This is a genomic window from Buttiauxella izardii (assembly GCF_003601925.1).
GTDB classification, from domain to species: Bacteria; Pseudomonadota; Gammaproteobacteria; order Enterobacterales; family Enterobacteriaceae; genus Buttiauxella; species Buttiauxella izardii.
Window position 1 is genome coordinate 1 of record NZ_QZWH01000029.1, and the last position, 57,671, is coordinate 57,671.

At 53.0% G+C, this 57,671-nt stretch carries 48 protein-coding genes and 1 riboswitch (1 of these 49 running past the window's edge); of the genes, 28 read left to right on the plus strand and 20 right to left on the minus strand.

Annotation, left to right across the window (positions count from 1 at the left end):
* Positions 1 to 127: 127 nt before the first annotated feature.
* A complete protein-coding gene (locus tag D6029_RS13620; protein ID WP_120065272.1) occupies positions 128 to 2,491 on the minus strand; it encodes a glycoside hydrolase family 31 protein in 2,364 nt (787 codons plus the stop codon).
* Between the two features lie 15 nt (positions 2,492 to 2,506).
* Entirely contained in the window at positions 2,507 to 3,808 is a 1,302-nt protein-coding gene (locus D6029_RS13625; RefSeq protein ID WP_120065273.1) for an MFS transporter, read from the minus strand.
* Between the two features lie 294 nt (positions 3,809 to 4,102).
* Here D6029_RS13625 and D6029_RS13630 point away from each other — a divergent pair, with 294 nt between their 5' ends.
* The gene (locus D6029_RS13630; protein ID WP_120065317.1) at positions 4,103 to 5,176 is read left to right on the plus strand and encodes a LacI family DNA-binding transcriptional regulator; all 1,074 of its coding nucleotides are present in this window, start codon (positions 4,103 to 4,105) and stop codon (positions 5,174 to 5,176) included.
* Here D6029_RS13630 and moeB read toward each other — a convergent pair.
* Together moeB and moeA are read right to left on the minus strand one after the other, a co-directional pair.
* The gene (moeB, locus tag D6029_RS13635; protein ID WP_120065274.1) at positions 5,164 to 5,925 is read right to left on the minus strand and encodes a molybdopterin-synthase adenylyltransferase MoeB; all 762 of its coding nucleotides are present in this window, start codon (positions 5,923 to 5,925) and stop codon (positions 5,164 to 5,166) included. The genes D6029_RS13630 and moeB overlap by 13 nt on opposite strands.
* Before the next feature lie 2 nt (positions 5,926 to 5,927).
* Entirely contained in the window at positions 5,928 to 7,160 is a 1,233-nt protein-coding gene (gene moeA, locus D6029_RS13640; protein ID WP_120065275.1) for a molybdopterin molybdotransferase MoeA, read from the minus strand.
* A 214-nt stretch (positions 7,161 to 7,374) separates the two neighbouring features.
* Between moeA and iaaA the strand changes: the two genes are divergently transcribed.
* The 5 genes from iaaA to gsiD all read left to right on the plus strand — a co-directional run bounded on the left by iaaA (position 7,375) and on the right by gsiD (position 13,661).
* A complete protein-coding gene (gene iaaA, locus D6029_RS13650; protein ID WP_120065277.1) occupies positions 7,375 to 8,322 on the plus strand; it encodes a beta-aspartyl-peptidase in 948 nt (315 codons plus the stop codon).
* On the plus strand, positions 8,322 to 10,163 hold the full coding sequence (gene gsiA, locus D6029_RS13655) for a glutathione ABC transporter ATP-binding protein GsiA (RefSeq protein WP_120065278.1): 1,842 nt from the start codon (positions 8,322 to 8,324) through the stop codon (positions 10,161 to 10,163). Before iaaA ends, gsiA begins: the two co-directional genes overlap by 1 nt.
* Before the next feature lie 21 nt (positions 10,164 to 10,184).
* Positions 10,185 to 11,726 carry a glutathione ABC transporter substrate-binding protein GsiB gene (gene gsiB, locus D6029_RS13660; protein WP_120065279.1) on the plus strand — a complete coding sequence of 514 codons (1,542 nt, stop codon included), beginning with the start codon at positions 10,185 to 10,187 and terminating at the stop codon, positions 11,724 to 11,726.
* A 100-nt stretch (positions 11,727 to 11,826) separates the two neighbouring features.
* A complete protein-coding gene (gene gsiC / locus D6029_RS13665; protein WP_120065280.1) occupies positions 11,827 to 12,747 on the plus strand; it encodes a glutathione ABC transporter permease GsiC in 921 nt (306 codons plus the stop codon).
* 2 nt (positions 12,748 to 12,749) lie between these two features.
* Positions 12,750 to 13,661 (plus strand): glutathione ABC transporter permease GsiD, encoded by a 912-nt coding sequence (gsiD, locus tag D6029_RS13670; protein ID WP_120065281.1) that lies wholly within the window; start codon positions 12,750 to 12,752, stop codon positions 13,659 to 13,661.
* 169 nt (positions 13,662 to 13,830) lie between these two features.
* Here gsiD and rimO read toward each other — a convergent pair whose 3' ends face one another.
* Positions 13,831 to 15,144 (minus strand): 30S ribosomal protein S12 methylthiotransferase RimO, encoded by a 1,314-nt coding sequence (rimO, locus tag D6029_RS13675; RefSeq protein WP_120065282.1) that lies wholly within the window; start codon positions 15,142 to 15,144, stop codon positions 13,831 to 13,833.
* Positions 15,145 to 15,351: 207 nt separating this feature from the next.
* On the opposite strand from rimO, the gene D6029_RS13680 reads away from it, so the two are divergent.
* The 4 genes from D6029_RS13680 to D6029_RS13695 all read left to right on the plus strand — a co-directional run bounded on the left by D6029_RS13680 (position 15,352) and on the right by D6029_RS13695 (position 18,637).
* Positions 15,352 to 15,660: a hypothetical protein gene (locus tag D6029_RS13680; protein WP_147365236.1), complete on the plus strand. Its 309-nt coding sequence runs from the start codon at positions 15,352 to 15,354 to the stop codon at positions 15,658 to 15,660.
* A complete protein-coding gene (locus D6029_RS13685; RefSeq protein WP_208642682.1) occupies positions 15,661 to 16,872 on the plus strand; it encodes a serine hydrolase domain-containing protein in 1,212 nt (403 codons plus the stop codon).
* Between the two features lie 142 nt (positions 16,873 to 17,014).
* Positions 17,015 to 17,398: a biofilm formation regulator BssR gene (locus D6029_RS13690; RefSeq protein ID WP_120065284.1), complete on the plus strand. Its 384-nt coding sequence runs from the start codon at positions 17,015 to 17,017 to the stop codon at positions 17,396 to 17,398.
* Positions 17,399 to 17,500: 102 nt separating this feature from the next.
* Positions 17,501 to 18,637: a PQQ-dependent sugar dehydrogenase gene (locus D6029_RS13695; protein WP_120065285.1), complete on the plus strand. Its 1,137-nt coding sequence runs from the start codon at positions 17,501 to 17,503 to the stop codon at positions 18,635 to 18,637.
* 109 nt (positions 18,638 to 18,746) lie between these two features.
* On the opposite strand, the gene D6029_RS13700 is transcribed toward D6029_RS13695, so the two are convergent.
* Positions 18,747 to 19,373 carry a glutathione S-transferase family protein gene (locus D6029_RS13700; protein ID WP_120065286.1) on the minus strand — a complete coding sequence of 209 codons (627 nt, stop codon included), beginning with the start codon at positions 19,371 to 19,373 and terminating at the stop codon, positions 18,747 to 18,749.
* A 250-nt stretch (positions 19,374 to 19,623) separates the two neighbouring features.
* Here D6029_RS13700 and dacC point away from each other — a divergent pair, with 250 nt between their 5' ends.
* The gene (gene dacC / locus D6029_RS13705) at positions 19,624 to 20,832 is read left to right on the plus strand and encodes a serine-type D-Ala-D-Ala carboxypeptidase (protein ID WP_120065287.1); all 1,209 of its coding nucleotides are present in this window, start codon (positions 19,624 to 19,626) and stop codon (positions 20,830 to 20,832) included.
* Here dacC and deoR read toward each other — a convergent pair whose 3' ends face one another.
* Both deoR and ybjG read right to left on the minus strand, forming a co-directional pair.
* Positions 20,833 to 21,597, minus strand: a complete 765-nt coding sequence (gene deoR / locus D6029_RS13710) for a DNA-binding transcriptional repressor DeoR (RefSeq protein ID WP_120065288.1) — start codon at positions 21,595 to 21,597, stop codon at positions 20,833 to 20,835. It abuts the gene before it with no gap.
* Positions 21,598 to 21,687: 90 nt separating this feature from the next.
* Positions 21,688 to 22,296 (minus strand): undecaprenyl-diphosphate phosphatase, encoded by a 609-nt coding sequence (gene ybjG / locus D6029_RS13715; RefSeq protein ID WP_120065289.1) that lies wholly within the window; start codon positions 22,294 to 22,296, stop codon positions 21,688 to 21,690.
* Between the two features lie 200 nt (positions 22,297 to 22,496).
* Here ybjG and D6029_RS13720 point away from each other — a divergent pair, with 200 nt between their 5' ends.
* Positions 22,497 to 23,717 carry an MFS transporter gene (locus tag D6029_RS13720; protein ID WP_120065290.1) on the plus strand — a complete coding sequence of 407 codons (1,221 nt, stop codon included), beginning with the start codon at positions 22,497 to 22,499 and terminating at the stop codon, positions 23,715 to 23,717.
* A gap of 94 nt (positions 23,718 to 23,811) precedes the next feature.
* On the opposite strand, the gene metG is transcribed toward D6029_RS13720, so the two are convergent.
* On the minus strand, positions 23,812 to 25,845 hold the full coding sequence (metG, locus tag D6029_RS13725; RefSeq protein ID WP_120065291.1) for a methionine--tRNA ligase: 2,034 nt from the start codon (positions 25,843 to 25,845) through the stop codon (positions 23,812 to 23,814).
* A 163-nt stretch (positions 25,846 to 26,008) separates the two neighbouring features.
* Between metG and apbC the strand changes: the two genes are divergently transcribed.
* A complete protein-coding gene (gene apbC, locus D6029_RS13730) occupies positions 26,009 to 27,121 on the plus strand; it encodes an iron-sulfur cluster carrier protein ApbC (RefSeq protein ID WP_120065292.1) in 1,113 nt (370 codons plus the stop codon).
* Positions 27,122 to 27,216: 95 nt separating this feature from the next.
* Here the strand turns inward: apbC and D6029_RS13735 are convergent, their stop codons facing one another.
* Entirely contained in the window at positions 27,217 to 27,654 is a 438-nt protein-coding gene (locus D6029_RS13735) for a GNAT family N-acetyltransferase (protein WP_120065293.1), read from the minus strand.
* A gap of 113 nt (positions 27,655 to 27,767) precedes the next feature.
* Here D6029_RS13735 and D6029_RS13740 point away from each other — a divergent pair, with 113 nt between their 5' ends.
* The 3 genes from D6029_RS13740 to D6029_RS13750 all read left to right on the plus strand — a co-directional run bounded on the left by D6029_RS13740 (position 27,768) and on the right by D6029_RS13750 (position 30,742).
* Complete coding sequence (locus tag D6029_RS13740; RefSeq protein ID WP_120065294.1) at positions 27,768 to 29,456, plus strand: sensor histidine kinase; 1,689 nt, start codon at positions 27,768 to 27,770, stop codon at positions 29,454 to 29,456.
* The gene (gene btsR / locus D6029_RS13745; RefSeq protein WP_120065295.1) at positions 29,450 to 30,178 is read left to right on the plus strand and encodes a two-component system response regulator BtsR; all 729 of its coding nucleotides are present in this window, start codon (positions 29,450 to 29,452) and stop codon (positions 30,176 to 30,178) included. Before D6029_RS13740 ends, btsR begins: the two co-directional genes overlap by 7 nt.
* A gap of 93 nt (positions 30,179 to 30,271) precedes the next feature.
* Entirely contained in the window at positions 30,272 to 30,742 is a 471-nt protein-coding gene (locus D6029_RS13750) for a YehS family protein (RefSeq protein WP_034496898.1), read from the plus strand.
* 68 nt (positions 30,743 to 30,810) lie between these two features.
* Here the strand turns inward: D6029_RS13750 and D6029_RS13755 are convergent, their stop codons facing one another.
* Positions 30,811 to 31,779 (minus strand): XdhC family protein, encoded by a 969-nt coding sequence (locus D6029_RS13755; protein ID WP_120065296.1) that lies wholly within the window; start codon positions 31,777 to 31,779, stop codon positions 30,811 to 30,813.
* A 2-nt stretch (positions 31,780 to 31,781) separates the two neighbouring features.
* Positions 31,782 to 32,360, minus strand: coding sequence for a nucleotidyltransferase family protein (locus D6029_RS13760; protein ID WP_244212410.1), 579 nt, complete (start codon positions 32,358 to 32,360; stop codon positions 31,782 to 31,784).
* Positions 32,361 to 32,566: 206 nt separating this feature from the next.
* On the opposite strand from D6029_RS13760, the gene D6029_RS13765 reads away from it, so the two are divergent.
* The 4 genes from D6029_RS13765 (at position 32,567) to D6029_RS13780 (ending at position 39,132) form a co-directional block, all read left to right on the plus strand.
* On the plus strand, positions 32,567 to 35,356 hold the full coding sequence (locus tag D6029_RS13765; protein WP_120065298.1) for a xanthine dehydrogenase family protein molybdopterin-binding subunit: 2,790 nt from the start codon (positions 32,567 to 32,569) through the stop codon (positions 35,354 to 35,356).
* Positions 35,353 to 35,907: a (2Fe-2S)-binding protein gene (locus D6029_RS13770; protein WP_120065299.1), complete on the plus strand. Its 555-nt coding sequence runs from the start codon at positions 35,353 to 35,355 to the stop codon at positions 35,905 to 35,907. Before D6029_RS13765 ends, D6029_RS13770 begins: the two co-directional genes overlap by 4 nt.
* Complete coding sequence (locus D6029_RS13775; RefSeq protein ID WP_120065300.1) at positions 35,904 to 37,145, plus strand: c-type cytochrome; 1,242 nt, start codon at positions 35,904 to 35,906, stop codon at positions 37,143 to 37,145. Before D6029_RS13770 ends, D6029_RS13775 begins: the two co-directional genes overlap by 4 nt.
* A 187-nt stretch (positions 37,146 to 37,332) precedes the next feature.
* Positions 37,333 to 39,132, plus strand: coding sequence for a carbon starvation CstA family protein (locus D6029_RS13780; protein ID WP_120065301.1), 1,800 nt, complete (start codon positions 37,333 to 37,335; stop codon positions 39,130 to 39,132).
* Between the two features lie 52 nt (positions 39,133 to 39,184).
* On the opposite strand, the gene D6029_RS13785 is transcribed toward D6029_RS13780, so the two are convergent.
* Positions 39,185 to 39,565: a hypothetical protein gene (locus D6029_RS13785; protein ID WP_208642683.1), complete on the minus strand. Its 381-nt coding sequence runs from the start codon at positions 39,563 to 39,565 to the stop codon at positions 39,185 to 39,187.
* A gap of 202 nt (positions 39,566 to 39,767) precedes the next feature.
* Positions 39,768 to 42,179 (minus strand): DUF3772 domain-containing protein, encoded by a 2,412-nt coding sequence (locus tag D6029_RS13790; protein WP_167456005.1) that lies wholly within the window; start codon positions 42,177 to 42,179, stop codon positions 39,768 to 39,770.
* 451 nt (positions 42,180 to 42,630) lie between these two features.
* Here D6029_RS13790 and fimA point away from each other — a divergent pair, with 451 nt between their 5' ends.
* The 5 genes from fimA to sfmF all read left to right on the plus strand — a co-directional run bounded on the left by fimA (position 42,631) and on the right by sfmF (position 48,188).
* Positions 42,631 to 43,182 (plus strand): type 1 fimbrial major subunit FimA, encoded by a 552-nt coding sequence (gene fimA / locus D6029_RS13795; protein ID WP_120065302.1) that lies wholly within the window; start codon positions 42,631 to 42,633, stop codon positions 43,180 to 43,182.
* Between the two features lie 158 nt (positions 43,183 to 43,340).
* On the plus strand, positions 43,341 to 44,036 hold the full coding sequence (gene fimC / locus D6029_RS13800) for a type 1 fimbria chaperone FimC (protein WP_120065303.1): 696 nt from the start codon (positions 43,341 to 43,343) through the stop codon (positions 44,034 to 44,036).
* Positions 44,037 to 44,070: 34 nt separating this feature from the next.
* Complete coding sequence (locus tag D6029_RS13805) at positions 44,071 to 46,638, plus strand: fimbrial biogenesis usher protein (RefSeq protein ID WP_120065304.1); 2,568 nt, start codon at positions 44,071 to 44,073, stop codon at positions 46,636 to 46,638.
* Between the two features lie 19 nt (positions 46,639 to 46,657).
* The gene (fimH, locus tag D6029_RS13810; RefSeq protein WP_120065305.1) at positions 46,658 to 47,662 is read left to right on the plus strand and encodes a type 1 fimbria D-mannose specific adhesin FimH; all 1,005 of its coding nucleotides are present in this window, start codon (positions 46,658 to 46,660) and stop codon (positions 47,660 to 47,662) included.
* Between the two features lie 46 nt (positions 47,663 to 47,708).
* A complete protein-coding gene (gene sfmF / locus D6029_RS13815; protein ID WP_244212411.1) occupies positions 47,709 to 48,188 on the plus strand; it encodes a fimbria assembly protein in 480 nt (159 codons plus the stop codon).
* A 75-nt stretch (positions 48,189 to 48,263) separates the two neighbouring features.
* Here sfmF and fimZ read toward each other — a convergent pair whose 3' ends face one another.
* The 4 genes from fimZ to D6029_RS13835 form a co-directional block, all read right to left on the minus strand.
* Positions 48,264 to 48,896, minus strand: coding sequence for a fimbria biosynthesis transcriptional regulator FimZ (gene fimZ, locus D6029_RS13820; RefSeq protein ID WP_120065307.1), 633 nt, complete (start codon positions 48,894 to 48,896; stop codon positions 48,264 to 48,266).
* 589 nt (positions 48,897 to 49,485) lie between these two features.
* Complete coding sequence (locus tag D6029_RS13825) at positions 49,486 to 50,316, minus strand: helix-turn-helix transcriptional regulator (RefSeq protein WP_120065308.1); 831 nt, start codon at positions 50,314 to 50,316, stop codon at positions 49,486 to 49,488.
* A 155-nt stretch (positions 50,317 to 50,471) separates the two neighbouring features.
* Positions 50,472 to 51,077: a fimbriae biosynthesis transcriptional regulator FimW gene (locus tag D6029_RS13830; RefSeq protein WP_120065309.1), complete on the minus strand. Its 606-nt coding sequence runs from the start codon at positions 51,075 to 51,077 to the stop codon at positions 50,472 to 50,474.
* Positions 51,078 to 51,251: 174 nt separating this feature from the next.
* Positions 51,252 to 53,381, minus strand: coding sequence for a sensor domain-containing phosphodiesterase (locus tag D6029_RS13835; protein ID WP_167456006.1), 2,130 nt, complete (start codon positions 53,379 to 53,381; stop codon positions 51,252 to 51,254).
* 434 nt (positions 53,382 to 53,815) lie between these two features.
* A riboswitch (TPP riboswitch) is annotated at positions 53,816 to 53,908 on the plus strand.
* A gap of 36 nt (positions 53,909 to 53,944) precedes the next feature.
* On the opposite strand from D6029_RS13835, the gene thiM reads away from it, so the two are divergent.
* The 3 genes from thiM to D6029_RS13850 all read left to right on the plus strand — a co-directional run bounded on the left by thiM (position 53,945) and on the right by D6029_RS13850 (position 56,352).
* Positions 53,945 to 54,733 carry a hydroxyethylthiazole kinase gene (gene thiM, locus D6029_RS13840; RefSeq protein ID WP_120065311.1) on the plus strand — a complete coding sequence of 263 codons (789 nt, stop codon included), beginning with the start codon at positions 53,945 to 53,947 and terminating at the stop codon, positions 54,731 to 54,733.
* Positions 54,730 to 55,539 (plus strand): bifunctional hydroxymethylpyrimidine kinase/phosphomethylpyrimidine kinase, encoded by an 810-nt coding sequence (gene thiD, locus D6029_RS13845; RefSeq protein WP_120065312.1) that lies wholly within the window; start codon positions 54,730 to 54,732, stop codon positions 55,537 to 55,539. Before thiM ends, thiD begins: the two co-directional genes overlap by 4 nt.
* A gap of 66 nt (positions 55,540 to 55,605) precedes the next feature.
* Positions 55,606 to 56,352 carry a GntR family transcriptional regulator gene (locus D6029_RS13850; RefSeq protein ID WP_120065313.1) on the plus strand — a complete coding sequence of 249 codons (747 nt, stop codon included), beginning with the start codon at positions 55,606 to 55,608 and terminating at the stop codon, positions 56,350 to 56,352.
* Here the strand turns inward: D6029_RS13850 and D6029_RS13855 are convergent.
* Positions 56,326 to 57,306, minus strand: coding sequence for a PfkB family carbohydrate kinase (locus D6029_RS13855; protein ID WP_120065314.1), 981 nt, complete (start codon positions 57,304 to 57,306; stop codon positions 56,326 to 56,328). The genes D6029_RS13850 and D6029_RS13855 overlap by 27 nt on opposite strands.
* Position 57,307: 1 nt before the next feature.
* Positions 57,308 to 57,671, minus strand: the final stretch of a protein-coding gene (locus tag D6029_RS13860; RefSeq protein WP_120065315.1) for an ADP-ribosylglycohydrolase family protein. Its footprint extends 638 nt past the window's final position; the window shows 364 of its 1,002 coding nt (coding positions 639-1,002); its start codon lies off the right edge, out of view; its stop codon occupies positions 57,308 to 57,310.

Below are 57,671 nucleotides of genomic sequence, written 5' to 3' on the forward strand. Positions count from 1 at the left end.
AAAGGCCCTCACCCTAACCCTCTCCCCCAGGAGAGGGAATTAACGGTTTTCTCCCTCTCCCCCAGGAGAGGGGATTGACGGTTTTCTCCCTCTCCCTGAGGGAGAGGGCCGGGGTGAGGGTTAGCGATTAAAACTTCCAGAAATCCTGCTCTTTCCCATCCACCACCAAACGGCGTTTTTCACCCGCTGGTAGCGTTAACTTCATCTCTTTCCAGGCCGGTTGATAATCCCCTTTACGGCTAAACGCCACCTGAATCTCATCGGCAGTACAGCGAATTTCCCAGTTCAGCCACAGTGCATTGCCTTGCTGATAACCCCATGATTCGCCGTCATCTTCAAACAGACTACCGTGAGAAACGCCTGTGCCTTGCAGCGGATACACTTTCAGCTCGCGCACATTATCTGCACTCGCTTTGACATGCGTAATGCGTGCCGAATGCGGCAGAGCAGCACCCGCACGAACCAGCAACGGCAAGCGTTCCAGCGGCGCATCAACCACAATAGTCTGGCCGCCGCTGTACCACTGGCCGGTGTAATAGTCGTACCAGCCTGCGCCGTTTTCCGGCAGCCACACTTCACGCTCACGTTGGCCTTCTTCAACCACGCTTGCCACTAACAAATCACGACCCAGCATAAAGTCGTCGCACTCTTCGAAAGTTTTCGCGTCGTGTTCGTGGTCAAGGAATGTTGAACGTAGCATCGGCTCGTCGTCGGCATGCGCCTGCCACAGTAGGGTGTAGAAATACGGCAGCAGGCGATAGCGCGTTTCAATCGCGCTGCGAATCGCCGGAGTGACCGACGAATACATCCACGGCTCGTTCACCGTGTGATCGTCATTCCATGAGTGAATAGTGAAACGCGGGTGCATCACGCCGTTTTGTACCCAGCGCACAAACAGCTCAGCGTCTGGCTTGTCGCCTGAGAAACCGCCGACATCGTGGCCCACGTTATACAAACCAGACAGGCTCATGCCCACGCCCATGCGGGTGTTGTAGCGCAGCGTGTTCCAGTTAGTGCGGTTATCGCCGCTCCAGGTTTGCACATAACGTTGCATGCCCGCGCAGCCGGAACGGGAAATCAGATACGGGCGTTTTTCTGGTGCAAATGCCTGCTGGGCTTCCAGCGAGGCGCGCATCATCAGCAGCGGCATCACCGGACGGATATTTTTGATGGCGATCTCTTCACCAAACCCGTGGCAGCGTGCTTCACCGTCCCACACTTCGTATTCGTTGTTATCGTTCCAGGTCGAGTCGATGCCCATTTCCAGCAATTGCGTGGTGACGCCGTTCTGCCACCATTTCACCGTCGCCGGATTGGTGAAGTCGAGGTGCGAACCTTCGTCATCCCAGAAGATTGAACGCTCCGGGCTATCTTGTTCGGAGTCTTTAATAAACAGACCTTGCTCAACCACTTCCTGATAGCGCGGGTGATCCTGCAACAGGCACGGCTTGATATTCGCCGCCAGTTTGATGCCCGCGTCGTGGAACGCCTGGCTCATCACTTTCGGCTGCGGCACTTTGTCGTAGTTCCAGTTGAATACGTAGCGCTTGTTATTAATCGACGTGTAACCGGATGAAAGCTGGAACGAATCGCAAGGGATCGCGTGTTCGTCGCACAGTTTGATAAAGCTCATCAGCTGGTTTTGCGCGTCCGGCGCATCGGTGTAATGCATGGTTGAACCGCTGTAACCGAGGCTCCATTTCGGGCCAAACAGCGTTTTACCGGTCAGGCGCACAAACGCTTTGGTGACGTCTAAAACTTGCGGGCCGAGGAACAAGTAATAATCGACATCGCCCGATTCTGCCTGCCAGCGGCGGTAGGGCAGGTGATAGTTATCAATTTCGTTGCCCAAATCCAGCCAGCAACTGCTCAGGTTGTCGTAAAACATCCCGAAGCTTACGTCCGGGCGGCGCGTAATGGTAAATGGAATATGTTTGTACAACGGATCGGTAGACTCCGCGTTATAGCCCATCGCGTCGAGGTTGCGCATTTCATAACGCTTACCGGTACGCTGAAGCGGGCCCGCTTTTTCGCCTAAACCGTAATACTGTTCTTCTTTAAAGCGACGCTGATAGTGCGCCACGCCGTCGCCGTGAGCATTCAGCAGATACGCGCTGGTCGGGCGGTCGCTGGCGAGCATTTGCCACTCGCCGTTCTCGTTCTTATATTCCCACTCCAGCCACAGCGGCTGGTGAACGGTGACGCGCAGTTTATCGCTGCTCACGCGGAGCGTATCATCAAGTTCTTCAACGCTAAAACCTGGCAGCGTAAAACCTTGCAAGCTTTCGCGGTCGCGGCCTTCCCATGGCACGTCATTCTCTGGCGCGATGCTCCACGTGCGGTTCAGCGCCAGCTTGTTTTCGCGCTTAATCAACACGCGGAACATGCCTTGCTCCAGCACAAACAGGTTCAGGCGGTGTTTACCGTCCACGCTTAACTCAACGTGGTTGGTATCAGAATTCAACAGTGTCCAGTTCTTCAAAGTTTTCATCGTTCACAATCCATTTCAGGCGCGCTTGGTGCGGCGTTCAGCAATAAAGGAAACCAGGAATACAGCGCCAATCAGGTCAAAGAAGCCCATGGCGATAAATAAAGGGTTGTAGCCAATCTTGTCGGCGGTGACGCCAATCAGCAGTGAGAATAAGAAGCTGGCAATCCAGGCGGCAGAACCGCGCATGCCGTTGACCGTCGCCATCTGGCCTTTATCAAAGGAATCCACCACCAGCGCGCTCAACATGCAGGAGATAATCTGGTGCCCGAAGCCACCGACGGAAATCAACGCGATGGTGATGTACGGGTCTTTGGTGAGGGCAACTAACGCCAGGGAAATCATCAGGAATGCGCCGGTCACAGAACTTGCCACGATGGAGTTAGTGCGCGAGCAGCCAAACCAGCGGGTGTAAATCTTAGTCAGATAACCACTCGCGACACTGCCTAGGTCTGCGGCGAGGAACGGCAGCCAGGCGAACATGGCGATTTGCTTCAAATCCATACCGCGCTCTGAAGCCAGATACAGCGGCACCCAGAAGCTCAATACGGCCCAGGCCGGTTCAGCCATAAATGCAGGGATCGCGATACCGTAAAAACGTTTGTTTTTGCCGACGGTTTTCAGCGCGGTCAGGAACGGCAGTTTTACCGCATCAGGCTCGTTATCTTGTTTGATAAAAGCGAGTTCTTCTTTGCTCAGATTCGGGTGTTGTTCCGGGTTGTGATAGAACAGCCACCACAAAATCACCCATAACATCGCCAGCACGCCGGTAAACATAAACGCGCCCTGCCAGCCGAAAGAGGCATGCGCAAAATAGATGATTGGCGGCGCGAGCATCGCACCAATCGAGAAACCAACGCCTGCCCAACCTGCGGCAATCGGGCGTTCTTTTTTCGGGAACCATTCGCCAATGGTTTTGGCGTTAGCAGGCGTGGCGGCAGCTTCTGCGCCACCCATAAAGAAGCGCAAAATCGCCAGTTGCAACCAGCTTCCGGCTCCGGCGTGCATTACACAAACCACGGCCCAAATACCTGCGCAGACTAAGAAGCCTAGCTTCAGGCCGATAACATCGATTAACCAGCCGCAGATAGGCTGGAACACGGTGTAAGCCAGTTGGAACGCGCCGACGATATAAGAATATTGCTGAGTGGTAATCCCAAGAGAAGATTTCAGTTCTGGGGCCAAAATGCCCAATGAGTTGCGGGTAATGTAGTTAACGGTAACGCCTAGCAGGAACAGCACCAGAACCCACCAGCGCAGGTTTTTAATAGTGCGTTTGGCCTTAACGGCGGTAACCCCAGGATTTATGCCATGACTCATGTCGTTCTCCACGTAGAAGCAGTGTCTATCGGAATGTTTGCCACAATTTGAATTGTGAAAATTGTATCTATTTGATTAATAATTATTTTATGTGCTTCTTGCCGCGAACAGGCAGGCTCAGTTGCGGCAGTGGAGAGAGCGTAAAACAGTTAGAAATTGCTCAATAGCGACTTCGGTGCAAAAATTTTCATATGAAAGCCAAATACGTGCGTTTGGTAACGAAAAATCCAGTGATAAAGCCATACACTTCGTCATGAGAAATTTTTCATGGCTGAAATGGGCGTAGATCACATAATGAGTAAAAAGCTAAAAATCGCCGAAATTGCAGCGGAAACCGGCCTTTCTATCAGCACGGTTTCACGCGTGCTGGCCGGGAAATCCAACACCAGCGAACAGGCGCGCCAGCAGGTTTTAAACTGCGCCGGGCAAAAAGGCGTGCTGGCGGGCATGGCTGCGGGGCGCATGTTACTTAACAGTCTGGTCGTTTTTGCGCCACAACGTGCCTTCGATGAGCGGTCTGACGTCTTTTATTATCGCGTGACGCAAGGGCTGAGTAAGGCGCTTTTGCCCCACGAAGTGCGGCTGCGGTATTGCGCGCTGGAAGAAAACGACAGCGACGCCAACATGTTCCTGAGCAAAATGAATGAAGTAGAAACCGAAGCGGCGATCTTGCTCGGCATCGACGATCCGCATATTCACGATCTGGCGGTGGATCTCGGCAAGCCGTGTGTGTTGATCAACTGCCGCGATCGCAAAATGCGCCTGCCGGGAGTCGCGCCGGATCATCAGTTGATCGGCGACTTTGCAGCGAGTTATCTGTTCGAGCAGGGGCATAAATCGGTAGTCACATTGCTTTGCTTGCGGCGCTACACCATGGAATTACGGCTGGCGGGCATTCGCGACGCCTGGGATGCCAATAATCTGCAATTTGATGACGCGCAGCATCTGATCACCGCACAAAGTTTTAGCGCCAAAGAGAGTGAAAAGCTGATTGCTGATTTTCTGGAAAGAACGCCGCGCCACCAGTTGCCAACGGCTTTGCTAGTAGGCGGAGATTTTATGGCGGCGGGGGCGGTGAGTGCGCTGCAAAATGCCGGTTTGCGCGTGCCGCATGACATTTCGGTCATGAGTATCGACGGCTTTAACCTGGCCGCGATTCACGATGTGCCGCTGACTTCGGTACACGTTCCGCGTGACCAGTTAGGCGAAGAAGCGGTGCATATTCTCCAGCAACGCTTGATTCGCCCGGATGCGCCAGTGGGGAATTTATTGCTCAATGGCATGCTGGTGGTGCGCGATTCAGTGCGCCGTATTCGCCCGAATAAGAGCCATACGGCGGTCAGTAGCGTGGGGCTTTATGATGAGTGAGAACAACACACATCACACTGCGGATTGCGCGGCAGTTTCATTTCGCGGAATTGGCAGGTCATCGCATCGTACATCACGATTTTCCCGCTCGCAGGCGTGCCGTAATTCGCCAGCAGTTTGATGGCTTCCATCGCCTGCAATGAGCCGATAACACCCACCAACGGGGCCATCACGCCCGCTTCCACGCAGGTGAGGGCATTCTCACCGAACAGGCGGCTCAGGCAGCGGTAACACGGTTCGCCATCCTGATACGTAAAGACGCTGATTTGCCCTTCCATACGAATCGCCGCGCCGGAAACCAGCGGTTTTTTCAGCGTAAAACAGCACTGATTCAACTGATTACGAATCGCCACGTTATCGGTGCAATCCATCACCAGGTCGTGCTCAGCAATCAATTCCAGCAACTGCGCTTCGTCTAACAGCGCATTCACCGTTTCCAGTGTGATATGCGGATTTATCGCCGCCAGCGCATCTCTTGCAGAATCAACTTTTGGCTGGCCGATGGTGGCATCGCGATGCAGCGTCTGGCGCTGCAAATTCGACAGCGCCACAGTGTCGAAATCGAGCAGCGTCAAATGCCCGACGCCCGCCGCCGCCAGATACGGTGCGCTGGCGCAACCGAGGCCACCAAGCCCGACAATCAACACGCGGGCGGCTTTCAGCGCTTCCTGGCCGTCAAAATCGAAACCGCGCAGGATAATCTGGCGGTTATAGCGCAGCATCTCCTGATCGCTCAGCTCAGCGCCCATCGTTAGCCTCCAAACAAATGGTTGAACGGCTCAATCTCAACCCAATCGCCCGCTTCAACATTGCCGCGCTCACGCTCCAGCACGATAAAACAGTTGGCCTGGCTGAAAGAACTGAAAATATGCGAACCCTGGTGGCCGGTGCTCAACACTTCTAATTGCCCGTCTTCGCCGGTGCGCATCATGCCACGCTGGAAATCGAGGCGGCCCGGAGACTTTTTCAAACGCCCAACGGTACGCGCGCGCTGGCGTGGCGGCAGGGCGTTACCCTGCTGGCCGCTGAGTCTGGCGAGTAATGGCTGAACCAGTTGATAGAACGTCAGTGCCGCAGAAACCGGGTTGCCCGGCAATCCGCAGAACCAGCTATTTTGCAGGCGACCGAAAGCAAAAGGTTTGCCCGGTTTAATCGCCAGTTTCCAGAAACCGACTTCGCCTAACTCTTCGAGCAATTGTTTGGTGTAATCCGCTTCACCCACCGACACGCCGCCGCTGCTGATCACCACATCGGCCTGGCTGTCGGCGTCAATAAATGCCGCACGCAGCGCTTCCGGGTCATCGCGAATAATCCCCAAATCAATCACTTCGCATCCCAGTTGCTCGAGCATAATATGCACCGCCAGGCGGTTGGTGTCGTAGATTTGACCGTCGCCAAGTGGCGTGCCCGGCAGTTGCAGTTCATCGCCGGTAGAGAACACCGCCGCGCGAACTTTACGCAACACCGCGACTTCCGGAATACCCAACGAGGCAATCAGCGGTAATTCCGCCGCCGTCAGCTTTTTACCCGCAGGCAACACGCTGCCGCCCTGGCGAATATCTTCACCGCGCAGGCGAATGTTTTGCCCGTTTTTCACCGCTTCGTTAAAGCGCACACCGCTTTCCGTCACGGTGGCTTCTTCTTGCATCACAACGGCATCGGTTCCTTGCGGCACCGGCGCGCCAGTCATAATGCGAATGCATGTGCCTTCCGGCCATTCGTCGGCAAAAGGCTGCCCGGCAAAGGCTTTACCCGCCACCGGCAACGCCGTACCCAGCGCCAGATCTTTCAGGCGCACCGCGTAACCGTCCATTGCTGAATTATCAAAACCCGGTACATCAATCGGAGAAGTGACAGGGTGCGACGTAATGCGCCCACAAGCCTTCAGTAAAGGGATGGACTCAGATTCGGTGACAGGAACAATACGCGAAAGCATCTGTTCCATTGCGGTTTCAAGCGGGATAAGCCCGGCGGTAAATTCCATGAAAGCTCCTGCGGCGCGGGGGAAAAATATGTCGGACATTATGGCAGAGAAACGCCTTTGGCTGAATGTCCCATTATGGGTAATCAGGAACGCCGTTTTCCTTTACATCACATTTACATCTTTCTATATTCAAAAATCGTCTCAAGCCGGTTCGACTAATCTGATATTTATAGAGAAAGTAAAACCGGACTTCACATGACAGGGCTACGTCGATATGACCAAAGCAGTAATTGCTATCCACGGTGGCGCAGGAGCCATCACTCGCGCGCAACTCAGCCCCGAAAAAGAGCTGCTTTATATTAAGGCGCTGTCGGAAATTGTTGAAGCAGGCCAGGCGTTGCTCGAAGCGGGTGGAACAGCCCTCGACGCGGTGACCGAAGCGGTGCGTATGCTCGAAGAATGCCCGCTGTTTAACGCCGGAATTGGCGCGGTCTTTACCCACGACGGCACCCACGAACTCGATGCCTGCATCATGGACGGCAACACGCTGGAAGCGGGTGCGGTGGCGGGCGTCAGCCATATTCGCAACCCGATTCTTGCCGCGCGCAAGGTGCTGGAACACAGCCCGCATGTTTTGCTGATTGGCAAAGGGGCTGAAAACTTTGCCGAACAGCAGGGGCTTGAGCCGGTTTCGCCCGATATCTTCTTTACTCAGCAGCGCTGGGATCAATTACAAAGCGCCCGAGCAAACCAGCAAACCGTGCTGGATCACGATGAGCCGATTAACCCCGGCACCAAATTTGGCACCGTCGGCGCGGTCGCACTCGATAAACACGGCAACCTGGCAGCCGCCACCTCCACCGGCGGCATGACCAACAAAATGCCAGGCCGTGTGGGCGACTCACCGATTATCGGCGCGGGTTGCTACGCCAATAACGCCAACGTTGCGGTGTCTTGCACCGGAACTGGCGAAGTGTTTATGAAAACGCTCGCCGCTTACGACATCGCAGCATTGATGGAATACGGCGGGCTAAGCCTGCACCAGGCCACAGAACGCGTGGTGATGGAAAAACTCCCGGCGTTGCAGGGCAGCGGTGGAGTGATTGCCATTGATAGCGAAGGCAACGTGGCGTTGCCATTTAACAGCGAAGGAATGTATCGCGGCTACGGTTATGTCGGCGATGCTCCGAGCGTCGGAATTTATCAAAGCCAGGAGAGCTGATGCCCCACAGCCGCGAATTGCCCGATGACGAAGTGCTGTCGGTAAGCCGACTCAATGTCAGCTTCCGCCAGGAAAATGCTGATATCCAGGCGGTGTCGGATCTGTCGTTTACGCTAAAACGTGGCGAAACGCTGGCGATTGTCGGGGAGTCAGGATCGGGCAAATCAGTAACGGCGCTGGCCTTAATGCGCCTGCTGGAAAAGACCGCCAACCAGGTTGAAAGCGATAAAATCCTGCTGCGCCGTCGCAACGGCCAGGTGATCGAGCCGGAAAAGTTGAGTTCTTCGCAAATGCGCCGTGTGCGCGGCGCGGATATCGCGATGATTTTCCAGGAGCCGATGACTTCGCTTAACCCGGTGTTCCCGGTGGGTGAGCAAATTGCCGAATCTATCCGTTTGCATCAGGGCTTAGGCAAAAATGAAGCGCTGGAAGAAGCAAAACGCATGCTCGAACGCGTGCGCATTCCCGAAGCGAAAGCGATTCTGGGGCGTTATCCGCACCAGCTTTCCGGCGGTATGCGCCAGCGCGTGATGATCGCCATGGCGCTTTCCTGCCGCCCGGCGGTGCTGATTGCCGATGAACCGACCACCGCGCTGGACGTGACGATTCAGGCGCAAATTCTCCAGCTTATTCGTGTCCTGCAAGATGAAATGCAAATGGGCGTGATATTCATCACTCACGATATGGGCGTGGTGGCGGATATCGCCGACCGCGTGTTGGTGATGTATCGCGGCAAGGCGGTAGAAACCGGCACCGTGGAGCAGATTTTTAACGTGCCGGTTCACCCGTATACCAAAACATTGTTAGCTGCTGTACCGCGCCTGGGGGCGATGAATGGCCATGATTTACCGCGCAAGTTTGCGTTGGCCAACACCGACAATCCCGAAGCGGAAAATGACCAGGACACCATCGCGCCAGGTTCCGTCCCCATTCTGCAAGTCAAAGATTTAGTCACCCGTTTTGATATTCGCAGCGGCATCTTTAACCGCGTCACCAGCCGCGTGCACGCAGTTGAAAAGGTCAGTTTTGATTTATGGCCCGGTGAAACGCTGGGGTTGGTGGGGGAGTCGGGAAGCGGCAAATCCACCACCGGGCGGGCGCTGTTAAGGCTGGTGGAAACCCAGGGCGGCAGCATTCACTTCAACGGCCAACGCATCGACACGCTTTCCAACGCCGACATGCAGCATGTGCGCAAAGACATTCAGTTTATTTTCCAGGACCCGTATGCCTCGCTCGACCCGCGCCTGACGGTCGGTTACTCGATCATGGAACCGTTGTTGGTGCACAACGTGATGCCCAAAGAGCAGGCGCAGCAGCGCGTGGCCTGGTTGCTGGAACGCGTTGGTCTACAGGCGGAACACGCCTGGCGTTATCCGCATGAGTTTTCCGGCGGCCAGCGCCAGCGCATTTGTATCGCCCGGGCGCTGGCGCTCAACCCAAAAGTAGTGATTGCCGATGAATCCGTCTCGGCGCTGGACGTGTCGATTCGGGCGCAAATCATCAACCTGATGATGGATCTCCAGCGCGAATTTGGCATCGCTTATCTGTTTATCTCTCACGATATGGCGGTGGTTGAACGGATTAGCCATCGCGTGGCGGTGATGTACCTCGGGCAAATTGTCGAAATTGGCCCACGGCGCGCGGTGTTTGAAAATCCGCAACATTCGTATACCCGTAAATTAATGGCGGCAGTTCCGGTGGCAGATCCCGCGCACCGCCGCCCGAAACCCGTTTTGCTTTCTGATGAGATCCCCAGCACCACGCATAAACTGGGGAGTGAACCGCATGTTGCAACGCTTGTGAATGTTGGGCCAGGGCACTTTGTTGCTCAGTCCAGATAAAAATCAATTCCGGAGAACACAATGACCGTATTCGAGAATAAAAAATGGCTGTTGGCAGCGGGTCTGGCGACCAGCGTTTTGGCCGCCCCGGCATTCGCGGCGAAAGATGTGGTTGTCGCGGTGGCATCTAACTTCACCACGCTTGACCCGTATGACGCCAACGATACGCTGTCGCAGGCGGTGGCGAAGTCGTTTTACCAGGGCTTATTTGGCCTGGATAAAGAGATGAAACTGCAAAACGTGCTGGCGGAAAGCTACACCGTTTCTGACGATGGGCTGGTTTACACCATCAAATTGCACCCTGGGGTGAAATTCCAGGACGGCACCGATTTCAACGCCGAGGCGGTGAAGGTCAACCTCGACCGCGCCAGCAATCCTGAAAACCATCTCAAGCGCTACAACCTATATAAGGCGATTGCGAAAACAGAAGCGGTTGACGCCAACACCGTGAAAATCACCCTTAAACAGCCGTTCTCGGCGTTTATTAATATTCTCGCCCACCCGGCAACGGCGATGATTTCCCCGGCGGCGCTGAAAAAATACGGCAAAGAAATTGGCTTCCACCCGGTCGGCACTGGCCCGTATCAGCTCGATACCTGGAACCAGACCGATTTTGTGAAGGTGAAGAAATTCGACGGTTACTGGAAACAGGGTTTGCCTAAACTCGACACCATCACCTGGCGTCCGGTGGTGGATAACAACACCCGCGCGGCGATGCTCCAGACTGGCGAAGCGCAGTTTGCTTTCCCAATTCCTTACGAGCAGGCCGGGGTGCTGGAGAAAAACGACAAGCTGGAGCTGGTGGCATCGCCGTCCATCATGCAGCGTTATCTCAGCATGAACGTGACGCAAAAGCCGTTTGATAACCCGAAAGTGCGTGAAGCGATCAACTACGCGATTAACCGCCAGGCGCTGGTGAAAGTGGCGTTTGCCGGTTACGCCACGCCAGCCGAAGGCGTGGTGCCACCGTCTATCGACTTCGCGGAAAAATATAAACCGTGGCCGTATGACCCGGCAAAAGCACGCGAACTGCTGAAAGAAGCGGGCTATCCAAACGGTTTCGAAACCACGCTTTGGTCTTCGCATAACCACAGCACCGCGCAGAAAGTATTGCAGTTCACGCAGCAGCAACTGGCGCAGGTCGGCATTAAAGTGAAAGTCACGGCGATGGACGCCGGGCAGCGTGCTGCGGAAGTGGAAGGCAAAGGCCAGAAAGAGAGCGGCGTGAGAATGTTCTACACCGGCTGGTCAGCGTCGACGGGCGAAGCCAATTGGGCGCTGTCGCCGCTGTTTGCGTCATCTAACTGGCCGCCAACGCTGTTTAACACCGCGTTCTACAGCAACCCGCAGGTGGATAAAGATTTGACCGAGGCGCTGAAAACCACCAATCGTGACGATAAAGCGAAGCTGTATAAAGACGCGCAGGACACCATCTGGAAGGAAAATCCGTGGGTGCCGCTGGTGGTCGAAAAACTGGTTTCCGCGCACAGCAAGAACCTCAGCGGTTTTTATGTGATGCCGGATACCGGTTTTAGTTTTGACGATGCAGATTTGAAAGAGTGATGGTTTTTGATGTGCGTTTACGCCCTCACCCTACCGGTTTCCCCCCCTCTCCCTGGGGGAGAGGGCCGGGGTGAGGGCGATAAAACAGTGAGACAGGCCAATGTTTAACTATTTCCTCAAACGCCTGCTGGGCCTGATTCCCACGCTGCTGATCGTGGCGGTGCTGGTGTTCCTGTTCGTCCACATGCTCCCCGGCGACCCGGCACGTTTAATCGCCGGGCCGGAAGCCGATGCCACCGTGATTGACATGGTGCGCAAACAACTGGGGCTGGATTTACCGCTGTGGCAGCAGTTTTTGCACTACATCGGCAACATCGTGCAAGGGGATTTCGGCACCTCGATGGTGTCGCGTCGCCCGGTTTCCGAAGAAATCGCCAGCCGCTTCATGCCGACATTCTGGCTGACGATGACCAGTATGATCTGGGCGGTGATCTTCGGTTTATTCACCGGGATTATTGCCGCCGTGTGGCGCAACCGCTGGCCAGACCGTCTCAGCATGACGATTGCGGTTTCGGGCATTTCATTCCCGGCGTTTGCCCTCGGCATGTTGCTGATGCAGGTTTTCTCCGTTGAGCTGGGCTGGTTGCCGACCGTTGGCGCGGATTCCTGGCAGCACTACGTTTTACCATCGATTACCCTCGGCGCGGCAGTGGCGGCGGTGATGGCTCGTTTTACCCGCGCTTCGTTCGTCGATGTTTTGCAGGAAGATTACATGCGCACCGCCCGCGCCAAGGGCGTGAGCGAAACGCTGATTGTGATCAAACACGGCCTGCGCAACGCCATGATCCCCGTCGTCACCATGATGGGACTCCAGTTCGGTTTCTTGCTCGGCGGCTCGATTGTGGTCGAAAAAGTCTTTAACTGGCCAGGGCTTGGGCGCTTGCTGGTGGATTCAGTCGAAATGCGCGACTACCCGGTGATTCAGGCGGAAGTGTTGCTGTTTTCGCTGGAATTTATTGTCATCAACTTAGTGGTGGATTTGCTGTACGCCGCCATTAACCCGGCTATCAGGTACAAGTAAGGATGCGACTCTTTAACTGGCGACGCCAGGCGGTACTGAACGCAATGCCGATAGTTCGGCCAAACCAGGTGCGCACGCCGTGGCACGAATTTCTGCGCCGTTTACGCAAACAACCGGTGGCGATGATGGCCGGGTTATTCGTGATGTTTTTGATTGCCATTGCCCTGATTGCGCCGTGGATTTCACCCTTCGATGCGGAAAACTATTTTGACTACGACCGGCTTAACGATGGCCCGTCGATGCTGCACTGGTTCGGTGTGGATTCCCTCGGGCGCGATATTTTTAGCCGCGTGTTAGTCGGTGCACAAATCTCGCTTGCAGCCGGGGTGTTTTCGGTACTGATCGGCGCGTTGATTGGCACGTTCTTTGGCCTGCTGGCGGGGTATTACGAAGGCTGGTGGGACAGGGTGATTATGCGCATTTGCGACGTGCTGTTTGCCTTTCCGGGGATTTTGCTGGCGATTGCTGTTGTTGCGGTGATGGGCAGCGGCATGTCGAACGTGATTATCGCGGTGGCGATTTTCAGTATTCCCGCCTTTGCCCGCCTGGTGCGCGGCAACACGCTGGTGCTGAAACATCAGACCTTTATCGAGTCGGCGCGCAGCATTGGCGCATCGGATGCGACCATCATCTTCCGCCATATTCTGCCGGGCACGGTTTCGTCGATTGTGGTCTATTTCACCATGCGCATCGGCACGTCGATTATTTCGGCGGCGAGTTTGTCTTTTTTAGGTTTAGGCGCACAGCCGCCGACGCCGGAGTGGGGCGCGATGCTTAACGAAGCGCGAGCGGATATGGTGATCGCGCCGCATGTGGCTATCTTCCCGAGTCTGGCGATTTTCCTTACGGTGCTGGCATTTAATTTGCTGGGAGATGGGTTGAGGGATGCGTTGGATCCCAAGATAAAAGGGTAGTAAAAACAACCCTCACCCCGGCCCTCTCCCTGAGGGAGAGGGGGAAAACGGGACTATTCCTTCTCCCGTGGGAGAGGGGGAAAACCGAACAATTCCCTCTCCAGGGGGAGAGGGAGAAAACCGAACAATTCCCTCTCCTGGGGGAGAGGGTTAGGGTGAGGGCGTAAACTTAAACCACTGAACCCCACAGATCATACTCGTCCGCGTTTTCAACTTTCACGCGCACCACATCACCTGGTTTCAGTTTAGTTTCGCCGTTCAGATAAACCGCGCCGTCGATTTCTGGAGCATCCGCCATGCTGCGGCCAATCGCGCCTTCTTCGTCAACTTCATCCACGATCACCAGAATTTCGCGGCCCACTTTTTCTTGCAGACGTTCAGCAGAAATCTGCTGTTGCAACTGCATGAAGCGGTTCCAGCGCTCTTCTTTCACGTCTTCCGGCACCGGATCGGCCAGTTCGTTAGCGGTCGCACCTTCAACCGGGCTGAACTTGAAGCAGCCGACGCGATCCAGACGCGCTTCTTTCAGGAAGTCGAGCAGCATCTGGAAGTCTTCTTCGGTTTCGCCTGGGAAGCCGACAATAAAGGTGGAACGCAGCGTTAAGTCCGGGCAGATTTCACGCCACTGCTTAATGCGCTGCAACTGGCGATCCACGCTACCAGGGCGCTTCATCAACTTCAGAATGCGCGGGCTGGCGTGCTGCAATGGGATATCCAGATACGGCAGGATTTTGCCTTCCGCCATTAAAGGAATCACATCGTCAACGTGCGGATACGGGTAAACGTAGTGCAGACGCGTCCAGACGCCGAGTTTGGAAAGCTGCTCGCACAGGCTGACCATGCTGGTTTTCACCGGCTCGCCGTTGTAGAAACCGGTGCGGTGCTTAACGTCCACGCCGTAAGCGGAAGTATCCTGCGAGATAACCAGCAGCTCTTTCACGCCCGCATCAACCAGACGTTTGGCTTCAGAAAGCACATCGCCAATTGGGCGGCTGTCCAAATCACCACGCATGGATGGGATGATGCAGAACGTGCAACGGTGGTTGCAGCCTTCGGAAATTTTCAGGTAAGCGTAGTGACGTGGAGTCAGCTTCACGCCTTGTTCCGGCACCAGGCTCAGGAACGGGTTATGTTTTGGTTTTGGCACATAGTGGTGAACGTGCTGCAAAACCTGCTCGTAGCTGTGCGGGCCAGTGATTTCCAGAACTTTAGGGTGCACTTCGCGGATTTGATCTTCTTTGGCCCCTAAGCAGCCGGTCACAATCACTTTGCCATTTTCGTTCAGCGCTTCGCCGATAGCCTCAAGCGACTCTTGTACGGCGCTGTCGATAAAGCCACAGGTGTTAACGATAACCATATCGGCATCATCATAGCTAGGCACTACATCGTAACCTTCGGTGCGCAGCTCAGTCAGGATCCGTTCAGAATCAACGAGGTTTTTTGGGCAGCCGAGGGAGACAAAGCCAATACGGGGTTGTTGCATACGGGTCACGCTCACAAAGTAAACAGAAAATAAAAACCGGGCGATTCTACACGGGTTTTGGATGTGGCTCTACTGGTTGTTTTTTTCGGCGCACAAATGAAATTTCAGAATCATCACGTCGCCTTAGTTTTTGCTTACCTTTGGCGCAGGCTCTATTATCTTTCCCGCCTTGTTTATTCTTAACGTCCCGCTTAAAGAGATAATCACATGATGAGAAAAATTATAGCCCTTTCCGGGATGCTGGCCGGTGCCTTGCTGTTATCCGGCTGCAACATTATTCCTACGCCGCTGAACACCCCGCCAGCCACGGCGCAGAAGTTTGTTTGTGGTGGCGAGAAACTGGCAATCGATGGCGATTATGCCTGGTACAACGGCGACCGTTATTCCTACCAACGTATGAGCGGCGGACAGGCGTTTTACCGCTACCACAGCAGCAATTTCGGCCTGAAGAAAGTCGGTGAAAACCGCACGATGTTCATCGGCCTCGATGCCAAGCCTTGTGTGGCGGCGAACTAATTGAAGAATCCACACCGTTGCCTTAGTACGCTGCTGCTCAGTTTTACGCTGGCGGGGTGTGGAACGTTGTCGAACGTCGCGCCCGAAGCCGAAGTGCCGCAAAAAGCACAGCGAGTTTGTGGTGCAACGGAGCCACGCGATATCAACCAGTGGCTTCCCGCCATGGTTGAGCAGCAATCCCCCGCGATGGTGGTTGGGGTGATAGACGCCAGCGGGCAGCGCCATTACTGGCATTTTGGCGTCACTGATAACGAGCATCAATTCCCGGTTGATGAACATACGCTATTTGCCGTTGGCTCGCTCAGTAAAGGCATGACCGCTGAAGCGACGGCAGTACTGGTGACGCAAGGGCGTTTGCATTGGACGGATACCCTTGAAACATTGTTGCCACCGTCGGTGCCATTAAGTGCTGACGCGAAAAAAATCACCTTGCTGCAGCTGGTTACGCACACTTCCGGTTTGCCACGGCAGAATATGGATTTGCCGATGCTGACTGCATTTATTCGTTATCTCGGCAACGGCGAGAATTTTTACGCCCATCTTGATAGCGACGATGTGGTCGCCGATCTGGCTGATTTCGCAAAACCTTCCGGCAATGAGCCGCGTTATTCCAACCTCGGTTATGCTGTGCTGGATTACGTGCTGAGTTACCAGACCGGGCAACGCGCCGATCAACTGGTTCAGTCGCTGATTTTTGATCCACTGAAGCTGCAAAACAGCAGTTTTACGCCACAGAAATTAAGAAGTTATCCTCAGCGCGCCATTGGTCATGCGGGGAGTCAGCCTAAATTTGTTCCGCGTGGGCAAGTGGTGCCGGACTGGCAGTTTTCCGGCAACATGCTTGGCGCGGGAGGGTTGTACACCGACACCGCGGATTTGCTGACGTATGCCGCCGCCCATCTGGATAACACCGGCGATAACACGCTGGATAAAGCGATTGACGATACGATGCGCGTCTATTACCCACGCGACAAAGAAGCCGCCAATATCGCCTGGGTGACGGACACGTATGGCGAGCAGTCCATCACTTATCAGGTCGGGTATATCGGCGGTTACTCCAGTTATATTGGTATTGATCGGGTGAATCACTTTGCGGTGGTGGTACTGCAAAATAGCTTCACCTGGCAAAATAACCTTGGGCACAGTGTGTTACGGCAAATGCTTGAAGAGAAGAACCAGGCCGCGACCTGTCGGGTCGTCACCGCTGCGTAACGCCTTGTTTCACGCCGACTGTTAGCAATTGTAAAGCTTGTTGCCGGGGATCAAAAAACTCGGCAAAAATTCCAGGTCAGATTAAAATTTATCCATACTATAAGTGTGTGTTATTGATTCAAACCACACGGAGGGTAAATGTATGACTGGGGAGCCACTCAAACGCGATCTCTTGAAAAAGATGATTATCGCCAAAATAGACATCGCCGCTTATCTTTGTATGAGAAAAGCGAAAGGCTATATGTCTGTGGTTGAAACTGAGCATCTGCGCGATAACTTGTTCGATTTGTCGAACGAGTATCGTGAGAAGTCGTTACGCCTCAAATCGCATCTTGCGCTGCAAGAAATCGAAACGCTGAATCAAGGAATGAGCGCGGTATGCTCTGCTGCCGTCTGCCTGATGACCGGGCGTCACGATTGCCCGCAATATATCGCCGTCGATGCCGAAAAACTGGAAAGTTGCTTGTCTCAGCTTTCTGCCAGCCTGAAAGATATTATGGGCCACCAACTGGCGGTAGAAACCTGATATCAGGGGGAGGAAACTCCCCCTTGTTCAAGTTTTTGTAAAATTCTCATCCCCCCATTTATGGACGACTAACCTTATCGGGTAACCGATAAGGAGAAGGCTATGTCACGGTCCGGACTCAATTCACTCATCACCGCCACATTGCTCCTTTCAGCAAGCTGGACTTATGCCGCTGAAGTGAAAGTCGATGTGTTGCAAAGCAAGCTCGATCACCCCTGGTCATTGGCATTTTTGCCAGAGAATAAAGGCATGCTGATTACGCTGCGTGACGGGCAGTTACGCCGCTGGCAGCCTGGCGAGGGCTTAGGCGACCCGATTGTCGGCGTGCCAAAAGTCTGGGCGCATGGGCAGGGCGGATTGCTGGATGTGGTGCTGGCTCCGGATTTTGAACAAAGCCGCCGCGTCTGGCTAAGTTTCGCGGAAGCGAATAGCGATGATAAAGCGGGCACCGCCGTCGGCTACGGCACCTTGAGCAGCAATATGGAACGGCTGGAAAACTTCAAAGTCGTCTTCCGCCAGACGCCAAAACTTTCCACCGGCAATCACTTTGGCGGGCGCATGGTGTTTGATGGCAAAGGCTATCTGTTTATCGCGCTCGGTGAAAACAATCAGCGTTCAACCGCCCAGGACATGGACAAACTGCAAGGCAAACTGGTGCGCCTGACCGAAAACGGCGAGGTGCCGCCGGATAACCCGTTTGCGGGCAAGCAGGGTGTTCGCAGTGAAATCTGGTCTTATGGGCATCGTAATCCGCAGGGCATGGCGCTTAATCCGGCTAACGGCGAGTTGTGGCTTAATGAACACGGGCCGAAAGGCGGCGATGAAATTAACGTCGCGCAGCCGGGTAAAAACTACGGCTGGCCGCTGGCGACGTGGGGCATTAATTACAGCGGGTTGCCGATACCGGAAGCGAAAGGAGAAATTGTTGAGGGTACCGAACAGCCGATTTATTACTGGAAAGTTTCTCCGGCGGTGAGCGGCATGGCGTTCTATAACAGCGATAAATTCCCGCAGTGGAAAGGGAAGCTGTTTATTGGCGCGCTAAAAGAGAAGAACCTGATTGAGTTGACGCTGAACGGCGATAAAGTCACGGAGCAGAAGCGTTTGCTTGACGACCACGGCGAGCGGATCCGCGATGTGCGCGTCGGCCCGGACGGTTATCTGTATGTCCTGACCGACGAATCAGATGGGCAATTGTTGAAGATCAGCCCATCCCAGAATGATGACAACGCGAAATAAACGGGTTTTGTAGGGTGGATAAGCGCTAGCGTCATCCACCATTTGCGCCTGTCATGGCAGGTGAAAGTGTCGGATGACGCTGCGCTTATCCGACCTACGGAACGAGTGATTAGCTTAAGGGAATCATGACGATTTTCTTGAACGCCGTGCGCTGGGTCAGTTGCTGATACCAGCGTCGTAGGTTCGGAAAATCATTCCATTGCACATCAAGATTGAGCAGGTTGTAAACGCTCGGGGCAAGGGCGATATCCGCCACGCTGAACGCATCGCCTCCCAGCCATTTTTGCTTCGCCAGCTCCGCTTCCACGATGGCAAACAGCGTGTTGCATTGCGCGATACTGTCGTCGATAAGCTTTTGGCTGCGCTCTTCCGGCGCAATACGCACCAGGCTGAAAAACACGCCGCGATGCGGGCCAGCAAGCGTTGTGCCTGCCCAGTCCATCCACTTTTCACCGCGCGCACGAGTCGCAGGGTCGGCAATCCACAGCGTCTCTTTGCCATACTGCGCGGCAAGATAACGCACGATGGTATTGGATTCCCATAACGTCAGGTCGGTGGCGTCGTCGTGAATACATGGCACCAGCGCATTGGGGTTCATTGCCAGATATTCAGCATCGTGGGTTTTACCAAATTTCCCGCCCGCCGGAACCGATTGATACGCCACGCCTAATTCTTCCAGACACCACAACACTTTTTTCACATTCGTCGAATTATCTCTGCCCCAAACTGTGATCATTTTGTTTCCTCTGTACGTGGGTTTGCACCCCAGTATGCCGTGGGCTGATGAAGAAAACAGCAGTGAACATCAACGGCAGGTAAAAAACTCATCAACGTGGCGGCAAGTCGCGCAGTTATCGAATAAACTTAAAAAACTTTACCAACGTTATGTTTCATTAAGATGTTTCCCGCGATAGCTTACTGGCAACTTGAAACATTAAGTCACGGCGCGCGTCGTCACTTTTATAGAATGGATACTGGGTGGTGTTATGAAAACTTTGCAAATCCCTGCTTCGCTTCGAGCATTACTGGCGGGTACGACCCTGCTGTTGGTGGCCGCGCCTGCGGTTAGTGCGGAACAACAGACTGCTGATGCACCGCAAGTTGATGCTAAGGCCTGGATCTTAATGGATTATGCCAGCGGTAAAGTGTTGGCCGAAGGGAATGCCGATTCGCAACTTGATCCGGCGAGTCTGACCAAATTGATGACCAGTTACGTGGTCGGGCAGGCGCTCAAAGCCGATAAAATCAAACTGACCGATATGGTCACCATTGGCAAAGATGCGTGGGCTACCGGCAACCCGGCGCTGCGCGGTTCATCGCTGATGTTCTTAAAACCGGGCGATAAAGTCTCGGTTGAAGACCTGAACAAAGGCGTGATTATTCAGTCAGGTAACGACGCCAGCATTGCGATTGCCGATTACGTCGCGGGCAGCCAGGACTCGTTCGTTAGCCTGATGAACAACTACGCGCAAAAGCTGAACCTCACTAACACCACCTTCAAAACCGTCCACGGCCTGGATGCGCCAGGGCAGTTCAGTACCGCGCGCGACATGGCGCTGCTGGGCAAAGCGTTGATTCACGATGTGCCGGAAGAGTACGCCATCCATAAAGAGAAAGAGTTCACCTTTAATAACATCAAGCAGCCGAACCGTAACCGCTTGCTGTGGAGCTCAAACCTTAACGTCGATGGCATGAAAACCGGCACCACTACCGGCGCGGGTTACAACCTGGTCGCATCAGCAACCTCCGGCGACATGCGTTTGATTTCCGTGGTGCTGGGCACCAAAACCGACCGCATTCGTTTTAATGAAAGTGAAAAACTGCTGACGTGGGGCTTCCGCTTCTTTGAAACCGTCACGCCAATTAAACCAGACGCCACGTTTGTGACCCAGCGCGTGTGGTTTGGGGATAAAAGCGAAGTGAATCTGGGGGCGGGCGAAGGTGGCTCGGTCACGATTCCTCGCGGCCAGTTGAAAAACCTGAAAGCGAGCTACTCCCTGACCGAACCACAACTTACCGCGCCGCTGAAGAAAGGCCAGGTGGTTGGCACCATCGACTTCCAGCTTAACGGTAAGTCCATCGAACAGCGCCCATTGATGGTGATGGAAGCGGTGGACGAGGGCGGTTTCTTCAGCCGGATGTGGGATTTCGTGATGATGAAATTCCACTCCTGGTTCGGCAGCTGGTTCTCTTAATTACCACTCAATCTGAATATTCTCCGACGCGGCAAATTCAACAAACGCCGCGTCGGGTTTTTCATCACTGATAATCAAATCAAAGGCAGAAAGCGGCCCCATACAAGCTGCGCGAACTTTGCCGAATTTACTGCTATCCACCACCAGCACACGCTGCTGTGCCATCGCTAATGCCCAGTGTTTGACCGGCAACTCATCGAGATTAAAACAAGTCGCACCGTGACGCGGGTGAATACCTGCCGCTGAGAAAAAGGCGATATCCGGGCAGAAGTTATTCAGGCATTCCTGGAAATTAATCGGCTTGAAAATCGCATTGCTGGCGTGAAACTCGCCGCCGCTTAAAATCACGCGGCAGCCGGGTTTATCCTGCAACGCCAGAAAGGTGTTTAACGAGTAACACACGCCGGTAAATTCCAGATCATCATCCAGCGCTTCAATGATGTAAGGCGTGGTGGTGCCGCAATCAAAAAACACCGTCTGATGTGGCCGAACCATGGCTGCGGCGAGGCGCGCCGCATGGCGTTTTTCTTCAATACGACGGGTTTTCTGGTCACTTAACAGATAGTGGTTAGCGGTGACGCTGCGCGGTTCAAGAACCACATAACCCCCAAGCAACACCACCGGCCCCGGTTCGTTACTCAAGTCTCGTCGAATCGTCATTTCAGAAACGCCCAGCAAGGCGGACGCTTCTTTAAGGTGAATTTTGTCGCTGCGTTTAAGCGCCTGAATCAGGCGGCTGATGCGTTCGTCGCGCCGGGTTTCCATAGTGAGCAACTAAACCTTTTTATTCCCTCTCCTGGGGGAGAGGGTTGGGGTGAGGGCGTTAATTAACGCATCTTACCTTCGCTCAAAGGGTTAGTCACGCACCCAGCCTTTGCGGATGGGCAGGGCGAAACAGAAACGATATCCCCGGTGCAGGCGCGCGTGAAGCGACTCGCCAAGCAGGTTCCATACCATTTGCGCCAACAGGCAAGAACACAAGCCCACCAGCAAACCGCCGAGCATATCCAGCGGCCAGTGTACGCCAAGGTAAACGCGCGACCAGGCAATCGCGCAGGCGATGGCAAACAGCACGACACCAGACCAGACCCGGTGCCAGAACAAAAACGCCAGCGCGAAGGTGAAAATCACCGTCCCGTGATCGCTTGGGAAAGAATCATCCGGCGCGTGATGCAGGAAGTTATAGCCAAAGCCAGTGACAAACGGCCTGTCATGTGGGAAAGCATGACCGATAATCCATGACAGCGACACGCTAATAATAATGGCCAGTGCGGTTTTGATTACCACAACACGCTGCGCGGTCATCTGGCGGCGTTGCCCCCACAACCACAAAATGGCAATCAGTAATGGCACGATGCTAATCAAATCTTTGGCGATGAAAATGGCAAATTTAATCAACCATTCCGATGAATCAGGTGTTGCGTTAATCAGCAGAAAAAGCGACTGATTGAGTTGTTCGATCATAACGTTTTGAGTTCCTTAGCCCGTCAAATGAAGATGATGCCGCACGCCCTGCATCGTGACTATAGGACGACAGACTACTTTGACGTTCTTAAGAAAACCTTAAACAAACGAACGATTGTCTTGCTTAAATAACAATTCACTATCTACCGCGAGGGCAATTTATTACACTTCGTTCGTTTTTCTTCTCCTTTGAGTTTCTCATGCAAAATAATAAGCGACTGGGTCGCCAGGCACTGCTATTCCCGCTGTGCCTGGTGCTCTATGAATTTTCTACGTATATCGGCAATGACATGATCCAGCCCGGCATGCTGGCGGTTGTCGAACAATACAACGCGGGAATCGAGTGGGTGCCAACCTCCATGACCGCGTATCTGGCAGGCGGCATGTTCTTGCAATGGCTGTTAGGGCCGCTGTCCGACCGTATTGGTCGTCGCCCGGTGATGTTGACCGGCGTGGTGTGGTTTATCGTCACTTGTCTGGCGACATTGCTGGCGCAAAACATCGAGCAATTCACCTTCTTGCGATTCTTACAGGGTATCAGCCTGTGCTTTATTGGCGCGGTAGGGTACGCGGCGATTCAGGAATCGTTTGAGGAAGCGGTGTGTATCAAAATCACCGCGCTGATGGCGAACGTGGCGCTGATTGCGCCGCTGCTCGGCCCGTTGGTGGGCGCTGCGTGGATTCACTACGCGCCGTGGGAAACGATGTTTGTGCTGTTCGCAGCGCTGGCGGCGTTCTCCTTCTACGGCTTACACCGCGCGATGCCTGAAACCGCCACGCGCCTGGGGGAAAAGCTCTCGCTGCGTGATTTAGGGCATGACTACAAGCTGGTGCTAAAAAATGGCCGTTTTGTGGCCGGTGCGCTGGCGATTGGTTTTGTCAGCCTGCCGCTGCTGGCGTGGATTGCACAATCGCCAATTATTATCATCAGCGGTGAAAAGCTTTCGACCTACGAATATGGTTTGTTGCAGGTGCCAATATTCGGCGCACTGATTATGGGTAACCTGGTGCTGGCGCGGTTAACTTCACGTCGCAGCGTACGTTCGCTGATCATCATGGGCGGCTGGTGGATTGTGCCGGGGCTGGTGGTTGCGGCGGTGGCAACATTGGCATCAACGCACGCTTATTTGTGGATGACCGCCGGGCTGAGTATTTACGCCTTCGGGATTGGCCTTGCGAATGCGGGTCTGGTTCGTTTGACGTTGTTCGCCAGCGACATGAGCAAAGGCACCGTTTCAGCGGCGATGGGCATGTTGCAGATGCTGATTTTCACCGTCGGTATCGAAGTGAGTAAACATGCTTATCTGCAAGGCGGAAACGGCTTGTTCAGCCTGCTGAATTTGCTCGGCGGCGTGATTTGGTTAGGTTTGATGTTTGTGTTTTTGAAAGATAAAAGCGTTGGGAATCGGACGGACGCGTAACAAAACAACCCTCACCCTAACCCTCTCCCTGAGGGAGAGGGAATATCCGGTTTTCTCCCTCTCCTTTGGGAGAGGGCCGGGGTGAGGGAAAATATTACTTAACTGCCATACCCGCCTGCGCACCGCTGTCCGGGCTTAACAAGAAGATATCTTTCCCGCCAGGACCTGCCGCCATCACCATCCCTTCCGAGATACCGAAGCGCATTTTACGTGGTGCCAGGTTTGCCACCATAATCGTCAAACGGCCTTCCAGCGCGGCCGGGTCTGGATAAGCAGAACGGATACCGGAGAACACATTGCGTTTCTCGCCGCCAAGATCCAGCGTCAGGCGCAGCAGCTTGTCAGAACCTTCAACAAATTCCGCTTTCTCAATCAGCGCAACGCGCAGGTCTACTTTAGCAAAATCATCAAACGCGATCGTTTCGCTAATCGGGTCGTCAGCCAGTGGGCCAGTGACCGGAGCGGCAGCGGCTTTCACTTCTTCTTTCGAGGCTTCAACCAGCGATTCAACCTGTTTCATCTCAATGCGGTTATACAGCGCTTTGAAATTATTCACTTTGTGATTCAGCAGCGGCTGCTGGATAGCATCCCAGCTCAGTTCCGTATTCAGGAATGCTTCAGCACGTTCAGAAAGCGTTGGGATAACCGGCTTCAGCCAGGTCATCAACACGCGGAACAGGTTTATACCCATGGTGCAGATGGCTTGCAGGTCAGCATCGCGGCCTTCTTGCTTCGCCACCACCCACGGTGCTTGTTCGTCAACATAGCGGTTTGCTACGTCTGCCAGCGCCATAATTTCACGCACGGCTTTACCAAACTCACGGCTTTCCCACGCTTCGCCAATGCTTTGTGCCGCATCGGTAAAGGTTTTGTACAGCGCCGGGTCAGCGATTTCGGCAGACAGTTGGCCGTCGAAACGCTTGGCGATAAAGCCTGCGTTACGGGAAGCCAGGTTCACCACTTTATTCACGATGTCGCTGTTCACGCGCTGCACGAAATCTTCCAGGTTCAGGTCGATATCGTCGATGCGCGAAGAGAGTTTCGCGGTGTAGTAATAACGCAGGCTGTCGGCGTCAAAGTGGTTCAACCAGGTGCTGGCTTTAATGAACGTGCCGCGCGATTTAGACATTTTCGCGCCGTTCACCGTCACGTAACCATGAACGAACAGGTTAGTTGGCTTGCGGAAACCGCTGCCTTCTAACATCGCTGGCCAGAACAGGCTGTGGAAGTAAACGATGTCTTTACCGATGAAGTGATACAGCTCGGTTGTGGAATCTTGCTTCCAGTATTCGTCAAAGCTTTCGGTATCGCCGCGTTTGTCACACAGGTTTTTGAATGAACCCATGTAACCGATTGGCGCGTCCAGCCAGACGTAAAAATATTTGCCCGGCGCATCCGGGATTTCAAAACCGAAATATGGCGCATCGCGGGAAATATCCCACTGTTGCAGGCCAGACTCGAACCACTCCTGCATTTTGTTCGCCACTTGCTCTTGCAGCGCACCGGAGCGAGTCCAGGCTTGCAGCATTTCGCTAAACGAAGGCAAATCAAAGAAGAAGTGCTCGGAATCACGCATCACAGGCGTTGCGCCAGACACCACGGATTGCGGGTTAATCAGCTCGGTTGGGCTGTATGTTGCGCCACAAACTTCGCAGTTATCGCCGTATTGGTCTGGTGCTTTGCATTTCGGGCAGGTGCCTTTCACGAAACGGTCTGGCAGGAACATGCCTTTTTCCGGGTCGAAAAGCTGAGAAATTGTGCGGTTTTTAATAAAACCGTTCTCTTTCAGGCGGCCATAAATCAGCGACGCCAGCTCGCGGTTTTCATCGCTGTGCGTGGAGTGATAGTTATCGTAGCTGATGTTAAAGCCAGCAAAATCAGTCTGATGCTCCTGACTCATTTCGGCAATCATCTGCTCTGGAGTAATCCCTAACTGCTGTGCTTTCAGCATGATAGGCGTACCGTGTGCATCGTCTGCGCAGATGAAGTTAACCGTATTGCCGCGCATTCGTTGGTAACGGACCCAGACGTCAGCCTGGATGTGCTCCAGCATGTGACCAAGGTGGATTGAGCCGTTAGCGTACGGAAGTGCGCACGTTACCAATAATTTTTTCGCGGTATGAGCCATAGTAGAAATTGCATCTTCTAAAGAGAAAAGGGCCTTGATGTTAACCGAAAGCCCGCCTTGCGGTAAACCACACAAGCTGCACAAGGAAATTTTATCGCGCCTGGTGGCTTCTGGTATGCTTAACAAACTGCAATGTCCGACAATAAAAACATAAGGAGCCGGGATGAATTCGCAATCCCCGTCAAGTCGTTCCCCCGAGCAGCTGCGCGCTATGGTCGCCGGGACGCTAGCCAATTTTCAACACCCAACGCTTAAACATAATCTGACCGCACTCAAAGCGCTGCACCACGTCGCCATGCTGGACGACACGCTGCACGTCGAGCTGCTGATGCCGTTCGTCTGGCGTTCGGCCTTTGAAGAACTGCAAGAGCAATGCAGCTCTGATTTGCTGCGTATTACTGGCGCGAAAGCGGTGGACTGGAAACTCAGCCACAACGTCGCCACGCTAAAACGTGTAAAGAATCACCCTGGTATTAGCGGCGTGAAAAACATCATTGCCGTTAGTTCGGGCAAAGGCGGCGTGGGTAAATCAAGCACGGCGGTGAACCTGGCGCTGGCGCTGATTGCCGAAGGGGCAAAAGTCGGGATTTTGGATGCGGATATCTACGGCCCGTCGATCCCAACCATGCTGGGTGCGGAACACGAACGCCCAACCTCGCCAGACGGCACGCATATGACGCCAATTATGGCGCATGGCCTGGCAACCAACTCCATTGGTTATCTGGTGACGGATGAAAACGCGATGGTGTGGCGCGGCCCGATGGCCAGCAAAGCGCTGATGCAAATGCTGCAAGAAACCATGTGGCCGGATTTGGATTATCTGGTGCTTGATATGCCGCCAGGCACGGGTGACATTCAGCTGACACTGGCGCAGAACATTCCGGTAACGGGGGCGGTTGTAGTGACGACTCCGCAAGATATCGCGCTGATCGATGCCCGCAAAGGTATCGTCATGTTTGAGAAAGTCGATGTGCCGGTACTTGGCATCGTCGAAAACATGAGCATGCATATTTGCAGCAACTGCGGCCATCACGAGGCGATTTTCGGCACTGGTGGCGCGCAGAAACTGGCGGATCAGTACCACACCAAATTGCTGGGCCAGATGCCGCTGCACATAACGCTGCGTGAAGATCTTGATGCGGGCAAACCAACGGTAGTGAGCCGCCCGGAAAGTGAATTTACTGCGGAGTATCGCCAGCTAGCCGGGAAAGTTGCCGCACAACTTTACTGGGGCGGTGAAGTGATCCCTGCGGATATTGCGTTCAGAGCGGTTTGATTTAAAACCACCCTCATCCCAGCCTTCTCCCTGAGGGAGAAGGAGCAAACCGGATGATCCCCTCTCCCGTGGGAGAGGGTTAGGGTGAGGGCAAATTACCCCGCATATCGCATCAAATAATACTCGCCGTCCACGCTATCCCCGGTTGATTCAATTTTCCAGTCGTGTCGCAGATAAAATTCCAACGCATTCTCGTTCTTCACCAGACATTTTAACGTGCCGCTAGCGGTAAATTCTGCCTGAACTTTCTTCAGCAATTCCAGCCCGACTCGTTTTCCCTGATGTTTCTGAGCGACATATAAACTATGCAAAAAATTATCGGCGACAAAGACCGAAGCAAAACCCAACAGTTCGCCGTTCTCTTCCGCGACCCAAATTTGTTCATCTTGCGTGGTGCTATCAAAATCCTCTGGCTTCCAGGCGCTGCTGTCCAGCCACGGCCAGGCGCTCAGGCGAACCTGTAAATATAAAGTCTGTAAATTGAGACGATCGTTCTCGGTAAAAGAGCGAATAAGCAAATTGAAGCACTCCATAGTCTGAATATCGCGATTATTGAGGGCAAATCAAAAATTATTGAATCCCTTCAAAGAAAGTTAAGCCGCATTGTCGTATGTTACGCGCCCATTAAAATTTAACGGCGCTCGCAATGTACGAATTTAACCTGGTATTACTGCTGCTCCAGCAGATGTGCGTCTACCTGGTTATCGCCTGGTTGATGAGTAAAACGCGCCTATTTATCCCGTTGATGCAGGTCACCGTACGTTTACCACACAAATTACTCTGCTACGTCACGTTTTCCATCTTCTGCATTATGGGCACCTATTTTGGCCTGCATATCGACGACTCCATCGCCAACACGCGAGCGATTGGCGCGGTAATGGGCGGCTTGCTCGGCGGCCCGTTAGTGGGTGGGCTGGTCGGGTTGACCGGCGGATTGCACCGTTACTCAATGGGCGGAATGACCGCACTCAGTTGCATGGTTTCGACCATTATTGAAGGCTTGCTGGGCGGGCTTTTACACCGCTTTTTGATTCGCCGTGGGCGCAGCGATTTATTGTTCAACCCGCTCACCGCAGGCGGCATTACGCTGCTGGCTGAATTCTTCCAGATGGGCATTATTCTGCTGATTGCTCGCCCGTTTGCTGACGCGCTGAACCTGGTGAAAAGTATTGCCGCGCCGATGATGGTGACCAATACCGTGGGTGCGGCGCTCTTTATGCGTATTTTGCTTGATAAGCGCGCGATGCTTGAGAAATACACCTCGGCATTTTCCGCCACGGCGCTAAAAGTCGCTGCCTCTACCGAAGGGATTTTGCGCCAGGGATTTAACCAGGAAAACAGCATGAAAGTGGCGCAGGTGCTGCATCATGAGCTGGATATCGGCGCGGTGGCGATCACCGATCATGAAAAGCTGCTGGCTTTTACCGGCATTGGTGCCGATCACCATTTGCCGGGGCGTCCGATCTCATCCGATTACACCTGGCAGGCGATTGAGCGCGGCGAAGTGGTGTATGCCGATGGCAACGAAGTGCCCTATCGCTGCTCGCTGCACCCCAACTGCAAACTCGGCTCGACGCTGGTGATCCCGTTATACGGCGAAAATAGCCGGGTGATTGGCACCATTAAACTGTATGAAGCGAAAAATCGCCTGTTCAGCTCGATAAACCGCACGCTGGGCGAAGGTATTGCACAACTGCTTTCAGCACAGATTCTGGCGGGGCAATACGAGCGGCAAAAACAGATGCTCACACAGTCGGAAATCAAATTGCTGCACGCGCAGGTCAATCCGCATTTCTTGTTTAACGCGCTGAATACGCTGGTGGCGGTGATTCGCCGGGATAACGAACAGGCCTGCCAACTGGTGCAATATCTCTCAACGTTCTTTCGTAAAAACCTTAAGCGCCCGAGCGAGATTGTGACCCTTGCCGATGAAATCGAGCACGTTAATGCGTATCTGCAAATTGAACAGGCGCGGTTTCAGTCGCGCTTGCGTGTGCAGTTGAACGTTCCACAAAGCCTTGAGCAGGTACGTTTACCGGCATTCACTTTGCAGCCGATTGTCGAAAACGCCATTAAACACGGCACTTCACAATTGCTCGGCGTGGGCGAAATCACCATTAACGCCAGCCAAAATGGTGAGCATTTACATTTGTTCGTGGAAGACAACGCCGGGCTTTATCAGGAAAACCCATCCGCCTGCGGGCTGGGCATGAGCCTGGTCGACAAACGCCTGCGCGCCCGTTATGGCGACGACTGCGGCATCAAAGTGGACTTTGAATCCGACCGATTTACCCGCATCACCCTACGTTTACCTCTGGAGGAAACCCCATGTTAAAAGTGCTGATTGTCGATGACGAGCCGCTGGCGCGTGAGAATCTGCGCGTCATGCTGCAAAACGAGGCCGATATTGAGGTTGTGGGGGAGTGCGGAAACGCAGTGGAAGCGATTGGCGCGGTGCATCGTTTACACCCGGACGTGGTGTTTCTCGATATCCAGATGCCGCGCATTAGCGGCCTGGAAATGGCGAGTATGCTCGACCCGGAACAGCGGCCCTACATCGTTTTCCTCACTGCTTTTGACGAATACGCGGTGCAGGCGTTTGAAGAACACGCGTTTGACTATTTGCTCAAACCGATAGACGGCAAGCGGCTGGAGAAAACACTGCATCGCCTGCGCCATGAACGCGTCGATCAGGACATGACGTTACTGACGCCCAACCAGGAAGATCTCAAATTCATCCCTTGCACCGGGCAAAGCCGAATTTACCTTTTGCAAATGGAAGAGGTGATGTTTGCCAGCAGCCGCATGAGCGGGGTGTATGTCACCAACGCGCAAGGGAGCGAAGGGTTTACCGAACTCACATTGCGCACCCTCGAAAGCCGCACGCCGCTGGTGCGCTGCCATCGCCAATACCTGGTGAACATGGCGCATCTTAAAGAGATCCGTTTTGAAGACGGCGGGCAGGCCGAACTGATGCTGCGCGACGGGCAATCCGTTCCGGTGAGCCGCCGCTATCTTAAAAGCCTGAAAGAGGCGCTGGGGCTGAAAGCGGTGTAGTTTTATTTATTAGGGTATCTGCAATCGTGCCGATATACTGCCCGCTTTAGAAATACCCCCGCTTGTAAGATTTAGAACGAGAGAATCACCACTATGATGAATAACGACGTATTACGCAGCGTGCGCTACATGCTGAATTTGGGCAACGACGACATGGTGAAAATCTTCGCCCTGACCGACACTGCCGTGACTGCCGAGCAAATTGTCACCTGGACCAAAAAAGAAGACGAAGAGAACTTCAAACTTTGCCCGGATATCCTGATGGCAAACTTCCTCAATGGCCTGATTTACTTCAAGCGCGGCAAAGACGAAAGCAAACCTGCACCAAAAATTGAACGCAAGATGACCAATAACATCATCCTGAAAAAACTGCGTATTGCGTTTGATTTGAAAACTGACGACGTGCTGGAAATTTTGACCAGCCAGGAATTCCGCATCTCTATGCCGGAAATCACCGCGATGATGCGCGCACCAGAGAACAAAAACTTCCGTGAATGTGGCGACCAGTTCCTGCGCTACTTCCTGCGTGGTTTAACTTCACGCGTACACGTCGCGAAGAAGTAAGATTTTATGCGCTTATCCACTCTACGAATGTCTTTCGTAGGTCGGATAAGCGCCAGCGTCATCCGACGCTATCCCCGCGCTTCGTTTTTCCGCTTCACAATATCCGCCATCACCGCCAGGGCAATTTCTGCCGGAGTTTTGCTGCCTAACGGCAAGCCAATCGGCGCATGAATGCGTTGTAATTCTTCCGGGTTTAATTCGGCAATTTTCTGTAACCGCTCCAGCCGTTTCGCGCTGTTCTTCTGCGAGCCCATTGCGCCAATATAAAACGCAGGCGTATTCACCGCTTCCATCATGGTTAAATCATCCATGCGCGGGTCATGGGTTAGCGCGACAATCGCCGTATTCGCGTGGCAGGAATTTTGTTCGAGATAGTTCGCCGGGAACTGTTTAAGCAGCGTGATTTCCGACTTGAGCTGTGTGGCGAAGTTCTCCAGCACTTCCGGGCGATTCTCACAAACTAACACTTCAAAACCGAGCGAGCTGGCAAAATCGGCACAGTACAGCGCCACGCTCGACAGCCCGGCAATCAGCAGGCGCGGGGCGGCGGCAACATGCAGCGTAATCTGTTGCCCATGGCGCTCAACCTGGGTGATCTCGGCAAACTCAGTGACTTCAAGATGGCAGCAAGGCTCAGGCAGCGTCAGGCGTTTTTGCAGGGCAAAATGGCCGCTCAGCGCATTTTCCATTTTCTCGAGATAAGCCCCATTTCCCGCCGTGGCGGGCAGATATTCCACCAGAATATCCAGCACGCCGCCGCAGGGTAGTGCGATCCCCGGTTCCAGTCCGCCTTCGCCATAGCGCACAATTTGGCTGGCTTGCTGGTATTCACCTTGCGCAATACGCTGCAAAAAATCCTCTTCCACACAGCCGCCGGAAAGCGAGCCGCAAAAGCGGTTGTCGGCGGTGGCGACCATCAGCGCGCCCGGTGAGCGCGGCGATGAACCATAGGTATTTAACACGGTACAGAGCCAGACCGGTTGTGCCGTAAGCCACTCTCGCGCCTGGCGAATCACACTCATATCAAGGTGTTGCACGATTATTTTCTCCCTTGTACCAGTTGTGATGGAAGGTCGATGTCGCGTTGCGAGTCGCCATCATCAATTTCAATAAAATGCACCGCTTCACCTTTTAACAACTCACGCGCGCCGTTATCGCCCGTAAGGCCGCACAGTTTGTCGAACCCGGTGTTATCGAATCCCACCGGATGGCCGGGCAGTGAACCCACGCGCGGGCGCACAAGCGGGTAGGTTTTTAGCGCATCGGCAACTTGCAAGAACACGTCGGGGGGAACAAAGGGCATATCCGCGAGATGAATCAGCCAGCCGTGCCAGTCGGAATTGGCGCGAACTCCGGCGGCGATGGATTCACCCAAACCTGTGCTGTCGATAAGCGTGACGGGAACCTGCTGCGCATGGCACAAATCCTGAATGTGAGTATTTTCCGGGCGCGTCACTACGTGAACCGCAAGATGAGTTGCGCAGGCGTTGTTCAGCGTTTGCGCAAACACGCTGCAATTGTTAAGACGCGCATCCAGTTTATTGCCATTTCCACCTGCTTCCCGGAAGCGTCTGGCAAACCCGGCGGCGGTGATGATAATGCCCACATTCCTGCTCAAGACTGATTCCTCGGCACTTTTTATCACACAGATTACGTAAATTTGTTGCGCAACTGTTTGCGCAAATATGTTTTTTTTATGAAAATGAGTTGTTAATTCTCACATGATTTAGCTTAAATGGATATACTCATAATCACTACGGATATATCTAAATGCTGTGCAATTAGTTCAAAAAAAAGACAATTATAAAATTAACGGGATGTTTTATGAGCAATTTTAATCCATCGCGGCGTCGCTTTATAAAAAGCGCCGTCGTAGCAGGAGTCGCGGTCTATCTTGCCCCTCTCTACAGCCGCGCCTACGCAGCATTGTTTGAGGCTAAAATCCTCCAGTCCCCGGAATGGGATGCCAAAAACAAACGCGTTCGTTTTCGTATCGACGGCAAATCAAAAGTCATGGGCCAGAAAGTTTTCGCCCGTGATATTCGTGCCGTAGATATGCCGCACTGGCCGCAGAAACAGGCCCACGCCTTTATTTTGCGCACCACTCAAGCCGACAGGCTGTTTAGCGGTATCGATCTCTCTTTATTAGGCGACGATCTCAAACCTGACCGTATTGTGACCGCTGAAGATTTGGCGCGCGACGGTTTAGCCTTCCCGGCGTTTTACGGCGAAGACATGCTGCTGCCGACCGGCAAAACTCCGGCGTATCTCGGCCAGGCCGTAGCGATTTTGATCTATCACGATTTCGCCCGTTTCCGTTTCGCCAAAGACAAACTGAAATTCAAAGACGAAGTGATCCAGTATGGCGCAGAAACCGGGCCGCTGGAGCGTGACCCGTGGGGAACCTTCCGCTTTGTGCGCGTCGGCGGGGCCACTTCCCAGGACGACGATAAATTCTCCAGCCTGAAAGATATGCCCATCTTCCCGGTATCAATGAGAAAGCATCTGCCGGTTTGGCCTGAAGGGCGCGAAGGCGGCAAGCTGGACCAGGAAGGCATGTTCTATGCTTCGCAAATTGCCGACGAGCTGAAAAACCCGCCGCAAGACTGGCTGGTAATGAACCGCCGCTACACCACGCAATCTATCGACACCGCCGCCCTTGAGCCAGATAACTCCAACGGCTGGTTCGACCCCGCCACGCAAACGCTGCATATGGTGGTGCCGACGCAATCCCCGCAGGAAGTGGCCGACGAAATGCCGCGCATGCTGGCAAAAGCCACGTCGCCGGTAAAACAGCTGATTCTGCATCCGTGTTACACCGTGGGTTACGGCTCGAAAGATCACTACAACTTCCCGTTTTACGGCGCGGTGGCGGCGATGTATGGCGACGGTCATCCGGTGCGCCTGGCCAACGACCGCTACGAGCAGTTCCAGACCTCGATCAAACGCCACGCGTTCGACATGAATTACACCATTGCGGTCAACAAACAGACCGGCGTTCTGCAATCGTTTTTAGGCGATATGACCGCCAACGGCGGCGGGCGCAGCAACTTTACGCCATCAGTTGCCATGGTCGGCGCGACGGCTGCGCAGTCCATTTACTACTTCCCGAAAAGTGATTTGTCGGCGGTTGGCATAGCTTCCCGCGCTATTGACGCCGGTTCCGCTCGCGGTTACGGCACGCTGCAAAGCATGGCCGCCACTGAAATGATGGTGGATGAAATTGCCGCCGAGCTGAATATCGACCCAATCGAATTCCGTATGCGCAACGCGCTGAAATCCGGCATGAAAAACACGCAAGGCGCGATTCCTGGCGGGGCGATTCGTGTCGATGAAGTGTTAGCGAAAGCGGCAAAACATGAAATCTGGCTGAAACGCGCTGAACGCAAAGCCGAATTTGAAATGAAAAACCCAGGCAAACGCTACGGCGTCGGCTTTGGCTGCGTGCAAAAAGACTTTGGCACCGGAGCGGAAACCTCGTTTGCCCGCGTGGAATTGAGTGCTGAAGGGCGCATTACTTTGCACCACAGCGGCGCGGAAATGGGCACCGGCATGTCGACTTCACAATCGGTGCTGTGCGCGCAATGGCTGGGCAAACCGGCTGATGAAGCGCATTTCTCCGTTACTGATTGGTCAACGCTGCCGATTGTCACCAGCGGCGACCCGTACATTATGTCCCAGGAAGAGCAGGACAAACTGGCGGCAAACCCGGCGTGGTCACCGTCTTACTGCTCGCCATCGAGCGCCAGTAACTCGGCTTTTTACTTCTCCCACAGCACGCGTGAAGCGGCGCGTTTAGTGTTCGAACAGGGCGTGTGGCCTGCGGCGATGGCAATCTGGAGCACCGGAATCGGCGGCGGCCAGGCGGCTCCGTTGGTGGTGCGTATCGACGACGCCCGTTGGGTGGAAGGTGGCTTAACCGCCGCTGGCATGGAAATTCTCAGCCTCGAAAGAATTGCGAAAAAGGCCTATGAAATGGGGCTGATGACCGGCGCAGCGGTGCATGTGTTTAACCGTTGGCAGTGGGCAGAAGCCGATTTCAAACTGGGCGAGCAAAGCAGACGCCTGCCGATTGATGGTTTATCGGTGCGCAACGGCAATGGCGAATTCACCACGCTCGCTCGCGAACACGTTTATTACCCGCCAACCCAGCGTAACAACGCGGCGGTGACGTACTACAGCGCGGTCGCCACGCTGGCAGAAATTGCGGTCAGCCTCGCAACGGGTGATGTCGAACTGCTCAATCACCACTCGATTATGGAATGCGGCAACTTGATTGTGCCGGAACTGGTTTCCGGGCAGTTGCAGGGCGGCCTGGCGATGGGTATCGGCCACGCGCTCCACGAATATTTACCTCTCTACGAAGACGGGCCGGGTAACGGAACATGGAACTTCAACCGTTACCACATGCCGCGCGCCAGCGATGTTGCCGTCTGGAAACAGACCGGCGATATCCTGCCTGCGCTTTCGGAAACTGACCCGCCAAAAGGTATGGCTGAAGTGGTGATGATCCCGGTAGTTGCCGCGATTATTAACGCGCTTGCCGATGCCACCGGCCACCGTTTCCGTGATTTGCCTGTCCGTGCTGAAAATATTCGTGAGGTATTACCATGAGCATCAAAACTAAACCAATGACCCTGACCATCAACAACAAACCGTACGGCCCGATTGATGTGCCGGAAGGGTTGATGATGATCGATTTCCTCCACGAATACGTTTATCTGACCGGTTCGCGCCTTGGTTGCGGGCAGGGCATTTGTCACGCTTGTGTGGCGATTGTCGATAACCCAAGCGGCACCAGCGAAGAAGTGCGCACCTGCATTACCGGCGCACATTTCTTTAACGGCAAAAAAGTCCGCACCGTGGAAGGCCACGCCAAAGTCGATGAGCAAGGCGAAGTCGTCGAGCTTTCGCCGATCCAGCAATCTTTCCTCGATCATTACAGCTTCCAGTGCGGCTACTGCACGCCAGGCTTTGTGAATGCCGCGACGATTTTTGTTGAGAAACTCAAGCGCGAGCCCATCGAACGCGACGAACTGGAAGGCGCAATTTCCCAGGCGCTGGAAAACCACATCTGCCGCTGCACCGGCTACGTGCGTTACTACGAAGCCGTGCGCGACGTGGTGCTGAAAACGCCGGGGCTGGTGAAGGAGGCGGTGAAATGAAAAAGCGTCTCGCGCTAATCGTACTGGTGATTATCGCCATTATCGTGGCGATTCTGTACTGGCGGGAATACCGCACGTATGACGGCCCGGTGCAAAAAGTCACCGCCAGCAAAGAGCAAATCGAGCGCGGCAGTTATCTTGCCAAAGCGGCTGACTGCGCGGCTTGCCACACGGCATCCGGCGGCGCACCGCTGGCGGGTGGCTATCCGCTGGAATCCCCGTACGGCACAATTTACGGCAGCAACCTGACGCCATCGGCTGATTACGGGATTGGCCGCTGGACGAAAGATGATTTCTATAAAGCGCTGACCGAGGGCGTTGGCCCAACCGGACGCCATCTGTTCCCGGCGATGCCGTACACCTCGTACAAAAACATTTCGCGCCAGGATTCAGACGACATTTATGCGTATCTGATGACCCGCCCGGCGGTAGACGTGAAAACGCCGGATAACGAAATGAGCTTCCCGTTCAACCAGCGTATCGCGCTGATTGGCTGGAATATCCTGTTCCACAGCAAAGATCCGCTGCCTGCGATTTCTACCGGCAACTCTGCCGACTGGCAGCGTGGACGTTATCTGGCGGACGTGCTCGGGCACTGTGGCGAATGCCATACCGAGCGCGGATTACTCGGCCAGATGAAGCTCGACAAAGCGATGCAGGGTGGGGAACTTGGGCGCTTTATGGCGCCGGATATTACGCCGAAAGCATTAGCGCAACGCGGCTGGACGCCGGACGACGTGAAACAATTCCTCACCACCGGCATTGCGCCACAGGGCAGCGCGTTTAGCGAAATGCATATGGTGGTGGATCTGAGCACGCAGCATTTGACGCCTGAAGATCAAAAAGCGATGGCGACGTATCTGATGGGCGAAGCGCCTCCGGCGGCGATCCCGGCGAAACTCGGCCAGGGCAACGAGGCAGGGCGCATGACCTATCTCGACCAGTGCGCTGGCTGCCATGCCCGTGAAGGCGAAGGCAAACCGCACGTTGCTGTTTCCATGCTGAACAACGCCACGCTGCGCCAGCCGGATGCGAAGAACCTGATCGTTTCGGTTATGGACGGTCTGCCTGCGCAAAACTTCCCGAACGGGGAAAGCATGCAGAGTATGCCAGGGTTTGGTGATCGTCTGGATGATGCGCAGATTGCGGAGCTGGTAAATTACCTGCGCGTGACGTGGGGTGGTTTGCCGGGGGATGTGACGGCGGATCAGGTGAAGGCGCTGAGGCCTCAGAAGTAGTGTAAGGCCCTCACCCTAACCCTCTCCCTCAGGGAGAGGGCCGGGGTGAGGGTGATTAAAACCACTCACCCCCCATTTCCAACCACTCACACGCAAATACAACCACTCACCAAAACTCCCACTCCTTGCACCCCCGCCCCATGCCAGCATAGCGCTGAATTTTTTCTCTTTGGCTCTGGAGTGGGTTATGCAACACGCACTAACGTTTGTTATCGCGACCCTGTGTATTCTGGCTATCTGCTATCGCCTTTACGGGGTGTTTTTCGTCCGTAAAGTTCTGAAGGCTGATGACTCTGAAATCACACCGTCACATGTTCTTGAGGACGGCAAAGACTACGTCCCGACTAAAAAATGGGTTAACTTCGGCAGCCACTTTGCTGCGATTGCCGCCGCTGGCCCGTTGGTTGGCCCGGTTCTGGCCGCGCAATATGGTTATCTGCCAAGCTTCCTGTGGTTGGTGATTGGCTGTGTGGTGGGCGGCGCGGTGCACGACACCGTGGTGCTGTTCGCCTCCATGAAACACCGTGGAAAGTCGCTCTCAGAAGTGGCAAAAGCGGAGCTTGGCCCGGTCGCTGGCTGGTGTACTGGCCTGGCGATGTTATTCATTATCACCATCACCATGGCGGGTTTATCGATGGTTGTGGTGCACGCGCTGGAACGTAACCCGTGGGGCACGTTTGCGGTGTTTATGACTATCCCGGTGGCGATTTGCGTTGGCCTGTGGGAACGCTATACCGGCAGCATGCGCGGCGCGACCTGGGTGGGGATTATCGTTATCTTCGCCTGCGTGATCATCGGCCCATATATCCAGGAATCGTCATTCGGCGAATGGCTGAGTCTGCGCGCTTCAACCGTCAGCCTGGTGCTGCCGTTCTACGCCTTCTTTGCCACCGCTTTGCCGGTGTGGATGCTGCTGACCCCGCGCGGTTACCTTTCAAGCTTTATGAAAATCGGCGTGTTCGGCGCGCTGGTGGTGGGCGTGGTGTTCATCAACCCGGAAATTCAGTTCCCGGCGGTGACGCAGTTTATCCACGGTAATGGCCCAGTTCTGGCTGGCCCAGTCTGGCCGTTTATCTCTATCACCATCGCCTGTGGCGCGATTTCTGGCTTCCATGCGTTTATCGGTTCCGGCACCACGCCAAAACAAATCGACAAATGGAACGACATTCTGCCGGTGGCTTTCGGCGCGATGTTGGCGGAATGCGTGGTGGGCGTAATGGCACTGATTGCTGCCACGGCGCTGCATCCAGCAGATTACTTCGCGATTAACTCCGCACCGGAAGTGTTTGCTGGTTTGGGCATGAACGTGGTGAATCTGCCGCAGTTGAGCGAATCCATCGGCCTGGATTTATACGGTCGTACCGGCGGGGCGGTGACGCTGGCGGTCGGCATGGCGGATATCTTCACCCGCATACCATGGTTCAGCCATCTGGCGTCTTACTTCTTCCAGTTCGTGGTGATGTTCGAGGCGGTGTTTATTCTGACGGCGGTGGACTCCGGTACTCGCGTCGCACGTTATTTACTGCAAGATTTCCTCGGTGATATCTGGGCTCCGCTCAAACGCACTAACTGGATGCCAGGCGCGATTGGTTGCAGCATCGTGGCTTGCCTGTTATGGGGTTACTTGCTGAACTCCGGCGATATCAACTCGGTGTGGGCGCTGTTTGGCGTATCTAACCAGTTAATGGCGTCGATTGGCCTGATGATTGGCGCGACCATTATCCTGCGCATGTCAGAAAAACGCTGGTACGTACTGACTTGCCTGGTGCCGTTGTCGTATCTGTACGTGACGGTCAACTACGCAGCGTACTGGATGGTGAAAAACGTCTACTTCAACAGCGCCGCGAAAGGTTTCAACATCTTCAACGGCACGATTTCCATTGTCATGGTCGCGTTGGGCCTGGTGATTATGGTGGCGTCGATTCAACGCTGGTTCGTGCTGTGGCGTGCTCGCGGGAATAACGAGCCGATTGAGTTGTTGTCTTAATAAGAATTGATTTAATGACGTACTAAAAGCCGGTCCTCCATGACCGGTTTTTTTATTGGCAGGCTTTCATTTCTGCGTTAGTCAGATCTTTACGGCTGCAATCCAGCGGGCGACCGGATGGGCCTTTGGCATCAGCAGCGGCTTGCTCAGCAGAAACAATCATGCCGTGCGCGCGATGTTTGCCTGTCCAGCTGACATCTGCTGAACCGTCCGGGGAGGTGGAAATTGACAGCACAACGCCCTGGCCAGTGGCTTCGTAATAGTTGTCGTTGATTTTCTTCAGCTTCATTTCTTTGCCGTTCAGGTAAACCGGGCCGCCCTGGTCGATATGCACATCACCCGGTTGGCCTTTGCCGTTAAACAGCGGCAGCGCAGCGCTGGCAGAAAAAGCGACAAAACCCAGAACCATCACTAACGTTTTCAGTTTGCTCATCATTAACTCTCTTATCAGTATTTTTTCTCAATTTATTCACAACCGTGAATATGAGAAATGGAATATTTCCGGAGCGAGATAATGCTGCCGGACGCCTGAACCCTTATTGATTTGTATCAAACTGCTGAATGGGTTTGATGGCGATTATTCTTAATAATGATGATTCCGCTACAACCCGTTTCCACAGATTGTAGCGGCAGACTTACTCTTCGGTGGCGATTTTGCTGATTGGTTGCTCGAGTACCATGGTCTGCGTCTGGCTCAGGCTAACACCCGCCGCGCGCAGCATTTTGAGGATTTCATACAGCAAGTCGCTGCGCGTTGAGCTCACCATGCGCGGGCTGTTTACATAGCCGGTTACGCTCAGCACGATGCCGGTTGGCCCCAGCTCTTTAAAGCTGACGGAAGGCTTCGGGTTTTCCAGAATCGATTCATGCAGATTATAGGCTTCGAGCAATAAATTACGCACTTGCTCTGGGTCGATATCCAGCGGGAAGGTCAGGGCAATGGTTGCCACGCCTTGTGCATTGCCCATCGTGGCGTTACGCACGTTCTGCGAAATGAGCTGCGAATTCGGCACGATGACCGTGGATTTGTCGCCTAACTGAATCTCGGTGGCGCGCACATTGATGCGACGGATATCCCCTTCAACGCCGCTGATGCTCACTAAATCACCCACTTTCACCGGGCGCTCGGTTAACAGAATCAGGCCGGAGATAAAGTTCTTCACGATTTCCTGCAAGCCAAAACCGATACCCACCGACAGGGCGCTGACGATCCATGCCAGTTTGTTCCATTCAATGCCGAGCATCGAAAGGGTGAGCATGATAATCAGCACGTAGCCGACGTTGGTAAACAGCGTCACCAGCGAGGCACGCAGGCCGCGATCCATATTGGTTTTTGGCAGGAAATCATTGTCCAGCCAGCGGCGCGTGGAGCGCAGCACATACCAGCCGACCACCAGACACAGCACCGCATTAAGCGCATGTGCCGGGATGATGTTCATGCCTTCGAGGCCTTTTCCGCCCCACATATCGGCAATCTTGGTCAGCAACTCCATCGGCGTCGTGGTGCCGAAAGTGCCGTTCAGCAGCGCTACGGCGGCCATTATGAGCAGCGTCGTTTTGCCTAGCGCGGAGAACAACGTTGCGGCAAGCGACAGGTGACGGTCATTCACACTCAACGTGCTTTTGAGGATTTTCCCGCTCTGGGTGGAAGGCGAGAATACCGCTTCACACAAATCAACCACGAAATGAATCAGCAGATACAGGCTGGAAACCACCAGCCCAATCCACAGCAATTCGAAGGTGACGAAACGCGCCAGCGGGATGTAACCAATCAGCAATGCCAGCAGGATGACGAACGCGGTGAGGCTGATGACCAGGTGAATCAGGCCCGCGACCGTTGAGCGGGCTTCGGTTTGCTCGCCATCGGCACGCATTTTACGGCGGATACGGTTAACGCGAATCGGGGCGATTAAACAGTTCAGCGCCACCAGTAATGCGGAAAGACCATTACCAAAGAGCGTGGCGGCAATACTCGCGCCGACCAGCGCGTTGAGTTGTTCAATAATGCCGAAGATAAAGATAAACGTTGCCAGCAAAATCGGGAATGTCGCCAGCGTTTTAGCGATGGGATCGGCAATGCCTGGCAGTCGCCAGGAAGGGTGGTTATTGGAGAGCAGTGCGATACCCAGCCCGGCGATCACCGCAGAAAAATAGGTGAGTTCAACTAATTGCTCGGCAAATTCGTTGATCAACGCGGAGGTATCGGGCAGGCGAGTGAAGATATAACACAGCAACTGCATGCTGATGCCCAGCGTCAGCGTGGTGCTTAACGTGGTGAAACAAGCCAGGAAGCTGCGACGAAAACGCCCCTGCGGCAGCCAGCGCGGCAAAATCCAGTTCATTGGGCTATCCAGCCCACGGCGACCCAATAGCCCAATGCCCAGCGCTAACAGCAAATAGATCCCGGTGCCCAGACGCCATTCTTCGCTCCACGCCTGGTCCCACGCGTTGCTAACCTGCGTACCAAAGTCCCCAAAACGTTCGGCGTCTTTATCGCTATAACTCACTACCGGCGACCAGAACTTTTCACCGAGAATACTGCCGGTGTTCAGCGCGATTTGCGTTTTCAGCGCGTCACGACGCAACCCGGAAATTTGTGACGACAGGTTTTGCGCGCCCACGGAAATCGCTTTCGTTTGCTCAATTTGGGTAGTGAGCAACGTTTTGCTGTTATTGAGCTGCTTGCGTTGGCTCACCACTTGCGGCGTTTCTGCCAGCGTGCCCGGCGCAGGGGCTGGCCCCAGAACATCAAGCTGCGCCTGAATTTGGGTTAATTGCGGAGCCAGCGCCACGGCGAGTTTGTCGGCTTCGCTCGCCAGCTTTTGCGCATCGTCGTTAAGACTGGTGAACTGCTTGTCCATTTTCGCGGCGGAGACGCGCTGTTTTAACGCATCCAGGCGTTTTTGCAACGCAGGCAGCGCGGTGCTGGCGTTGACCTTTGCAGGCTCTTCGGTGGCAGTTTGTCCTGTAGAATCATCAGCATGTGATATCAAAGGAGTCAATATCAGGCAGGACAATAATGCCAACAACAAAGGCATTTTTAACATTTTTTGTATCATCAGGATCGATCCAGTGAATCAATAATTTAACGGCTTAAAAACATTGGCTAAGAATATCTGTTATTCGCCCGGAATGTACCAGGTTTTATCTGTACTCGTCATACTCCAGGCCGCCTCTTTGTTGGCTACGCTCACTCTCCACAGACACTTCCTTTTGGGAGTGGTTCTTTTGTCGCCACTATTTCTTAGGCGTTAATAAGACATTCCTTAGGCATGATAAAGGTTTGGTACATGTTATTAAATGTGTATTTAACTTAAATTATCCCCCGTCGAAGATATTGGGATTTAAATGAAAATCACAATCTCGCTGATAACGATAAATAAATATCTCCACAGGGAATGAGGGGAGGGAATAGGCTGCCTATGGCCTCGGTTATTTACTGGAATAATGAAGGATGCATTATTCAAACAGGGTATTTTGATAATAAAAGGAATCTCAATGAAATTCAGCAAAATTGCATCTACTTTGGTTGCGGGTATTGCATTAGTGAGCGGCGCAGCACAAGCCGATGCGGTCACTGTTAATGGCGGAACTATTCACTTTAAAGGTGAACTGGTGAATGCAGCCTGCGCAGTCAGCACTCAGTCTTCCGATCAGACGGTGAAATTGGGCCAGTACCGCACTGCGGCATTTACTAAAGTGGGCGATACCTCCGCTCAGATTCCATTCACTATCGTGCTTAATGATTGCGATACATCTGTTTCAACCCTGGCTTCCGTCTCCTTCTCTGGCCAGACTGATGCCACCGATCCTACGCTGCTGGCGATTAACTCGGGTGACAACAGCACCACAGCAGGCGGCGTGGGTATCCAGATTCTGGACAACAAATCTAAAGTGCTGACCCCGGATGGCGCAGTATTCTCCACCGCGCAGACTCTGATTGATGGCACTAACACCTTGCCGTTTACCGCGCGTTATAAATCTACCGCAGCGGTTGCAACAGCCGGTCAGGCGAATGCAGACGCCACCTTCGTCATGAAATACGAATAATAAAAACCTCAAAAATGAGGTATGAGACTGATGACAAACCCCGTATCCACCCTACAAAACCCGTTCATCAATCTTAATCTAAAGCCTCAGCAATGAGGCTTCATTTATTAATTCATTATTGCTGAAGTTAAACAGAGAAATAATGATGGTGCCGTGTAATGACGACTTTATTTAAACAAGGCTCGGCCATAATGCTGTGCCTGTTAATGCTGGGCTTTAATGTACAAGCGGCCGGAGGCATTGCTCTGGGTGCAACTCGGGTTATTTATCCTGCTGAGGCAAAACAAACCTCACTCTCAATTAAAAATAGCGACAATAAAGAACGCTATCTTGTGAACTCGTGGATTGAAAATAACCAGGGCGTGAAAGATAAAACGTTTATTGTAACGCCGCCGCTATTTGTCAGCGAACCCTCAAGTGAAAACACGCTGCGCATTATTTACGCCGGGCCGCCGTTGCCAACTGACCGCGAGACGATTTACTGGATGAACGTGAAAGCGATTCCTTCGGTCGATAAAGATAACCTCGAAGGCAGCAACGTGCTGCAACTGGCGATTTTGTCGCGCATCAAGCTGTTTGTGCGCCCTAAAAACCTGCAAATGCAGCCAGAAGAAGCGGCAAAACAACTGCGCTTTAGCCGTAGCGGCGGGCAGTTGAGCATTCACAATCCTTCTCCCTATTACGTCAGCACCGTCAATCTAAAAATCGGCAACGAAAAACTCGCCAATACCATGGTCGCGCCAAAAAGCGTATCGCAGGTGACGGTTCCCGCAGGCCTGAAAGGCGCTATCTCCTTCCAGACGGTGAATGACTACGGTGCGGTCACGCCGGTGCAAGCGGGCGTAATGCAGTAATGCAGGTGATCTGCACAATAAGGATACCTGGCAGATGAACAATAAGTCAGTCACCCCGCTTGCGGCGATGATAATGGCAGCCCTCTGGCCCGGAATAAGTTCAGCTGAAAGCTACTTTAACCCTGGGTTTTTATCGGCAGAAGACGCCGCCGTGGCGGATTTATCACGTTTCGAAAAAGGCAGCCACCAGGCTCCGGGCGAATATCGCGTGGATATCTGGCGTAACGATGAATTTATCGCCACTCAGGATATCCGTTTCATTGCCAGCGACGCCAAAAGCGGAAAAGCCACATCAAGCGGGCTGGTGCCGTGTCTGGACACTGAGTGGCTCAAACGCCTCGGCTTAAATATGCTCGCTTATCCTCAACTGGCGAAGTTTAAGGCCGGTGAATGTGTGCCGATGGCAACGCTTATCCCTGATTCCGAAACCCACTTTGATTTTGCCAAATTACGCCTTGATATCAGCTTGCCGCAGGCGTCGCTGCTCAACAGCGCACGGGGTTATATTCCCCCGAACCAGTGGGACGAGGGGATCCCCGCCGCACTGCTGAACTACGGCTTTACCGGCAACCATGGCAGTTCTGACGATAACTATTATTTAAGCCTGCAAAGCGGCCTGAACTATGGGCCGTGGCGATTGCGTAACAGCGGCGCCTGGAGCTACAGCCGGGGTGATGATTACCGAACCAGCCACTGGAACAACATCAGCACCTACGCGCAGCGCACGATTATCCCGCTCAAAAGCGAGCTGGTGATGGGCGACAGCAATACCGGCAGCGACGTGTTCGACAGTCTCGGTTTTCGCGGCGCACGGCTTTATTCGGCGGATAATATGTATCCCGACAGCCTGCAAGGCTACGCGCCCACGGTGCGCGGTATCGCCCGCACTAACGCCAAAATCACCATCCGCCAGAACGGCTTTGTGATTTACCAAAGCTACGTTTCGCCGGGTGCGTTTGTGATTAGTGACCTCAACCCGACCTCGTCCAGTGGCGATCTCGACGTGACGCTCGAAGAGAAAGACGGCACGCAGCAAAAATATACCGTGCCGTACTCCACCGTTCCGTTGTTACAGCGTGAAGGGCGGGTGAAATTCGACGTTGTGGCCGGGGATTTCCGCAGCGGCAGCGACCAGCAAACTACGCCATTCTTCACCCAGGCCACGCTGGTGGCCGGTTTACGCGATGGCTATACCGTTTATGGCGGCACGCAGCTTGCTGAAGATTACACCGCGCTGGCAATGGGCGCGGGCAAAAACCTCGGCGAATGGGGAGCCATTTCGATGGATGTCACCCACGCCCGCAGTCGGCTGGCGGATGACAGCGAACATCAGGGCCAGTCACTGCGCTTCCTCTACGCCAAATCCCTCAGCGATTACGGCACCAACTTCCAGTTGCTGGGCTACCGCTATTCCACGCGCGGCTTTTATACGCTCGACGAAGTGGCATACAAAAATATCGAAGGCTATGAATACGCCGATGAAGCAGACGGCGGCGGCAAAAATGAGCCGGTGGTGCAGAGCTACCACAATTTGCGCTACAGCAAGCGCGGGCGTTTTCAAGTCAACGTTTCTCAATCGCTGGGGGATTACGGCTCGCTCTACCTTTCCGGTAGCCAGCAAACATACTGGGAAACCAATCAAAACAACACCTGGTATCAGACCGGCTATGCCAGCGGCTGGCGCGGCATAAGCTATTCGCTTTCGATGTCCTGGAGCAAATCCGTCGGGATTTCCGGCAACGATCGCATTATGGCTTTCAACCTTTCCGTGCCGTTCAGCACCTTGTTGGGGCATGGATATTCGCGCACCAGCACCCTTGATCGCGCGTATGCCACCTTTGCCGCCAGCAATAATTCTGATGGCGACGCCACGATGCAAGCCGGGATCGGCGGCACGTTACTGGAAGGGCGCAATCTCAACTACAGCGTGACTCAGGGCCATAGCGATACCAACGGATACAGCGGAAGTGCGAATGCCAACTGGCAGGCGACTTACGGCACGCTCGGTCTGGGCTACAACTATGACCGCGATCAGCATGATTTCAACTGGCAGGCGTCCGGCGGAGTTATCGGGCACGCAGATGGCGTCACTTTTAGCCAGCCGCTTGGCGACACCAACGTGTTAATCAAAGCACCGGGAGCCAGCGGTGTCAGCGTCGAAAATCAGACCGGAGTGAGAACCGACTGGCGAGGTTATGCGGTGATGCCGTACGCCACGGTTTATCGCTACAACCGCATCGCGCTCGATACCAACACCATGGATAACCACACCGACATTGAAAACAACGTCAGCAGCGTGGTGCCGACGGATGGCGCAGTTGTCCGTGCGGAATTTAAGGCGCGAATAGGCGTGCGAGCCATTATTACCGTCACGCGAGCCGGGCGTGCGGTGCCGTTCGGTTCCGTGGTGCGCGAAGAAACTAGCGGGGTCACCAGCATGGTTGGGGACGAAGGGCAAATCTATCTCAGCGGCTTGCCGCTTAAGGGAAAACTACTCGTTCAGTGGGGCGATGGCAAAGGGTCACAGTGTCTTGCGCCGTATACCTTGTCGCCGGAAAGCCTGTCTCAGGCGGTTGTCGTGGCGAGCGCGACCTGCTCATAAAATTTTCAGGGATCTGTTTATGAAATTGATGACATTTTTAGCGGGATCGATGCTGTTGACTTGCACCTTCCCCGCGTTTGCCACGGTCTGCAAAAACTCCAACGGGGTGCCGACGGATATTTTTTACGATTTGTCGGATGTCTTCACCAGTGAAAACAATAACGTCGGGCAAATTATTACCCTGGCGGCGAAATCAGGCTGGGTGGGTGTGAATGCCACTTGCCCGGCAGGAACCCAGGGCAACACCACCATGCGTAGCTACGTGACTTCGCTTCCGGTGCAGGAAACCATCGGCGGCTATAAATACATGAAACTCAATGACTATCTAGAAGGGGCGATGAGTATTACGGACAGTTATGCCGGGCAGTTTTACCCGCCACGCAATTACATTCAGATGGGAAGTGACAGCGCTGTTTCTAAACAGCAGCCTTTTGGCGTTCAGGACTCGAAGCTAATTTTTAAGCTCAAAGTGACGCGCAAATTTATCAATATGGTGCCGATCCCCAGGCAAACCATGTTTACGGTGTATGTCACCACGCGAAACACCGACCCGCTGACCACGCCGGTTTATACCATCAGCTACAGCGGCAAAATCGAAGTGCCACAAAACTGTGAGATTAACGCCGGGCAAATCGTCGAATTTGATTTCGGGGATATTGGCGCATCGTTGTTTAGCCAGGCGGGAGCGGGGAATCGCCCGCAAGGCGTGACGCCGCAGAGCAAAACGGTCGCCATAAAATGCACCAATGTGGCGGCACAGGCTTATCTATCGCTGCGCCTGGAGGCGGAAAAAGCGTCCGGCAAAATGATGGTATCGAACAATAACGATCTCGGGTTTATCGTTGCCGACAGTACCGGGCAACCGCTGACGCCCAATGATCTCAGTAGCAAAATCAAGTTCCAACTTGATGATGCCGCTACGGCGCAAGTGGGTATACGCGCCTGGCCGGTGAGCGTCACCGGCAACAAACCTGCGGAAGGGCCATTCAGCACGCGGGGTTACTTGCGGGTGGATTATGACTAAAAAATCATTCGGGACTCTGGTGCGGGTTTTATTGCTGACTAGCGGCATGGTGAATTACGCACAAGCGGGCTCTTCGCTCGGTGAAGTGAATATCGAACTGCGTGGAAACGTGGTGGATTTCAGCTGTTATGTAGAAATCGGCGACGAAAACAAAACGGTGCAACTCGGGCGCTGGCCGACAAAAGAGCTGCGTACCGTAGGCAGTACGACCCAAAGCATGCCATTCACCTTAAAGCTGAACGGTTGCCCTCCGGGAGCGGCATCGATTACTTTTTCTGGCAAACAAGCCGCTGGTAACCCCGGATTACTGGGGCTGAACGACAGCAGTGGGGCGACAAACGTGGCTATCGAATTGCGCGATAAAGACAAAACGCCATTGCCGCTAGAGCAGGCAAGTCAGGACGTGGCGGTCGATGCCAACGGCAATGCGGTATTAAACTTCTTTGCTAATTACATCGCGCTGGCGGATAACCCGCAGGCAGGGCAGGCGAATGCCGATGCGACTTTTATGATCAATTATTATTAGTTTGCCAGGAAGTATCTCAAGGGCATTAAAAAACCGGGGCAAGATCCCGGTTTTTTAATGCCAACTGTGATGCGTCTATAATAATTCTTTTACGCGTGCGTAATCGATAAGCTCGACAATAGAAGTGACATGCAGTTTTGAAAATATATTTGATTTATGCGCACTGATGGTTTTGTTACTGAGCAGCAATTGCTCGGCAATCTCCTTATTAGACAGGCCATTCGCCAGATAACGTAATACGGTTATCTCTCTATTAGACAATGGCATATCATTGGTGGCTCCTTTACGTGAACCCGCGTTACTGATTAATTCCAGTGTTTCAGAAGGGAAGAAAGAATACCCCGAAAGCAGCATTTCGACCGCATGATAGATATCTTCCTGTTCCTTCCTTTTGCTAACAAAACCATTTGCGCCAGCCTGAATAGCACGCCCTGCATAAAATCGCTCAGATTTTGATGATAAGAAAAGTATGCGAGTGTCTGCTTGTATGCTTTTGATTCGCTTTAATAAAGTAAAGCCGTCGATAGACGGTAGCTCAATATCCAGAATCACTAAATCGACAGAATGGGTGCGCATATAGTTAATCACCTCCCGGCTATCGTCCGTTTTCATAACAACATCAATATTTTTATTTTTCTGTAGCAGAACTTCTATCGACATTCTGACAATAGGGTGTTCGTCCATAATAATGACGGATGCAGGTTTCATATTCTTGCCTCGGTTTTGAGAAACACATCGCATTGACACAGATTCACTGGCTGTGAAAGCAGCGAAACTATTCACTGATGAGGTTTTTATATTGTATGCAAGATGTTTCCTTGAACTTAAAACAGTCCTTCAAATTTACTATTCCATAGCAGATTTGTGCGTTACAAAAGGAATTATTTCATGAGCTAAATGAATGTTTCATATTAGCTAAATGAATGATTGGATTATACAGCCATATTATTTCAGAGAAAGGCTACAGTTTTCTCCAGGCAATAATGCGATGATCAAATTCTAATTAAATTGGTTAATTATTTGTTATTTGGGTAATGCGCCTGTGTTAAGTTAAATGAATGGCAAAAAAGCGCGTTTTGAATATAAAGAATAGTATGAAATCTTAAATGTTTCTTAATTGTTATGCATAACATGGAATCATTGCATGATTTATCCCGTGAAAGCGGCAGAGCCAGCGGGAAACTCAGTTTCCAGGAATAGTTGTAATTGTGAATCAATTGATCTGTTTTAACAAAATTTAAACAATGAAAATAGGCAATTTCTTACGCTTCACTTGAAAGCGTGATATTCAGCGCGGCTACTCTTTCCCCGCCAGCGGGCAGGTTAATCTATTTAACAGGTGTATCAGTTCTTTGTTGTTTTTTAGCCCAACACGGGCGGCAACGCGGCCAAGTGTGTAAACAACGTAGTGGTAGGGTTTACCAAAAGACCGGGCGATGGATTTCAGCGATTCGCCTTTTGCCACGGCCAGCAGAATGTTCCATTCACGGGAAGACAGCGGAGCCGCAGGGGCAAATTTTTGAGTAAGAACAAGCCGCTGCACGTGTTGTTTTTGAACCAGAGCGTTATGCAATTCGGGCATTCTTTGCCGCCGTTCCACCACCGGAAAATCTGATGCCGCATCAATGAGCATGACAACATTCATGCAGCGGCAAGCCGTAAATTGCATGACATTGAGTTGAGGCCAGGTTTTTTGCCATTGCCGTATGGTATTCAGCACGTCAATGGCTGCGACATTCACGCCATCTAAATCGATCAACATTCGCGGTTGGGGACTGCGGTTTAGCAATTTCTCGGCCTCATCGAGCGTTGCGCAGACGTGAGTACGCTGGTACTTAAAAAAGTGCTCGGTCAGTGCCAGAGACAAAAAGTTGTCGCGGGTCATGAGGATAAGATCAAGAGGCTCCCGCGCAGGCTCTGCGCGAATCTTATATTGCAGAGATTCCAGGCGGTCGAAGATTATTGGTATCACTCTGGCGTGAGGATGATCAATGCCTCCGTTTCTGATGCGGCGAAATCTGCGTTTGCGTGCGGCTATGTACAAAAGCTCAGTCTTCCATTGCGCGAACAAAAGGGTATTCGCGTTGATACGGCAGGGAATCAATGCTGAATCAGACGTTATTTCCATTTTATGTTAGTGGCATAAACGCATCGCTAACGTCCGACAGAAGCTGAATGTTTACAGCTTCTGATTATATCGTTGCAACGGATACTGACAGGGATTAAAAGTGTTAGATATTAGGTTTGCCTTAAGTACATATAAGGGGTTTCTTAAATAAAATTTCAGTTAGGGATTAAAAACAGAAGATGAGCTTTTACAAACTTGCTCAATTCATATTGATTACGGATGCCCAGTTTTTTCATGATCCCCTTACGGAGCAACCTGGCGATATTTTCATCCATTTTCAATAAATATGCAGACTCTGTTAGAGAATGACCCTTAGCGATGTGGCAAAGCAACTGGCGTTCAGCCACAGTGAAACTGCGTGTTGTGCAGTAGTGGCAAATCCCGGCGGGAACCGCAATGGAATTATTCCCGTCTCTGGCTGATTCAGTCCATCCACTTATTTTGCGGGTTATTTCATCAATTTCATCTTCCCTGTAGATAACGGGCAACATATACAAACACGGGCGAAAAATAAGGTTCTGGTGTTCTTTTTTTCGGCATATGAGAATAATTCGTTGAGACTGAGTTGCCGCTGGCATTTGATAGCATTCGGCTGTGACCCAATGATCATCAAGAGACAGAAACACAATATCGGCGCAATGGTGGTGTTCAGGAGATAAAAAACAAAAATCTTTTTTTAGGTAATGGCACACTTTTTCAACGATTATTTTAATACCGTGAGTGAAATGGCTATTTTTTTCCCGTATTGCAATCTTAAGCATAAGATCTCTCATTGAGAAATAAATCGAATGGCGATCGTAATAAAATTAGCAGTGAAACAAAATCACCTGAGACTTAATCGAGGCGTCGCTGAGGATGAGACAATGCCAGGGGAATTCCTGGCATTAAAAATAGGGGGGGAAATTAAGTAACAGTGCCGAATGTATGTAAAGCGATCATTTCTTTAATGATTCAATAAGAACGGGTTTCCCGGTGTGGTAACCCTGTAGCCAGCCGATACCCATGTTTATCAGCATTTGTTTGATCTCTTCGCTTTCAACAAATTCTGCGACGACTTCCAAATTCTTGAACTTTGCGGCTTCGCAAAATGACATCACAATAAAATGGTCGAATTTTTCAGCAACGATATTGCGAATAAACGAACCATCTATTTTTAGAATATCAGCTTCTAAATTTTTCAGGCGCGAGTAGCTTGAAGCGCCGGTGCCAAAATCATCAATCGCAATCTTACAGCCCAGTTTTCGCAGCTCGCGCAATACGGATGAAGCATTAAGATTATCAATTATATCTGACTCAATGATTTCAAAGATCACGCGATGCGGGCGTATTGACCAGATAGCGAACAAAGCATAAATCCGGTCGAGGAAATCGGATTTTATTAGCGACTGCGGGGTAAGATTTATCGAGAATCGACTCTCCGAATGTGATTCCCCAAGGGAATGCATAAAGCGAAACGTCTGCTCGATTACCGTCATATCCACTTCTGCCAGCAGGCCAGCCTCCTGCGCCACGGGCAAAAAGGTATTCGGGAATAGCAGCGTATTTTCGCCAGTTTTAATGCGAATCAGTATTTCGTGATACCGCTCGGCGCTTGTTGTGGAAACGATAGGCTGAGCCATTAAGACAAACGATCTCTGGTCTATCGATTGCTGTAACAAATGGCGGATGACGCTGGGATTGTTATTATTTTCGCCTGGAGCATCGATATTCAGCGTTTCTGGTCTGCCATTTTTGAGTGACACAAAAGTGCTGGCGTTGAGCTGCCCGACAACAGAAGAAAGATTAGTGATATTGCTGCCATTGAGAATATAGGACAAGCCAAAATTCAAACCTAACTCCATTTCTTCCCATGAGAAACGGAATGCGGACATGGCCTTGTAATAAGAGTCGATTAGCGTGTCATTGATATCGTCGAGGCGAAGGAGAATACCGTAACCGGGACTGTAATAAATATTGTCATGACCTCTGAGCAGTGGTTTCAGATATTCAACAACGGCTTTAACAAATTCAAAGCGGAAGGTAATGCCATGAGCCTGGGTCAGGGAGTTTAATTCAGGGCACTGAACGCTACACAACCCTGCGCCAGGAAAGCGAGGAATGTCATTTTTCAAGGCGCGAAGATTGGGTAAACCGGTATGAGGCTCTGTTAAAGAGACGCGTTTGAGATGCCTGATGTATCTCAAAATGCGGGTTGCCAGCACACCGACCAGCACGATGGTCAGTGAAAATATCGCGATCATTGAAGAGGCCATCGCCAGGTGCCTGACGTAATGCTCTTCGGTGAAGTCGTTACTCCTCGCGATATAACTGTCGCTGTAATGACTCAACAAAATCAGCATGAAAACCCATAACGGGTTAATCAACGCATGCCCTAAACAAATAGCCCCCCACAGCATGATCGGCAAAAGCCAGACCAGGGAATAATCTGTGAACAGCAAGAAATCCTGGTTTGCAATAATCAGGCAATACATGATGGTAACTAACATCATTACCCAGGTTATTTGCTTAACGGCAGTCGGCCCTTCGACAATCAGCGCTTTCAATTGCCTTAAATAGCTGAAAAACCACTTCGGCTTGTAGCAAGCTCTAATTACCAAGTAACAAAATGGGATTCCAGTAATACAGGAAGTTAACATCCACTGAATATTAATTAACGTCGCGACGCTAAATATTTTTGCATCATAGGGTGAAGTGATGTGGAATTTTAACAATAGCCAGTGATGCAGCAGCGTAAATACAGCCGTATTAAACAAAATAAGCCAGAAAATGCGTTGCGCGGTAAGACGGCTGCGGCCAAAACTCACTGCACCTCTTTTCCCGGTGATGAAGAAATAAATCACGGCGCTGCTTAACGCCGCAACAATTTGCGCCGCAATCTCTAAAAACTCAAAAAGAGGATAGCGCCAGAAGCTGTAAACGGCGAACAGAGCCAGCGTAGGCAGGGCGCGGCGATGGTATAAAATCAGCAGTGCGGAGATAACCGGTAATGTCAGGTCATAGAGTTGCAGTGTGAAGCCACTGACTTCAATGCTATAACTCAGGCTCGCGGCAAGTGAGTAAAACACAATAAATGTTAAAAACAGTTTGCTGTGTCTTTTAAATCCGTCAGAGAAAACCATGTTTGTTAGTGATAATTTCCAGAATTGTTTAATAGTCGAGCTTTTCTCATCATGAATTTTTAACTTTCAATCATCTGTCTGTACAAATATCAAGCGCATTATTTTTTAGACGGCTAGATGATATTTCAGAGTATCAGTATCATATTAAACAAACATTAAACTGTCTTGTGATTATTGATTTTGCAATGATTGAATCTTGAAACTTAAATAATATGTAGAATAAATGAAGTTCTAAATGTTATTTATTTTCTGCCAATGTTGCCCTGAATGATTGAATAGGGCTATTACGTTCTAAGGGAAGTCTTCTTAACGGGTAACGGCACAGGCGGTTTACAGCCACTCCCGCAGGCATTATTCTTGTGGTCGATAAGATATGTTTTATCAATGACTCGGGGTGCCGTTGTAAAGGCTGAGAAATACCCGTACCACCTGATCTGGATAATGCCAGCGTAGGGAAGTCAGATGCCTGCCTGGTCATCTCTTCTTCACGCCAGGCAGGAGCTTAAAAGATGCAACCTGACCTGCTACCCGGCCCTCGCGCCGCCTCTGTTTTATACCAATTACGCAGTACGCCCCCTTTAGTTCATTGCATGACCAACGACGTGGTGCAAAATTTTACCGCCAACGTGTTGCTCGCCATTGGTGCCGCTCCCGCGATGGTCATCGAAGCGGAAGAAGCCGCGCAATTTGCGCCTGTTGCCAGTGCGTTGCTGATTAATATCGGCACATTAACCTCCGCAAGCCGTCAGGCTATGCTGGCCGCCATTCACGCAGCGAATGAATCTGACACGCCATGGGTGCTTGACCCGGTGGCGGTCGGCGCTCTGGAATTTCGCACGCAATTCGCCCGTGAAATCCTTGCGCTAAAACCCGCCGCGATTCGCGGGAATGCTTCAGAAATCCTCGCATTAGCGGGCGAGCACTCCGCAGGCCGGGGTGTCGACAGCGCTGACGACGCACTTTCCGCCTTGCCCGCAGCCCTGAAACTGGCGCAACTCACTGGAGCGGTGGTCGCGGTCACCGGCGAGGAAGATTACATCACCGATGGCGAAAATGCCTGGAGCGTGGCGGGCGGCGGCGTGCTGATGACGCGGGTTGTTGGCACCGGTTGCGCGCTTTCAGCCGTGGTTGCCGCCTGTTGCTCGCTGCCAGGTTCACGGCTGGATAATGTCGCTGCCGCCTGCCAGTTTATGAAATTAGCCGGTGAACAGGCGATTGCCGCAAGCCGCGGCCCCGGTAGTTTTGTCCCGGCGTTTCTCGACGCGCTTTATGGACTCAAGGCGGAGGCGCTGGCATGAAAGGGCAAAAGCGGATTAACGCATTGACCATCGCCGGAACCGATCCGAGCGGTGGCGCAGGGATTCAGGCCGACCTGAAAACATTCTCGGCACTGGGCGCGTATGGCACCAGTGTTGTCACCGCGCTGGTGGCGCAAAACACCCGTGGCGTGCAGTCGGTTTATCGCATTGAACCTGAATTTGTTGCCGCCCAGCTTGATTCGGTGCTCAGCGATGTGCGCATCGACACCATAAAAATCGGCATGTTGGCGCAAACCGATATCGTGGAAGCGGTGGCGGAACGTCTGGCCTTTTACCAGGCGAAAAACGTGGTGCTCGACACCGTGATGCTGGCGAAAAGCGGCGATGCGCTGTTGGCACCTTCGGCGGTGGAAAGCCTGCGTCAGAAGTTGTTGCCACAAGTCGCGCTGATCACGCCCAATCTGCCGGAAGCCGCCGCGCTTCTGAATGCAACCCATGCGCGTAATGAGCGAGAAATGAATGAGCAGGGCGACGCGCTGCTGGGAATGGGTTGTAAAGCGGTGCTGATGAAAGGCGGCCATCTTGATGATGCCGAAAGCCCGGACTGGTTATTTACCCGTGATGGCGCACAGCGTTTTACCGCGCCGCGTGTGCAAACTCGTCACACTCACGGCACGGGATGCACGCTTTCTGCGGCACTTGCCGCACTTTATCCGCGTTATAACGACTGGCCGCAAACCATCGCTGCGGCAAAAATGTGGTTATCCCAGGCGTTAGAACAGGCGGATTCCCTGGAAGTCGGGCATGGAATCGGCCCGGTTCACCATTTCCATGAATGGTGGTAATACCAATACAAGACCATGGTATATACTTTATTCCCTTTATCTCCATCTTCCGGATACTTACGTCACATGGAACCAGCCCACAGCCAGCTTATCGAACAACTCATCCAGCGTTTCTCTGAAGCCGATAATATGCCGCTGTATCTGAAATTCGCCGAAACGGTGAAAGCGGCGGTGCGCAGCGGCGGTTTGCCGCAGGGGAATATTCTGCCGGGCGAGCGTGACCTGAGTCAGTTGACCGGTGTTTCGCGCATCACGGTGCGAAAAGCGATGCAAATGCTGGAAGATGAAGGGGTGGTGACGCGTTCCCGTGGCTACGGCACGCAGATTAACAACACGTTTGAGTATTCGTTGAAAGAGGCGCGTGGTTTTTCGCAGCAAGTGGTGTTGCGCGGTAAAAAGCCGGACACGTTGTGGGTAAACAAGCGCGTGGTGAAATGCCCGGCGGATGTGGCAGAGCAACTGGCGATCGCCGCCGATAGCGACGTTTTCTTGCTTAAACGCATTCGCTACGTGGATGAAGATGCGGTTTCGGTGGAGGAATCCTACGTGCCTGCGGAGTTGATTGCCGATGCCGACGACATCGGCGTTTCGCTGTATGACTACTTCCGCAGCCAGAATATTATTCCCCAGCGAACGCGCAGCCGCGTCAGCGCCAGAATGCCCGACAGCGAATTTCAGACGCATATCAAAATGGAAACGCCGGTGCCGGTTCTGGTGATCAAACAGGTGGCGTTTGATTCGCAAAACCGGCCAATCGAATACAGTATTAGCTACTGTAGAAGTGACTTATATGTGTTTGTCTGCGAAGAGTAAGGCTTGCTCAAGTTCAGCCAGATGCGGCGCGCAATCGCCGCCGCGATGGCTCACTACATAAGACGCCACGGCATTTCCCAGGCAAACCGCATCGTCCAGATTCCAGCCAGCGGCTAATCCCGCCAATGTGCCGCCGGCGTGGCTGTCGCCCGCGCCAATGGTGTCCACCACTTCCGCCGGGAAAGGTGCTGCCAGCCCGGTTTTATCCTGTGAAGCAAACCACGCGCCTTGTTTATCGAGGCGCACAATTAATGGCGAATCAAAGCGTTGCAGCCACGCCTGGCAAATTCCCGCCATATCTTCTGCCGCCACATTCAGCCATTCGGCGGCAATCGCCGCTTCCTGGCGGTTAAGGGAAACAATCGGTTTGCAGGCCATAATCCGCGCCAGAAGTGGAGCAGGGATATCCGCAATGCGCGGGCCAAAATCGATAAAGGCGGTGACTTCGTTTAGCGATTCCAGCCAGCTGACTAATAATTCTGCGCACGGGCCAGCAAGCTGATAGCCTGAAAGCGAAAGCAGGGTGCCAGGCGCAAGCTGCAATTTATCGAGCCACGCCTGATTCCACTGATGCTCGACGCCGCGAAACGACATAAATGTCCGCTCGCCATCCGGTTCAACCAGCGCCAGACACCAGCCGTTGTCGCCGCTGTCGGTGTGGATTTCGCTCTTGATGCCTTGCTTTTCGAGGCTCGAGCGAATGATATCCGCCCAGGTTCCCTGGCCAATCGGCAGCGCATTTTGCGAAGCAATACCGAGGCGTGAAAGCGTCAGCGCAATGTTCAATGCGCAGCCGCCGATATTCACGCTTTGCTGCTGCAACTCAATATCACAACCGCGCCACGGCAGGGCATAAGCGTCGGCAATCACGTCGATCACTGCCGAGCCGAGCACGCACACCGGGCGTTTTGCGGCAAGCGTCGGCAAGCGAGACTGCAATTCACGGGCATTCATGTCACACCTCCCGCTGATGGCGATACGCCATAAACAGGCGGCTGTAGCGCGTAAAGTCGAGCTGATTCACTTCATCAAGCTGGCGTTTCAGCTCGCTATCGATGCTTTCCACGCCGTGAAGCGCGCCGCAAATTGCCGTCGCCATCGCGCCGATGGTGTCTGTATCGCCGCCGAGATTAGCGCACAAAATCGCACAGCGGTTCGGGTTAGTTTGCGCCAGTTCCACCATCGCAATCGCCGCCGCCACGGATTCAATGGTGCTGGTTCCGGTGCCGACCAGTTGATAAACCTGCTCCATGCCAGATTCGGTGCCGCGCGCGGTTCGGGCAACGTTTAGTGCCAGTTCAATGCGTGCGCCGAGCGAC

What these genes read in the sequence shown, in the direction of transcription:
- D6029_RS13690 (WP_120065284.1), top strand. Translation starts at nt 17,015, where the DNA reads ATGACTGGGGAGCCACTCAAACGCGATCTCTTGAAAAAGATGATTATC.
- D6029_RS13680 (WP_147365236.1), top strand. Translation starts at nt 15,352, where the DNA reads ATGATGAGAAAAATTATAGCCCTTTCCGGGATGCTGGCCGGTGCCTTG.
- D6029_RS13740 (WP_120065294.1), top strand. Translation starts at nt 27,768, where the DNA reads ATGTACGAATTTAACCTGGTATTACTGCTGCTCCAGCAGATGTGCGTC.
- moeA (WP_120065275.1), bottom strand. Translation starts at nt 7,160, where the DNA reads ATGGAATTTACCGCCGGGCTTATCCCGCTTGAAACCGCAATGGAACAG.
- D6029_RS13620 (WP_120065272.1), bottom strand. Translation starts at nt 2,491, where the DNA reads ATGAAAACTTTGAAGAACTGGACACTGTTGAATTCTGATACCAACCAC.
- moeB (WP_120065274.1), bottom strand. Translation starts at nt 5,925, where the DNA reads ATGGGCGCTGAGCTGAGCGATCAGGAGATGCTGCGCTATAACCGCCAG.
- D6029_RS13735 (WP_120065293.1), bottom strand. Translation starts at nt 27,654, where the DNA reads ATGGAGTGCTTCAATTTGCTTATTCGCTCTTTTACCGAGAACGATCGT.
- D6029_RS13765 (WP_120065298.1), top strand. Translation starts at nt 32,567, where the DNA reads ATGAGCAATTTTAATCCATCGCGGCGTCGCTTTATAAAAAGCGCCGTC.
- D6029_RS13785 (WP_208642683.1), bottom strand. Translation starts at nt 39,565, where the DNA reads ATGAGCAAACTGAAAACGTTAGTGATGGTTCTGGGTTTTGTCGCTTTT.
- gsiC (WP_120065280.1), top strand. Translation starts at nt 11,827, where the DNA reads ATGTTTAACTATTTCCTCAAACGCCTGCTGGGCCTGATTCCCACGCTG.
- D6029_RS13850 (WP_120065313.1), top strand. Translation starts at nt 55,606, where the DNA reads ATGGAACCAGCCCACAGCCAGCTTATCGAACAACTCATCCAGCGTTTC.
- D6029_RS13790 (WP_167456005.1), bottom strand. Translation starts at nt 42,179, where the DNA reads ATGTTAAAAATGCCTTTGTTGTTGGCATTATTGTCCTGCCTGATATTG.
- D6029_RS13750 (WP_034496898.1), top strand. Translation starts at nt 30,272, where the DNA reads ATGATGAATAACGACGTATTACGCAGCGTGCGCTACATGCTGAATTTG.
- gsiD (WP_120065281.1), top strand. Translation starts at nt 12,750, where the DNA reads ATGCGACTCTTTAACTGGCGACGCCAGGCGGTACTGAACGCAATGCCG.
- D6029_RS13625 (WP_120065273.1), bottom strand. Translation starts at nt 3,808, where the DNA reads ATGAGTCATGGCATAAATCCTGGGGTTACCGCCGTTAAGGCCAAACGC.
- btsR (WP_120065295.1), top strand. Translation starts at nt 29,450, where the DNA reads ATGTTAAAAGTGCTGATTGTCGATGACGAGCCGCTGGCGCGTGAGAAT.
- thiM (WP_120065311.1), top strand. Translation starts at nt 53,945, where the DNA reads ATGCAACCTGACCTGCTACCCGGCCCTCGCGCCGCCTCTGTTTTATAC.
- D6029_RS13775 (WP_120065300.1), top strand. Translation starts at nt 35,904, where the DNA reads ATGAAAAAGCGTCTCGCGCTAATCGTACTGGTGATTATCGCCATTATC.
- deoR (WP_120065288.1), bottom strand. Translation starts at nt 21,597, where the DNA reads ATGGAAACCCGGCGCGACGAACGCATCAGCCGCCTGATTCAGGCGCTT.
- sfmF (WP_244212411.1), top strand. Translation starts at nt 47,709, where the DNA reads ATGGTGAATTACGCACAAGCGGGCTCTTCGCTCGGTGAAGTGAATATC.
- D6029_RS13695 (WP_120065285.1), top strand. Translation starts at nt 17,501, where the DNA reads ATGTCACGGTCCGGACTCAATTCACTCATCACCGCCACATTGCTCCTT.
- D6029_RS13855 (WP_120065314.1), bottom strand. Translation starts at nt 57,306, where the DNA reads ATGAATGCCCGTGAATTGCAGTCTCGCTTGCCGACGCTTGCCGCAAAA.
- iaaA (WP_120065277.1), top strand. Translation starts at nt 7,375, where the DNA reads ATGACCAAAGCAGTAATTGCTATCCACGGTGGCGCAGGAGCCATCACT.
- fimH (WP_120065305.1), top strand. Translation starts at nt 46,658, where the DNA reads ATGAAATTGATGACATTTTTAGCGGGATCGATGCTGTTGACTTGCACC.
- D6029_RS13720 (WP_120065290.1), top strand. Translation starts at nt 22,497, where the DNA reads ATGCAAAATAATAAGCGACTGGGTCGCCAGGCACTGCTATTCCCGCTG.
- thiD (WP_120065312.1), top strand. Translation starts at nt 54,730, where the DNA reads ATGAAAGGGCAAAAGCGGATTAACGCATTGACCATCGCCGGAACCGAT.
- ybjG (WP_120065289.1), bottom strand. Translation starts at nt 22,296, where the DNA reads ATGATCGAACAACTCAATCAGTCGCTTTTTCTGCTGATTAACGCAACA.
- dacC (WP_120065287.1), top strand. Translation starts at nt 19,624, where the DNA reads ATGAAAACTTTGCAAATCCCTGCTTCGCTTCGAGCATTACTGGCGGGT.
- fimC (WP_120065303.1), top strand. Translation starts at nt 43,341, where the DNA reads ATGACGACTTTATTTAAACAAGGCTCGGCCATAATGCTGTGCCTGTTA.
- fimA (WP_120065302.1), top strand. Translation starts at nt 42,631, where the DNA reads ATGAAATTCAGCAAAATTGCATCTACTTTGGTTGCGGGTATTGCATTA.
- D6029_RS13770 (WP_120065299.1), top strand. Translation starts at nt 35,353, where the DNA reads ATGAGCATCAAAACTAAACCAATGACCCTGACCATCAACAACAAACCG.
- D6029_RS13805 (WP_120065304.1), top strand. Translation starts at nt 44,071, where the DNA reads ATGAACAATAAGTCAGTCACCCCGCTTGCGGCGATGATAATGGCAGCC.
- metG (WP_120065291.1), bottom strand. Translation starts at nt 25,845, where the DNA reads ATGGCTCATACCGCGAAAAAATTATTGGTAACGTGCGCACTTCCGTAC.
- apbC (WP_120065292.1), top strand. Translation starts at nt 26,009, where the DNA reads ATGAATTCGCAATCCCCGTCAAGTCGTTCCCCCGAGCAGCTGCGCGCT.
- D6029_RS13780 (WP_120065301.1), top strand. Translation starts at nt 37,333, where the DNA reads ATGCAACACGCACTAACGTTTGTTATCGCGACCCTGTGTATTCTGGCT.
- D6029_RS13630 (WP_120065317.1), top strand. Translation starts at nt 4,103, where the DNA reads ATGAGTAAAAAGCTAAAAATCGCCGAAATTGCAGCGGAAACCGGCCTT.
- D6029_RS13700 (WP_120065286.1), bottom strand. Translation starts at nt 19,373, where the DNA reads ATGATCACAGTTTGGGGCAGAGATAATTCGACGAATGTGAAAAAAGTG.
- fimZ (WP_120065307.1), bottom strand. Translation starts at nt 48,896, where the DNA reads ATGAAACCTGCATCCGTCATTATTATGGACGAACACCCTATTGTCAGA.
- rimO (WP_120065282.1), bottom strand. Translation starts at nt 15,144, where the DNA reads ATGCAACAACCCCGTATTGGCTTTGTCTCCCTCGGCTGCCCAAAAAAC.
- D6029_RS13825 (WP_120065308.1), bottom strand. Translation starts at nt 50,316, where the DNA reads ATGGAAATAACGTCTGATTCAGCATTGATTCCCTGCCGTATCAACGCG.
- gsiA (WP_120065278.1), top strand. Translation starts at nt 8,322, where the DNA reads ATGCCCCACAGCCGCGAATTGCCCGATGACGAAGTGCTGTCGGTAAGC.
- gsiB (WP_120065279.1), top strand. Translation starts at nt 10,185, where the DNA reads ATGACCGTATTCGAGAATAAAAAATGGCTGTTGGCAGCGGGTCTGGCG.
- D6029_RS13830 (WP_120065309.1), bottom strand. Translation starts at nt 51,077, where the DNA reads ATGCTTAAGATTGCAATACGGGAAAAAAATAGCCATTTCACTCACGGT.